The 55,207-nt window shown below is 71.6% G+C and carries 54 protein-coding genes and 1 pseudogene (1 of these 55 running past the window's edge); 28 read left to right on the top strand and 27 right to left on the bottom strand.

Features of this window, described 5'->3' with window-relative positions:
* Nucleotides 1-185: 185 nt before the first annotated feature.
* The gene (locus ACGFML_RS33100; RefSeq protein ID WP_393549339.1) at nucleotides 186-1,406 is read right to left on the bottom strand and encodes an acetyl-CoA C-acetyltransferase; all 1,221 of its coding nucleotides are present in this window, start codon (nucleotides 1,404-1,406) and stop codon (nucleotides 186-188) included.
* A gap of 221 nt (nucleotides 1,407-1,627) precedes the next feature.
* Nucleotides 1,628-2,644 (bottom strand): SGNH/GDSL hydrolase family protein, encoded by a 1,017-nt coding sequence (locus tag ACGFML_RS33105; RefSeq protein WP_393549340.1) that lies wholly within the window; start codon nucleotides 2,642-2,644, stop codon nucleotides 1,628-1,630.
* A gap of 230 nt (nucleotides 2,645-2,874) precedes the next feature.
* Between ACGFML_RS33105 and ACGFML_RS33110 the strand changes: the two genes are divergently transcribed.
* Both ACGFML_RS33110 and ACGFML_RS33115 read left to right on the top strand, forming a co-directional pair.
* Nucleotides 2,875-4,263, top strand: a complete 1,389-nt coding sequence (locus ACGFML_RS33110; protein WP_393549341.1) for a cystathionine beta-synthase — start codon at nucleotides 2,875-2,877, stop codon at nucleotides 4,261-4,263.
* Between the two features lie 431 nt (nucleotides 4,264-4,694).
* On the top strand, nucleotides 4,695-5,450 hold the full coding sequence (locus ACGFML_RS33115) for a MerR family transcriptional regulator (RefSeq protein ID WP_393549419.1): 756 nt from the start codon (nucleotides 4,695-4,697) through the stop codon (nucleotides 5,448-5,450).
* Between the two features lie 69 nt (nucleotides 5,451-5,519).
* On the opposite strand, the gene ACGFML_RS33120 is transcribed toward ACGFML_RS33115, so the two are convergent.
* From ACGFML_RS33120 to ACGFML_RS33130, 3 genes are all read right to left on the bottom strand, one after another.
* Complete coding sequence (locus ACGFML_RS33120) at nucleotides 5,520-6,923, bottom strand: purine-cytosine permease family protein (protein WP_393549342.1); 1,404 nt, start codon at nucleotides 6,921-6,923, stop codon at nucleotides 5,520-5,522.
* 111 nt (nucleotides 6,924-7,034) lie between these two features.
* Nucleotides 7,035-7,592 (bottom strand): cysteine dioxygenase, encoded by a 558-nt coding sequence (locus ACGFML_RS33125; protein ID WP_393549343.1) that lies wholly within the window; start codon nucleotides 7,590-7,592, stop codon nucleotides 7,035-7,037.
* Nucleotides 7,589-8,506 carry an amidohydrolase gene (locus ACGFML_RS33130; protein WP_393549344.1) on the bottom strand — a complete coding sequence of 306 codons (918 nt, stop codon included), beginning with the start codon at nucleotides 8,504-8,506 and terminating at the stop codon, nucleotides 7,589-7,591. Before ACGFML_RS33130 ends, ACGFML_RS33125 begins: the two co-directional genes overlap by 4 nt.
* A 142-nt stretch (nucleotides 8,507-8,648) precedes the next feature.
* Here ACGFML_RS33130 and ACGFML_RS33135 point away from each other — a divergent pair, with 142 nt between their 5' ends.
* The gene (locus ACGFML_RS33135; protein ID WP_393549345.1) at nucleotides 8,649-9,695 is read left to right on the top strand and encodes a LacI family DNA-binding transcriptional regulator; all 1,047 of its coding nucleotides are present in this window, start codon (nucleotides 8,649-8,651) and stop codon (nucleotides 9,693-9,695) included.
* Between the two features lie 272 nt (nucleotides 9,696-9,967).
* Nucleotides 9,968-10,957 carry a sigma-70 family RNA polymerase sigma factor gene (locus tag ACGFML_RS33140; protein ID WP_393549346.1) on the top strand — a complete coding sequence of 330 codons (990 nt, stop codon included), beginning with the start codon at nucleotides 9,968-9,970 and terminating at the stop codon, nucleotides 10,955-10,957.
* 39 nt (nucleotides 10,958-10,996) lie between these two features.
* Here ACGFML_RS33140 and ACGFML_RS33145 read toward each other — a convergent pair whose 3' ends face one another.
* Genes ACGFML_RS33145 through ACGFML_RS33160 form a run of 4 tightly spaced genes read right to left on the bottom strand, consistent with a single transcriptional unit; the run spans nucleotide 10,997 to nucleotide 14,533 of the window.
* Nucleotides 10,997-11,935 carry an ABC transporter substrate-binding protein gene (locus ACGFML_RS33145; RefSeq protein WP_393549347.1) on the bottom strand — a complete coding sequence of 313 codons (939 nt, stop codon included), beginning with the start codon at nucleotides 11,933-11,935 and terminating at the stop codon, nucleotides 10,997-10,999.
* A gap of 60 nt (nucleotides 11,936-11,995) precedes the next feature.
* Nucleotides 11,996-12,667 (bottom strand): ABC transporter permease, encoded by a 672-nt coding sequence (locus ACGFML_RS33150; protein ID WP_393549348.1) that lies wholly within the window; start codon nucleotides 12,665-12,667, stop codon nucleotides 11,996-11,998.
* 7 nt (nucleotides 12,668-12,674) lie between these two features.
* Complete coding sequence (locus ACGFML_RS33155; protein WP_393549349.1) at nucleotides 12,675-13,349, bottom strand: ABC transporter permease; 675 nt, start codon at nucleotides 13,347-13,349, stop codon at nucleotides 12,675-12,677.
* Nucleotides 13,346-14,533, bottom strand: coding sequence for an ABC transporter ATP-binding protein (locus ACGFML_RS33160; protein WP_393549350.1), 1,188 nt, complete (start codon nucleotides 14,531-14,533; stop codon nucleotides 13,346-13,348). Before ACGFML_RS33160 ends, ACGFML_RS33155 begins: the two co-directional genes overlap by 4 nt.
* Nucleotides 14,534-14,767: 234 nt before the next feature.
* Between ACGFML_RS33160 and ACGFML_RS33165 the strand changes: the two genes are divergently transcribed.
* From ACGFML_RS33165 to ACGFML_RS33175, 3 genes are all read left to right on the top strand, one after another.
* Nucleotides 14,768-16,249 (top strand): aromatic amino acid ammonia-lyase, encoded by a 1,482-nt coding sequence (locus tag ACGFML_RS33165; protein WP_393549420.1) that lies wholly within the window; start codon nucleotides 14,768-14,770, stop codon nucleotides 16,247-16,249.
* 82 nt (nucleotides 16,250-16,331) lie between these two features.
* Complete coding sequence (locus tag ACGFML_RS33170) at nucleotides 16,332-17,243, top strand: MurR/RpiR family transcriptional regulator (RefSeq protein ID WP_393549351.1); 912 nt, start codon at nucleotides 16,332-16,334, stop codon at nucleotides 17,241-17,243.
* A gap of 212 nt (nucleotides 17,244-17,455) precedes the next feature.
* A complete protein-coding gene (locus tag ACGFML_RS33175) occupies nucleotides 17,456-18,064 on the top strand; it encodes a hypothetical protein (protein WP_393549352.1) in 609 nt (202 codons plus the stop codon).
* A 143-nt stretch (nucleotides 18,065-18,207) separates the two neighbouring features.
* On the opposite strand, the gene ACGFML_RS33180 is transcribed toward ACGFML_RS33175, so the two are convergent.
* The 5 genes from ACGFML_RS33180 to ACGFML_RS33200 form a co-directional block, all read right to left on the bottom strand.
* Nucleotides 18,208-19,686, bottom strand: a complete 1,479-nt coding sequence (locus tag ACGFML_RS33180; protein WP_393549353.1) for a diaminopimelate decarboxylase — start codon at nucleotides 19,684-19,686, stop codon at nucleotides 18,208-18,210.
* Nucleotides 19,687-19,792: 106 nt separating this feature from the next.
* Nucleotides 19,793-20,656 carry an ABC transporter permease gene (locus ACGFML_RS33185; protein WP_393549354.1) on the bottom strand — a complete coding sequence of 288 codons (864 nt, stop codon included), beginning with the start codon at nucleotides 20,654-20,656 and terminating at the stop codon, nucleotides 19,793-19,795.
* Nucleotides 20,653-21,606, bottom strand: coding sequence for an ATP-binding cassette domain-containing protein (locus ACGFML_RS33190; RefSeq protein WP_393549355.1), 954 nt, complete (start codon nucleotides 21,604-21,606; stop codon nucleotides 20,653-20,655). The genes ACGFML_RS33185 and ACGFML_RS33190 overlap by 4 nt, the downstream gene beginning before the upstream one ends.
* A complete protein-coding gene (locus ACGFML_RS33195) occupies nucleotides 21,603-21,950 on the bottom strand; it encodes a transcriptional regulator (RefSeq protein ID WP_393549356.1) in 348 nt (115 codons plus the stop codon). The genes ACGFML_RS33190 and ACGFML_RS33195 overlap by 4 nt, the downstream gene beginning before the upstream one ends.
* Entirely contained in the window at nucleotides 21,947-22,435 is a 489-nt protein-coding gene (locus ACGFML_RS33200) for a hypothetical protein (protein WP_393549357.1), read from the bottom strand. The genes ACGFML_RS33195 and ACGFML_RS33200 overlap by 4 nt, the downstream gene beginning before the upstream one ends.
* A gap of 277 nt (nucleotides 22,436-22,712) precedes the next feature.
* On the opposite strand from ACGFML_RS33200, the gene hutU reads away from it, so the two are divergent.
* From hutU to hutI, 4 genes are read left to right on the top strand one after another with little or no spacing between them, the layout of a single operon-like run.
* On the top strand, nucleotides 22,713-24,383 hold the full coding sequence (gene hutU, locus ACGFML_RS33205; protein ID WP_393549358.1) for a urocanate hydratase: 1,671 nt from the start codon (nucleotides 22,713-22,715) through the stop codon (nucleotides 24,381-24,383).
* A gap of 17 nt (nucleotides 24,384-24,400) precedes the next feature.
* Nucleotides 24,401-25,618: an allantoate amidohydrolase gene (locus ACGFML_RS33210; protein WP_393549421.1), complete on the top strand. Its 1,218-nt coding sequence runs from the start codon at nucleotides 24,401-24,403 to the stop codon at nucleotides 25,616-25,618.
* On the top strand, nucleotides 25,609-27,027 hold the full coding sequence (locus ACGFML_RS33215; protein WP_393549359.1) for a formimidoylglutamate deiminase: 1,419 nt from the start codon (nucleotides 25,609-25,611) through the stop codon (nucleotides 27,025-27,027). Before ACGFML_RS33210 ends, ACGFML_RS33215 begins: the two co-directional genes overlap by 10 nt.
* 17 nt (nucleotides 27,028-27,044) lie before the next feature.
* Entirely contained in the window at nucleotides 27,045-28,229 is a 1,185-nt protein-coding gene (gene hutI / locus ACGFML_RS33220) for an imidazolonepropionase (RefSeq protein ID WP_393549360.1), read from the top strand.
* Between the two features lie 136 nt (nucleotides 28,230-28,365).
* Here the strand turns inward: hutI and ACGFML_RS33225 are convergent, their stop codons facing one another.
* Complete coding sequence (locus ACGFML_RS33225) at nucleotides 28,366-29,319, bottom strand: RNA polymerase sigma factor SigF (protein WP_393549361.1); 954 nt, start codon at nucleotides 29,317-29,319, stop codon at nucleotides 28,366-28,368.
* A gap of 261 nt (nucleotides 29,320-29,580) precedes the next feature.
* Here ACGFML_RS33225 and ACGFML_RS33230 point away from each other — a divergent pair, with 261 nt between their 5' ends.
* The 6 genes from ACGFML_RS33230 (at nucleotide 29,581) to ACGFML_RS33255 (ending at nucleotide 35,126) form a co-directional block, all read left to right on the top strand.
* Nucleotides 29,581-29,949 carry an STAS domain-containing protein gene (locus ACGFML_RS33230; protein ID WP_393549362.1) on the top strand — a complete coding sequence of 123 codons (369 nt, stop codon included), beginning with the start codon at nucleotides 29,581-29,583 and terminating at the stop codon, nucleotides 29,947-29,949.
* A gap of 171 nt (nucleotides 29,950-30,120) precedes the next feature.
* Entirely contained in the window at nucleotides 30,121-30,618 is a 498-nt protein-coding gene (locus ACGFML_RS33235; RefSeq protein WP_393549363.1) for an ATP-binding protein, read from the top strand.
* A 191-nt stretch (nucleotides 30,619-30,809) separates the two neighbouring features.
* Nucleotides 30,810-31,544: an LPXTG cell wall anchor domain-containing protein gene (locus ACGFML_RS33240; RefSeq protein WP_393549422.1), complete on the top strand. Its 735-nt coding sequence runs from the start codon at nucleotides 30,810-30,812 to the stop codon at nucleotides 31,542-31,544.
* Nucleotides 31,545-31,594: 50 nt separating this feature from the next.
* Nucleotides 31,595-32,587 (top strand): hypothetical protein, encoded by a 993-nt coding sequence (locus ACGFML_RS33245; RefSeq protein WP_393549364.1) that lies wholly within the window; start codon nucleotides 31,595-31,597, stop codon nucleotides 32,585-32,587.
* An 80-nt stretch (nucleotides 32,588-32,667) separates the two neighbouring features.
* Nucleotides 32,668-33,720, top strand: a complete 1,053-nt coding sequence (locus ACGFML_RS33250) for a hypothetical protein (RefSeq protein WP_393549423.1) — start codon at nucleotides 32,668-32,670, stop codon at nucleotides 33,718-33,720.
* Nucleotides 33,721-33,737: 17 nt separating this feature from the next.
* Nucleotides 33,738-35,126, top strand: a complete 1,389-nt coding sequence (locus tag ACGFML_RS33255) for a hypothetical protein (RefSeq protein ID WP_393549424.1) — start codon at nucleotides 33,738-33,740, stop codon at nucleotides 35,124-35,126.
* A 109-nt stretch (nucleotides 35,127-35,235) separates the two neighbouring features.
* Here ACGFML_RS33255 and ACGFML_RS33260 read toward each other — a convergent pair whose 3' ends face one another.
* Entirely contained in the window at nucleotides 35,236-36,765 is a 1,530-nt protein-coding gene (locus ACGFML_RS33260) for a peptide MFS transporter (protein WP_393549365.1), read from the bottom strand.
* A 487-nt stretch (nucleotides 36,766-37,252) separates the two neighbouring features.
* Here ACGFML_RS33260 and ACGFML_RS33265 point away from each other — a divergent pair, with 487 nt between their 5' ends.
* Both ACGFML_RS33265 and ACGFML_RS33270 read left to right on the top strand, forming a co-directional pair.
* On the top strand, nucleotides 37,253-37,933 hold the full coding sequence (locus ACGFML_RS33265) for a response regulator transcription factor (protein ID WP_046927718.1): 681 nt from the start codon (nucleotides 37,253-37,255) through the stop codon (nucleotides 37,931-37,933).
* Between the two features lie 6 nt (nucleotides 37,934-37,939).
* Nucleotides 37,940-39,187: an ATP-binding protein gene (locus ACGFML_RS33270; RefSeq protein ID WP_393549366.1), complete on the top strand. Its 1,248-nt coding sequence runs from the start codon at nucleotides 37,940-37,942 to the stop codon at nucleotides 39,185-39,187.
* 57 nt (nucleotides 39,188-39,244) lie between these two features.
* Here the strand turns inward: ACGFML_RS33270 and ACGFML_RS33275 are convergent, their stop codons facing one another.
* Entirely contained in the window at nucleotides 39,245-39,763 is a 519-nt protein-coding gene (locus ACGFML_RS33275) for a GtrA family protein (protein ID WP_393549367.1), read from the bottom strand.
* Between the two features lie 166 nt (nucleotides 39,764-39,929).
* The gene (locus ACGFML_RS33280) at nucleotides 39,930-40,361 is read right to left on the bottom strand and encodes a protease inhibitor I42 family protein (RefSeq protein WP_393549368.1); all 432 of its coding nucleotides are present in this window, start codon (nucleotides 40,359-40,361) and stop codon (nucleotides 39,930-39,932) included.
* 164 nt (nucleotides 40,362-40,525) lie between these two features.
* On the opposite strand from ACGFML_RS33280, the gene ACGFML_RS33285 reads away from it, so the two are divergent.
* The 4 genes from ACGFML_RS33285 to ACGFML_RS33300 all read left to right on the top strand — a co-directional run bounded on the left by ACGFML_RS33285 (nucleotide 40,526) and on the right by ACGFML_RS33300 (nucleotide 44,709).
* Complete coding sequence (locus ACGFML_RS33285) at nucleotides 40,526-41,656, top strand: 5-(carboxyamino)imidazole ribonucleotide synthase (protein WP_393549425.1); 1,131 nt, start codon at nucleotides 40,526-40,528, stop codon at nucleotides 41,654-41,656.
* On the top strand, nucleotides 41,653-42,192 hold the full coding sequence (gene purE, locus ACGFML_RS33290) for a 5-(carboxyamino)imidazole ribonucleotide mutase (protein WP_393549369.1): 540 nt from the start codon (nucleotides 41,653-41,655) through the stop codon (nucleotides 42,190-42,192). Before ACGFML_RS33285 ends, purE begins: the two co-directional genes overlap by 4 nt.
* Nucleotides 42,189-43,370, top strand: coding sequence for a dipeptidase (locus ACGFML_RS33295; RefSeq protein WP_393549370.1), 1,182 nt, complete (start codon nucleotides 42,189-42,191; stop codon nucleotides 43,368-43,370). Before purE ends, ACGFML_RS33295 begins: the two co-directional genes overlap by 4 nt.
* Before the next feature lie 100 nt (nucleotides 43,371-43,470).
* Complete coding sequence (locus ACGFML_RS33300) at nucleotides 43,471-44,709, top strand: dipeptidase (RefSeq protein WP_393549371.1); 1,239 nt, start codon at nucleotides 43,471-43,473, stop codon at nucleotides 44,707-44,709.
* Nucleotides 44,710-44,756: 47 nt separating this feature from the next.
* On the opposite strand, the gene ACGFML_RS33305 is transcribed toward ACGFML_RS33300, so the two are convergent.
* Nucleotides 44,757-45,131 (bottom strand): VOC family protein, encoded by a 375-nt coding sequence (locus ACGFML_RS33305; RefSeq protein WP_393549372.1) that lies wholly within the window; start codon nucleotides 45,129-45,131, stop codon nucleotides 44,757-44,759.
* A gap of 74 nt (nucleotides 45,132-45,205) precedes the next feature.
* Between ACGFML_RS33305 and ACGFML_RS33310 the strand changes: the two genes are divergently transcribed.
* Nucleotides 45,206-45,760: a CGNR zinc finger domain-containing protein gene (locus ACGFML_RS33310; RefSeq protein ID WP_393549373.1), complete on the top strand. Its 555-nt coding sequence runs from the start codon at nucleotides 45,206-45,208 to the stop codon at nucleotides 45,758-45,760.
* Nucleotides 45,761-45,767: 7 nt separating this feature from the next.
* On the opposite strand, the gene ACGFML_RS33315 is transcribed toward ACGFML_RS33310, so the two are convergent.
* On the bottom strand, nucleotides 45,768-47,108 hold the full coding sequence (locus ACGFML_RS33315) for a UDP-glucose dehydrogenase family protein (protein WP_393549374.1): 1,341 nt from the start codon (nucleotides 47,106-47,108) through the stop codon (nucleotides 45,768-45,770).
* Nucleotides 47,109-47,305: 197 nt separating this feature from the next.
* Between ACGFML_RS33315 and ACGFML_RS33320 the strand changes: the two genes are divergently transcribed.
* On the top strand, nucleotides 47,306-48,481 hold the full coding sequence (locus ACGFML_RS33320; RefSeq protein WP_393549375.1) for an acyl-CoA dehydrogenase family protein: 1,176 nt from the start codon (nucleotides 47,306-47,308) through the stop codon (nucleotides 48,479-48,481).
* Nucleotides 48,482-48,678: 197 nt separating this feature from the next.
* Here the strand turns inward: ACGFML_RS33320 and ACGFML_RS33325 are convergent, their stop codons facing one another.
* Complete coding sequence (locus ACGFML_RS33325) at nucleotides 48,679-49,857, bottom strand: tyrosine-type recombinase/integrase (RefSeq protein ID WP_393549376.1); 1,179 nt, start codon at nucleotides 49,855-49,857, stop codon at nucleotides 48,679-48,681.
* A gap of 134 nt (nucleotides 49,858-49,991) precedes the next feature.
* On the opposite strand from ACGFML_RS33325, the gene ACGFML_RS33330 reads away from it, so the two are divergent.
* The 3 genes from ACGFML_RS33330 (at nucleotide 49,992) to ACGFML_RS33340 (ending at nucleotide 51,312) form a co-directional block, all read left to right on the top strand.
* The gene (locus ACGFML_RS33330) at nucleotides 49,992-50,534 is read left to right on the top strand and encodes a hypothetical protein (RefSeq protein ID WP_393549377.1); all 543 of its coding nucleotides are present in this window, start codon (nucleotides 49,992-49,994) and stop codon (nucleotides 50,532-50,534) included.
* Nucleotides 50,535-50,617: 83 nt separating this feature from the next.
* Entirely contained in the window at nucleotides 50,618-50,788 is a 171-nt protein-coding gene (locus tag ACGFML_RS33335) for a helix-turn-helix domain-containing protein (RefSeq protein WP_393549378.1), read from the top strand.
* Nucleotides 50,785-51,312, top strand: coding sequence for a hypothetical protein (locus ACGFML_RS33340; RefSeq protein ID WP_393549379.1), 528 nt, complete (start codon nucleotides 50,785-50,787; stop codon nucleotides 51,310-51,312). The genes ACGFML_RS33335 and ACGFML_RS33340 overlap by 4 nt, the downstream gene beginning before the upstream one ends.
* Before the next feature lie 441 nt (nucleotides 51,313-51,753).
* Here ACGFML_RS33340 and ACGFML_RS33345 read toward each other — a convergent pair whose 3' ends face one another.
* The 6 genes and pseudogenes from ACGFML_RS33345 to ACGFML_RS33370 form a co-directional block, all read right to left on the bottom strand.
* Nucleotides 51,754-51,948 carry a hypothetical protein gene (locus ACGFML_RS33345; RefSeq protein WP_393549380.1) on the bottom strand — a complete coding sequence of 65 codons (195 nt, stop codon included), beginning with the start codon at nucleotides 51,946-51,948 and terminating at the stop codon, nucleotides 51,754-51,756.
* On the bottom strand, nucleotides 51,948-52,082 hold the full coding sequence (locus tag ACGFML_RS33350) for a hypothetical protein (protein WP_393549381.1): 135 nt from the start codon (nucleotides 52,080-52,082) through the stop codon (nucleotides 51,948-51,950). Before ACGFML_RS33350 ends, ACGFML_RS33345 begins: the two co-directional genes overlap by 1 nt.
* 877 nt (nucleotides 52,083-52,959) lie before the next feature.
* Entirely contained in the window at nucleotides 52,960-53,808 is an 849-nt protein-coding gene (locus ACGFML_RS33355) for a helix-turn-helix domain-containing protein (RefSeq protein ID WP_393549382.1), read from the bottom strand.
* Between the two features lie 9 nt (nucleotides 53,809-53,817).
* Nucleotides 53,818-54,336 carry a DUF6879 family protein gene (locus tag ACGFML_RS33360; RefSeq protein WP_393549383.1) on the bottom strand — a complete coding sequence of 173 codons (519 nt, stop codon included), beginning with the start codon at nucleotides 54,334-54,336 and terminating at the stop codon, nucleotides 53,818-53,820.
* Nucleotides 54,317-54,582: pseudogene (locus ACGFML_RS33365) on the bottom strand (hypothetical protein). The gene ACGFML_RS33360 and the pseudogene ACGFML_RS33365 overlap by 20 nt, the downstream one beginning before the upstream one ends.
* Nucleotides 54,583-54,911: 329 nt before the next feature.
* Nucleotides 54,912-55,207, bottom strand: partial view of an LCP family protein gene (locus ACGFML_RS33370; protein WP_393549384.1) — the end only. 1,000 nt of this gene lie beyond the right edge of the window; only the last 296 of its 1,296 coding nucleotides appear in the window; its start codon lies beyond the right edge, outside the window; it ends in the stop codon at nucleotides 54,912-54,914.

The following is a 55,207-nucleotide window of genomic DNA, read 5'->3' on the forward strand; positions in this document are numbered from 1 at the left end:
GGTCGCGCTGTGCTTCGCTTGCGCTGCGGGCAGGTGCCGGGCACTCGTTCCTCGCACCCGACCCCTACCCTCCGCTGCAGCTCAGCTCAGCCGCTCGTGCTCTCGGTCGCGCTGTGCTTCGCTTGCGCTGCGGGCAGGTGCCGGGCACTCGTTCCTCGCACCCGACCCCTACCCTCCGCTGCAGCTCAGCTCAGCCGCTCGATGACCATCGCCATGCCCTGGCCGCCGCCCACGCACATCGTCTCCAGGCCGAACTGCTTGTCGTGGAACTGCAGGCTGTTGATCAGCGTGCCGGTGATGCGGGCGCCGGTCATGCCGAAGGGGTGGCCGACCGCGATGGCGCCGCCGTTGACGTTGACCTTGTCCAGGTCCAGGCCGAGCTCCTGGTAGGAGGGGATGACCTGGGCGGCGAAGGCCTCGTTGATCTCGGCGAGGTCGATGTCGCCGATCGTGAGGCCCGCGCGCCGGAGCGCCTGCTTCGATGCCTCGACCGGGCCGAGGCCCATGATCTCGGGGGACAGGCCCGAAACGCCGGTGGAGACGATCCGGGCGAGCGGGGTCAGGCCCAGCTCCCGCGCCTTGGTGTCCGACATGATCACGAGGGCGGCGGCACCGTCGTTGAGCGGGCAGCAGTTGCCGGCGGTGACCAGGCCGTCGGGGCGGAAGACGGGCTTGAGGCCCTGGACGCCCTCCAGGGTGACGCCGGCACGCGGGCCGTCGTCGCCGGCGACGACCGTGCCGTCGGGGGTGGTGACGGGGGTGATCTCCCGCTCCCAGAAGCCGTTCTTGATGGCCCGCTCGGCGAGGTTCTGCGACCGGACGCCGAACTCGTCCATCTCCTGACGCGTGATGCCCTTCAGGCGGGCCAGGTTCTCCGCGGTCTGGCCCATCGCGATGTAGGCGTCCGGGACCAGGCCGTCCTCGCGCGGGTCGTGCCAGCTGGTGCCCTCCTGCGCGGCAACGGCCTCGGTGCGGGCCTCGGCCTCGGCGAAGAGCGGGTTGTGCGTGTCCGGCAGCGAGTCGGAGTTGCCCTTGGCGAACCGGGACACCATCTCGACGCCCGCCGAGATGAAGACGTCGCCCTCGCCGGCCTTGATCGCGTGCAGCGCCATCCGGGAGGTCTGGAGCGAGGAGGAACAGTAACGGGTGACGGTGCAGCCGGGGAGGTGGTCCATCCCCATCTGGACGGCCACGATGCGGCCGAGGTTGTGACCCTGCTCGCCGCCGGGCAGGCCGCAGCCGAGCATCAGGTCGTCGATGTCGGTGGGGTCCAGCTCGGGAACCTTGGCGAGGGCGGCCTCGATGATCTTCGCGGTCAGGTCGTCGGGGCGCAGGTCCTTGAGCGAGCCCTTGAAGGCGCGGCCGATCGGGGAGCGGGCGGCTGAGACGATCACGGCTTCGGGCATCACGGCTCCAGGGAATCTAGGGGCTCCGCTCAGCGCGTCGGTGAGGGTGGTGTCGGGCGCCGGGCGGGCAATGCGGCAGGACTCTCAGGGAAGTTACCTGCACGTAGTGCCGAGGTCACGGGGTGCGTGCTGTGATGCGGAACTCTTTTCTAAGCGGGCGCTTATGGGAACGGGATGGGGCCGTGCGGTATTCCCGTACGGCCCCGGTGCGCGCCCCGCCGTCACCGGCCCTTGTGCGGGGCGCCCGACGACTCCGGGTCGGGCAGCTGCCGCCGCCTGCGGTGTTTGAGCAGGGCCCAGGGGGCGCGTCGGCCGCTGACCTCCGTACCGCCCTCGGACGCCGCCTCGGCGGCCGCCTGCGCGACCGGCAGGATCCCCTCGCCGCGGGCCGCCTCCGGCTGCTCCTCCTCCGGCCACAGGCCCAGCGAGGCGCACAGCGTCGGCAGCACGGCCATGGCGGCGGTGGCGTACCCCTCTGCCGACGGGTGGTAGTTGTCCGGCCCGAACAGCTCCCGCGGATGCGCCTCGAACTCCGGGCCCAGGAGATCGCCGAGCGAGACCGTCCGCCCGCCGTTCTCGACCACCCCGATGGTCTGGGCCGCGGCGAGCTGACGGGAGAGCCGCCGGGCCACCCAGCGCAGCGGCTGGTAGACCGGCTCGATGGTGCCCAGGTCGGGGCAGGTGCCGACGACCACCTCGCAGCCCGCGGCGCGCAGCCGCCGGACCGCCTCGGACAGGTGCCGGACGGACTCCGCGGGCGGCATCCGGTGGGTGACATCGTTGGCACCGATCATGATGACGCAGACGTCCGGGGTCCGGTCGCGGTCCGCCAGGATCAGCTCCACCTGGCGCTCCAGGTCGTCGGACTGGGCGCCGGGCAGCGCCACATTGTGGAACTCGACCGGCAGCTCCGAGAGTGCGGCAAGTCCCGAGGCCAGCAGCGCGCCGGGGGTCTGGCGGGCGCGGTGCACGCCCTGTCCGGCCGCGGTGGAGTCGCCCAGGAAGCCGAGTCGCAGCGGCGGCCGGCCGTCGTCGCGGTGGTGAAAGGGGGCGCCGTAGCGGCCGTCGGCGCAGGGCGGGGTGTCGCTGGAGCCGCCGACCGTACGGCGGGCCAGCCGGACCTCGGTCAGCAGCACCCCGACGGTGGCGACCCCGAGCAGGCCGATTCCGCCGCCGCCGACCGCCGCGGCGGTCGCGATCCGGCGCGCCACCCGCGCCCTGGACATCGTCACCGGCATAGGCCGGGCACCTCCCCGTGCAAGTAGTGCGGGGCGCGCCGCGGCCCCGGGGGCCGGACGCGCTTCTTGGCCGACAGCGAACTCGTACACCAGGTTGTTGCCCGTTCCTGCCCGCAACGCAACGCATCCGCCCGCCAACGGAACGCAGCGCGGAGGTCCACCGGCCGGCCGTGGCGAATAGGCTGGCGGCACGGGCGCAGGAGAGCGTGCCCCCGACCGCGGAGACCACCGTGCAGTTTTACGATTCGATGATTGAGCTCGTCGGCAACACCCCGCTCGTGCGGCTCAACAACGTGACCAAGGGAATCCAGGCCACCGTCCTGGTGAAGGTCGAGTACTTCAACCCCGGCGGCTCGGTCAAGGACCGGATCGCGGTGCGGATGATCGAGGCCGCAGAGGAGTCCGGGGAGTTGCAGCCCGGCGGCACCATCGTCGAGCCGACCTCCGGGAACACCGGCGTCGGCCTGGCGATCGTGGCCCAGCAGAAGGGCTACAAGTGCATCTTCGTCTGCCCGGACAAGGTGTCGACGGACAAGATCAATGTGCTGCGGGCGTACGGCGCCGAGGTGGTGGTGTGCCCCACCGCGGTGGACCCCGACCACCCGGATTCCTACTACAACGTCTCCGACCGGCTGGTGCGGGAGACGCCGGGGGCCTGGAAGCCCGACCAGTACAGCAACCCCAACAACCCGCGCTCGCACTACGAGAGCACCGGCCCGGAGCTGTGGGCGCAGACCGACGGGCGGATCACCCACTTCGTGGCGGGTGTCGGCACCGGCGGCACGATCAGCGGTACCGGCCGTTATCTGAAGGACGCCAGCGAGGGCCGGGTCGAGGTCATCGGTGCGGACCCCGAGGGCTCGGTCTACAGCGGCGGCTCGGGTCGCCCGTACCTGATCGAGGGCGTCGGTGAGGACTTCTGGCCGAGCGCCTACGACCGCACCGTCGCGGACGAGATCGTCGCGGTCTCCGACAAGGACGCCTTCCAGATGACCCGTCGGCTCGCCAAGGAGGAGGGCCTGCTGGTCGGCGGCTCCTGCGGCATGGCCGTGGTGGCCGGACTCGAGGTCGCCTCGCGGCTCGGCCCGGACGACGTCGTCGTCGTGCTGCTGCCGGACAGCGGCCGCGGCTATCTCTCCAAGATCTTCAACGACGAGTGGATGGCCGACTACGGCTTCCTGGAGGAGAGCGGCACCGCGGCGCGGGTCGGCGAGGTGCTGGCGCACAAGGAGGGCGCGCTGCCCTCGCTCGTCCACATGCACCCGGAGGAGACCGTCGGCGAGGCCATCGAGGTGCTGCGCGAGTACGGCGTCTCCCAGATGCCGATCGTCAAGCCGGGCGCCGGGCACCCGGACGTGATGGCCGCCGAGGTGATCGGCTCGGTCGTGGAGCGTGAGCTGCTGGACGCCCTGTTCACGCAGCGGGCGTCGCTCTCGGACCCGCTGGAGAAGCACATGTGCCGGCCGCTGCCGCAGGTCGGCTCGGGCGAGGCGGTCGCCGACCTGATGGCGGTCCTGGAGAACGCGGACGCCGCGATCGTTCTCGTCGAGGGCAAGCCGAAGGGCGTGGTCAGCCGCCAGGACCTGTTGGCCTATCTGGCGCGCGGGGTGGCGAAGTAGGCGCGGACGCGCCCTGATACCGAGCGGCCGACGCGCCCTGTTGCCGAAGGGGCGTCAAGCAACCGTCAGGGAACGGGCCGTAGGCGCAAGGTGTACGTATGCGTCACGTGCTCGCAGCACGGACTTAACACGAGTCCGGCACATTGATGACTGAGGCGATACGGACCTCCGGAGCGGCTCCCGGACATCCATGATCGCCAGGACGCGGCACCCGGTTCTGACCCGGGGCGCGTCCCTTGCGGGGACCGCCGTCGTCCCGCCCCCGGCTCGGCCGGGGTGCGGCGGTCCCCGCAACATCTCTCTCCCTCCCCCTCCCTCTCCCTCTTCCCCTTCGCCCGGCCCCCCGGTTGCGGCTTGCGCTTGCCGCTGCGTCAACTCCTACGGTCATGCGTGTGGCCGGAGAGACCGGCCCGGCGATGGGGGGCACGGCAATGGCCTGGTCGATCGCGGAGGTGGCCCGGATGTCCGGGGTGACGTCCCGGACGCTGCGGCACTACGACGAGGTCGGTCTGCTGGCGCCTGCGTGGATCGGCAGCAACGGGCACCGCTACTACGAGGAGGCCGGTCTGCTGCGGCTGCAGCAGATCCTGCTGATGCGGGAGTTGGACCTGGGGCTGCGCGAGATCCGGGCGGTGCTGGACAGCCAGGTCGATCAGGTGGCGGTGCTGCGCGAGCACCACCGGCGGCTGCTCAGGGAGCGGAACCGGCTGGAGACACTGGCCCGCACGGTCGGGCGAACCATCGCCGAACTGGAGGAAGGCAAGGACGGCAACGACATGACGAAGATCAACAGGCCGGAGAACCTGTTCGAGGGGTTCGAGCCCGCCGAGGCCGAGGTGCGCGAGCGGTGGCCGCAGGAGTGGGAGCAGTCCCGGCGGGCCCGCGAGGCGATGACCGCCGAGGACCAGGAGCGGTGGCAGCGTGAGGTGACGGCGCAGATGATCCGCTTCGCGGAGTTCATGGTGGCCGGCACGCCGGTCGCCGATCCCGCGGTGCAGGCCGAGGTGGATGTCCACTACCAGGGCGTCTGCCGGTTCTGGACGCCGAACGCGGTCGGGTACCAGGGGCTGGCACAGACCTACGTCGACGACCCGCAGTTCCGCGCGAACTACGACAAGATCGCCGACGGGCTGGCCGGCTACCTGCGTGATGCGATGGCCGTCTACGCCGAGGCCCGGCTGAGCTGACCGACGGCACACACTGCCGGGGGGCTGCAGACCCCCGGCGGCAGGCAACCGCCCCGTCGGGCACGCCCTCTAGGACCCGGCGGGGATGTGCTCCTCGGGGAGTGTCTGCGGGTGCGGGGCGGCGGAGATGCGGCGGCCGACGACCCGGTAGGCGACGGCGGGTACGGCGAGGCCGACGAGCCAGGAGATGTCCGCGCCGCCGAGGGGTGCGACCAGCGGGCCGGTGTAGAAGTGCGTGGCGAGAAACGGCAGTTGGGCGAGTACGCCGAGGCCGTAGACGGTCAGTGCCCCTACGTTCCAGGAGCCGTAGCGGCCGCCGGGGTCGCTGAGCGCCGGAATGTCGTAGCGCTCCTTGGAGACCAGGTAGTAGTCGACCAGGTTGATCGCCGACCACGGGGTGAAGAAGGTCAGCAGGAAGAGCAGGAAGTCCTTGAAGGAGGTGAGGAAGGAGTCCTTGCCCAGGAGGGCCACGGCGGTGCCGGCCACCATGATTCCGGCGATATAGGCCACGCGTCCGCGCGGCGAGAGGGTCCGCCGGCCGCTGAAGCCGCTGACGCTCGTCACCAGCGACATGAAGCCGCCATAGGTGTTGAGGATGTTGATGGTGAGCTTGCCGAGGGCGATGACGAAGTAGAGGAACGAGGCGATCAGCCCCGCCCCGCCCAGGCCGACGATGTAGGTGACCTCGTGCCCCACGAAGGCGGCGGGCGCCGCGGCCGCCGCCAGCGCGCCGAACGTCATCGACCACTGCGACCCGAGCACCGAGCCCGACAGGGTCCACCAGAACGTGGCGCGGGCCGAGGTGTGGCGGGGCAGATAGCGCGAGTAGTCCGCGACGTACGGGCCGAACGCCAGCTGCCAGGAGGCGGAGAGCGAGACCGCGAGGAGGAAGACCGGCAGCCCGAAGCGGTGGTCGTGCAGCAGCGTGCCGAGGTCGGCACGCTGGAGCAGCCGGATGCCCAGATAGACGAAGGTCAGCGCGCACACCAGCCCGGCGATCCGGCCCAGGGTGTGGATCAGCCGGTAGCCGACCGCGGCGGCGACGGCGGTGATGCCCGCGAACAGCACGATGCCCGGCGTCTCGCCGAGGTGCGTCAGCTCGCCGACGGCCTGCCCCGCCAGCACGCTGCCGCTCGCGAAGAACCCGATGTACATCACGATGACCAGCGCGAGCGGCACCACCGCGCCGCGCACGCCGAACTGCGCCCGCGACGTGATCATCTGCGGCAGTCCGAGCCGTGGGCCCTGCGCCGAGTGCAGCGCCATCACCGCTCCGCCCAGGAGGTTGCCGAGCAGCAGCCCGATCAGCGACCAGAAGGCGTTCGCCCCGAAGACGACGGCCAGCGCGCCGGTGATGACGGCGGTGATCTGGAGGTTGGCGCCCAGCCAGAGGGTGAACTGGCCGACCGCGCTGCCGTGCCGCTCGTCGTCGGGGACGACGTCGATCGAGCGCTGTTCCACCACGCCTGCCATGCATCCGCCTCGCATCGTTGCCTGTATGGATTCATGCAGCATCGATGTCGATGAATGGAAGGTCAATAGGTAGGACGGGAACAGGGGGTGATTCGCGCTGGCGGCGAGGGCTCAGGCGGCGGACGCCTCGCCGACGGGCCGCAGCTCATCGGCGTAGGAGACCGACATCCGGCGCATCAGCCCGTCCTCCGTGATGTCGTACTGCCCCAGCCGCCACAGCGGCGGCGAGTACGCGTGCACCGACACCGCATCGTCCGTGGCTCCGGTGAGCCGGTGGATGTGGTCCGGCCCGAAGCAGAACGAGTCACCCGCCCCGACCGCCGTCGCCGGATGCTCGCCGCCGATCCGCGGATTGGACTCGGTCAGCACCCCCTGGACGACGCGGACCGCTCCGGACGAGAGGTCGTGGTCGTGCCAGCCGGTGTCGTTCTGCCGGGTCCAGCACAGCAGCCAGACGTCGACGAACTCGTCACGGTACAAGGACGCGTAGTGCCGCTCACTGTCGGAGAACGCGACCTGCCCGCGCCACAGCTCCGGGCGGCCGGCGAGGTCGTCGACGAGGGCCTGCAGCTCGCGCTTGTCGAGACTGCGCTCGGGCAGGGCGGTGAACGGCCGCTCGGCCTCGGGGACCTCGCGGGCGCGGTCGGCCTGGGAGGCGGGGGAGGTCATGGACGGGCTCCTTTCGTCGGGCCCAGCAGGCGGGCCGGGTTGGCGGTACGCAGGGCGTGGACGGCGGCCTCCGCGCCCAGATCGGGGATCACCGGCCGCGCGTACGGACGGTCGCTGCCGCTGACGACGACATCGATCCCGACGGCCCGTACGAGCGCGTCCACCGCACGCGTCCCGTACGAGGACGTCTCGTAGAACACCCCGCGGTCGACCCGTCCGCGGTCCTGCCCGCCACCGCGCGCCACCAGCCGCTCGCCGTGCAGCGGCGCCAGGCCCGCGAGCGCCGCGAAACACACCCGCAGGTCCGGGTGGCGGGCCCGGCCGAAGGCGCGGAAGGCGCACCACGCGGCGTGCAGCTGATGGACGTACGGCACCAGGGCGGGCCACCAGGCGGGCGCGCCGTCGGGGGCGGGGGGTGCGGCACCGGGGTGGATGAACACCGGCCTGTCGCTCTCCGCGGCAACGTCCAGCAGGGGTGCGCAGTGGGACCAGCCCGCGGCGTCGAGCAGCGCGGTGGCGGGGAGCTGCAGCCCCACGCAGCCCCGTGCCAGCTCCCGCCGCAGCGCCCCGGTGTCCGGCTCGGGTGCGGTCAGGCACACCGAGGCCCAGACGCCGAACGGAGCGGGCAGCCGCAGTGCGCCGTCGTGGAAGGCGGCGAGCAGCGGTGCCGCCTCCTCGGGCGGCAGGTACTCGATGCCGAGCGGGCTGGAGAGCGAGACCAGCGCCAGATCCACCCCGTCCGCGTGGGCGAGCCGGGTGCGGGCTGCGATGTCGTGGTCGGCGGGGTCGACCGTGTACGGCGGCTCGCCGGGCAGCAGCAGCGTCCAGCCGTCCAGCCGCGGCGGTGCCGTACGGGCGCGCAGGTGCGCGATGAACTCCCGCGGCCAGAGGTGCTGGTGCAGGTCGCTGGGCACGGCGGCGCCTCCTCAGGTCTTCGGTCACGCGACTTAACCGCTTAACTGATGCGCTTAAGTGAACCGGTTAACCTCCTGTGCTGTCAAGGGCCGACCGGATCGGCGGCGGGGGAGTGGGGCCTCCTTGGGTAGGCTTCCCGGCATGGCCAGGCCCAATAAGCGCACCACCCTCCGCGAGGTGGCCGAGGCCACCGGCCTCTCCACCGCAGCCGTCTCGTACGCCCTGCGTGGCAAGCACGTCTCCAAGGAGACCGAGGAGCGGGTGCGCAAGGCGGCTGCCGAACTCGGCTACGAGGCCGACCCGATCGCCCGCGCCCTCGCCAGCGGCCGTACGAGCACGGTCGGTGTGCTGGCCGGCGACCTCCAGGACCTCTGGCAGCAGCAGCTGATGGCGGCCATAGGGCGCGAGCTCCTGGCCGGCGACCGCTACGCCCTCATCCTCGACGCCGGCGGCGACCCGGCGCGCGAGCTGGCCCTCGCCAAACAACTCCGTGACCAGCGCGTCGACGGTCTTCTCGTCTCGCCCGTCGACCCCTCGGCGGAGGGCTGGGCGAAGATCGCCGACGCCGTCCCCGTCGTGTCCATCGGCGACGCGCTGAGCCGGGCCCGTACGGCCGGCGAGGTCCTCTTCGACAACCGCGCCGGCATCGACGCCGTCCTCGGCTACCTCCGGGGCCTGGGGCACCGCCGCGTCACGGTCCTGACCCCCACCGGCCCCTCCACCCCCGACCGCCCCGCCGACGTCTATGTCCGCGAGGCCGCCGACCGTCTCGGCATCGGGGTCGAGGTCCTGCCCTGCGCGCAGGAGTTGGGCGAGGCCACGTCCGTCGCCCGGCGGGTGCTGACCAACACCCCGGACGGTCGCCCGCGTGCCGGCTCCACCGGCCTCGCCCCGCCCACCGCGGTCTTCTGCTTCTCGGACTCCATCGCCTACGGCGTCTACGCGGCCGCCGCCGAGGCATCCCTCACCGTGGGCCGCGACCTCTCCGTCGTCGGCTTCGACGACCACCCCGTCTCCCGCGTCCTCACCCCGCCGCTGACCACCGTCGACTGGGGCCTCACCGACATCGCCAAGGAGGCCGCCCGCCTCGCGGTCGCCGCCATCGAGGGGCGGCGGGTACGCCGCAAGCGCATCCTGTGCGCGCCCCGTCTGTCGGAACGGCGCTCGGCGGCGGAGGTCCGGCCCTGACGACGCCCCTCGTGGGCCGATGGGGCTGCGGAACGGGTGCCGGAACGGCGCCGGGGAAGCCCGTGCTGCGGTCCCGGCGCCGCAGGAGCAGACTGGTGCACGGCGCTCCGGTACCTTCGTCGCACGTGTGCCGGTGGTCGGCCGACGGGTGAAGGGCGGTCCTCGATGAACCCCTCGACGAGCTCCTTGGTGAACTCCTCGACGAGCTCCTTGGCGCACTCTCCACCGACGTCCTCGACCCTCTCCCCGGCCACTCGACCGGTGGAGCCCCGATGAGTGACGTCGCGGTGGCGGGCGGGTCCCGACCGGGCGGTTCCCAGGGGGAGTTGGCGGACCGGCTGGAGGTGCACCGTACCGAGCTGACCGGGTACTGCTACCGGATGCTGGGGTCCGCGTTCGAGGCCGAGGACGCCGTGCAGGAGACCATGGTGCGCGCCTGGCGGAACCACGACCGCTTCGAGGGACGGTCCTCGCTGCGGTCCTGGCTGTACCGGATCGCGACGAATGTGTGTCTGGACCTGCTCAAGGGCAGCCGGCGGCGGGCCCGGCCGATGGACCTCGGGTCGCCGTCGAGTGCGGACACCCCGGTGGGCGACGGGCTGCCCGAGGCCACCTGGATCGGCCCGGTGCCGGACGGCCGGGTGCTGGCGCAGACCGGGGATCCGGCGGAGGCGGCCCTCGCGCGCGAGTCGGTCCGGCTCGCCTTCATCGCCGCGCTGCAGCGGCTGGCACCCCGGCAGCGGGCGGTGCTCATCCTGCGGGAGGTGCTCGCCTGGTCGGCGGCAGAGGTTGCGGAGCTGCTCGGCAGCTCGGTCGCCGCGGTCAACAGCGCGCTGCAGCGGGCGCGGGCGACGCTCGCCGCGGACGAGGAGCCGCCGGCCCGCCCGCTCGACGACGACCAGCGGGCGCTGCTGGCCCGGTACGTCGACGCCTTCGAACGCTTCGACATGGAGGCGCTCACCGCCCTGCTGCACGAGGACTCGACGTTGTCGATGCCGCCCTACGAGCTGTGGCTGCGCGGCCCCGAGGAGATCGTGCGCTGGATGCGCGGGGCGGGCTGCGGCTGCGCGGGGTCGCATCTGGTGCCGCTGACGGCCAACGGGCGCCCGGCGTTCGGGCAGTACCGGGCGGACGGCACGCCGTGGGCGGTCCAGGTGATCGAGACGGCGGACGGGCGGATCACCGGGCTGCACTCGTTCCTGGACACCGAGCGGTTGTTTCCGCTGTTCGGGCTGCCGATGCGGTTCGCGGGCCCGGCCTAGGGCCTGTCCGCGGGCGTCCGGCGTCCCGCCCGCCCCGCGTCAGCCACCCAGCCTGTGCTTGGCCAGCCAGGCGTCGGCCACCCGGTCCGGGTCCTGCTTCTCCTTGTCGACGAGGCGGTTGAGCTCGGTGAGGTGGGCGGTGGTGAGGGCGTTGCCGAGGCGGGCGAGGGCCTTGCGGACCTTGGAGTCGGCCTTGCGGGCGGCGATCAGCGGAACGATGTGCTGGGCGGGGATGAGGTGCTTCGGGTCCGCGAGGAGGATCCAGCCGTTCGCCGCGGTGTCGACATCGGTGGTGAAGATGTTGGCGATGTCGATGTCGCCCTTCTTGAGGGCGCCCTTGACGAGCGGGCCGGAGGAGTCCAGCGCCTTGAACTCCTTGAATTCGGCGCCGTACTGCTCCTTGAGGCCGACGACGCCGACGACCCGCTTCTTCATCTCCGCGGCCGCGCCGAACACCAGCTTGCCGTTCACCCTGTGCAGGTCGGCGAGCGACTTCAGGTCGTAGCGCTCGGCGGTCGCGCGGGTGACGGCGAAGCTGTCGCGGTCCTCGGCGGCCGCGTACGGAAGCACTTCGAGGCCGTCGGGCAGGACCGTGGCCAGGGCGTTCTGCATGGCGCCGGCCTCGGTCGCGGTGGCCTTCTTGTCGAGGTACAGCAGGAGGCTGCCCTGGTACTCGGGCAGCAGATCGATGTCGCCGGAACGCAGTGCGGGCACGACGATCTCGCGGGAGCCGAGGTTGGGCTTGACGGTGGCCTTGACGCCGGCGGCGTTCAGGACGCCCGCGTAGAGGTAGCCGAGGATCTGGTTCTCGGTGAAGTTGGCGGTGCCGATGACCAGACCGCCGCTGCTGCTGCCGCTGTCGCCACCGGCACCGTCACCCTTGAGCGAGGTGATCCCGGAGGAACAGGCGGCCAGCAGCGGGGCCGAGGCGCCGGCGAGGAGTGCGGTCAGGGCGGTACGGCGGGTGGGACGGTTCATGGCGTCGGGCTCCTCGGAACGTGCGGACGGGGACGGCGGCGGGCTCTCGGCGGACGGGCCTCAGCGGGCCGCCGCCGGGCGGCCGCGGAACAGCAGCCGCTGCAGCCCGCCCAGGGCCAGGTCGGCGGCGACGGCCAGCACGGCGACCAGCGCCGCGCCGCCCAGTACCTGCACCAGATCGCGCTGCGCCAGCCCGTCGAAGACATAGCGGCCCAGACCGCCGAAGCTGACGTAGGCGGCGATGGTGGCGGTGGCGACGACCTGCACGGTCGCCAGCCGTATGCCGGTCATGATCAGCGGGAGCGCGAGGGGGAGTTCGACCTGCCACAGGACCTGGTGGCCGCGCAGGCCCACGCCCTTGGCCGCGTCCTTGACCTCGGGGTCGACCGCCGCCATCCCCGCGTAGGTGTTCGTGATGATCACCGGGACGGCGAGCGCCACCAGGGACACGTACACCGGCCAGACGCTCAGGCCGCCCGCGAGGAAGACCAGGGTGACCAGGCCGACGGTGGGCAGCGCCCGGCCGAACGAGGAGAGGTTGACGGCCACGAAGGCGCCGCGCCCGGTGTGCCCGATGAGCAGGCCGATCGGCAGCGCGATCAGGGCCGCGGCCAGGGTGGCGAGCACCGAGTACTCCAGGTGCTCCAGGATGCGGGTCGCGATGCCCTCGGGGCCCGACCACTGGGCCGGAGCGGTCAGCCAGGACGCGAGGTTCTTCAGAAGTTCGAGCATCGGCCTGTCACGCCGCCTTCCGCCACTTGAAGGTGCGCTGCCGGGGAGCGCCCCGCCGCCAGGGGGTGCACAGCCACTGGAGGGTCACCAGCAGCGCGTCGGCAACCAGGGCGAGCAGCAGGGTCAGGGCCACCCCGGCGATGACCGGGGTGGGGTAGTTGCGCTGGAAGCCGTCGGTGAAGAGCTGGCCGAGACCGCCGTAACCGATGTAACTCGCCACGCTGACAAGGGAGATGGACATCACGGTGGCGACCCGTACACCCGCCATGATCACCGGGAGGGCGAGCGGCAGCTCGACGGTGAGCAGCGTGCGCAGCGGCCTGGTCCCCATCGCCGTGGACGCCTCGCGTGCCTTGGCGGGCACCGCGTCCAGCCCCTCGACCGTGTTCCGTACGAGCACCACCAGGGTGTACGCCGTCAGGCCGACGATCGCCGTGGTGCGGGTGAGGCCGGTGACCGGCAGGAGGAGGACGAAGAAGGCGAGGGAGGGGATGGTGTAGAGGATGTTGGACGCGCCGAGGACGAAACCGCGCAGCGGGCGTACGCGGTGGGCGAGGACCGCCAGTGGCAGCGCGATCAGCAGGCCGAGCAGGACGGCGGGGACGGCGGTGGCGAGGTGGTCCGCGGTCAGGCGGGCCATCTCGTCGGCGTGATCGGGGAACCAGCCCCATTCGATGGTCATGCGGGGCGCTCCGCGGCGGCGGTCTCGACGGGCGCGGCGTCCTCGGAGTCGGGCGTTGCCGGGGCGGTGCCGCCGGCGGTCGCCGCCCGTCCCGCCTCGGCGTGGCTGCGGCCCGCCCGGTCGTGGATCGCGTCGCGCGTGGTGATGCCGGTGAGGACGCCGTCGGCGTCGATCCGGGCGACCGCGGCGGCCGGGGCGGACACCGCCTCGTTGAGCGCGGAGAGCAACGAGTCGTCGTCGCGCAGCGGCCGGACGGGCGCCAGTGCGGCCTCGCCCGCGCTGCCGCCGGCGGGCAGGGCGTCGGTGTCCAGCCAGCCCAGCGGCTCGCCGCGTGGAGAGGTCACCAGGCGCCAGCGGTCGCCGTCGCGGGCTATCTTGCCGACCGGCTCGTCGGCGCGTATCGCCCGGCCCGGCGCGTACGGCACGTCCGCCAGGGTGGTCAGGGACAGCAGCTTCAGGCCGCGCTCGGCGCCCAGGAAGCCGGCGACGAAGTCGTCGGCGGGCCGGGCCAGGAGTTCGGCGGGCTCGGCGCACTGCACGAGCCGGCCGCCGGTGCGGAAGACCGCGATCCGGTCGCCCAGGCGGACCGCCTCGTCGATGTCGTGGGTGACGAAGACGACGGTCTTGCGCAGTTCCTCCTGGAGGCGCAGCAGCTCGTTCTGGAGCTGGGTGCGCACAACCGGGTCGACCGCGCCGAACGGCTCGTCCATCAGCAGCACCGGTGGGTCGGCGGCGAGCGCGCGGGCCACCCCGACGCGCTGCTGCTGGCCGCCGGAGAGCTGGTGCGGATAGCGTCGGCCCGCCTCGGCGGGCAGGCCGACCAGCTCCAGCAGCTCGGCCGCGCGGGCGCGGGCCTTGCGCCGGCCCCAGCCGAGCAGCAGCGGCACGGTCGCGATGTTGTCCAGGACCGTACGGTGGGGGAAGAGGCCGGACTGCTGGATGACGTAGCCGATGCCGCGGCGCAGCTCGGCGGCGTCCGCCTCGAGGATGTCGCGGCCGCCGACGCTGATGGTGCCGGAGGTCGGCTCGACCATCCGGTTGATCATCCGCAGTGTGGTGGTCTTGCCGCATCCGGACGATCCGACGAGGACGGTGACGTCCCCCTCGGGGAGTTCCAGCGACAGGTCGTCCACCGCTGTCGTGCCGTTCGGGTATCGCTTGCTGACTGCGTCGAACCTGATCATCCGCTGCCCCTTGCCCGGCCTGCATATTGTCATGCAGAGTCTTAGGCACGTGAATAGAAGTCAATAGGCGGGCGTAAATCCCCTGTTACGCCTCCGGTCGCGTCGCCGGCGCCCTCGCCGCTGCCGCAGTCCCGGGTGCCGCCCGCCCGCTTCGATTCACCGTACGGAACGAGGTGTCGGACTTACGTTCACAAAAAGCGTTATAAGAGGGAGTTGAGCCCCTTGGTTTCCCACATGCTGGACAGCGGCCGACGGGCCGGCCGGCGCATCACACTCGACGGCACCGGACTGCACCCCGACGGCATCGCCGCCCTCGCGGAGCGCAGCGCGCACACCGCGGGGCCCGACCCCAAGGCCCTCGCACTCGCCGAGGAGTCCTGGGACACCGCCCGCCGCCTCGCCGCCACCGGCCGTGTCTACGGGCGCAGCACCGGCGTCGGCGCCAACCGCACGGAGGAGGTCGGGGCCGACGCCGAACACGGGCTGCGGCTGCTGCGCAGCCACGCGGGCGCGATCGGCGACCCGCTGCCCGCCCGCGAGGTCCGCGCCATGCTCGCGGTCCGCGCCAATCAGCTGCTGGCGGGCGGCGCCGGGCTGAACCCCGCCGTGATCACGTCCCTGATCACCGCCCTGGAGTCCGGCGCCCACCCCGTCGTCAACGAACACGGCGCCGTCGGCACCGGCGATCTCGCCGCCCTCGCCCAGACCGGCCTCGCGCTGGCCGGCGAACACCCCTGGCACTGCGCCCCCGGCGGCCGGGCCCCCGCCCCCATCGCCCTCGACAACAACGACGCCCTCGCCCTGATCAGCTCCAACGCGCTCACCCTCGGCCAGTCCGCGCTCGCCCTCGACACCGTGCGCCGGCTGCTCGCCGCCTCCCTCCCGGTCGCCGCGCTCTCACTCCTCGCGGTCGGCGGCTCCTACGAACCCTTCGCCGAACCCGTCATGCGGGCCCGCCCGCACGCCGGCTCGGCCGCCGCCGCGGCCCGCCTGCGCACCCTCTCCGGCGTCCCGGACCGCCCCGCGCCGCCGCTCGGCCGCATCCAGGACCCCTACGGATTCCGCTGCCTCCCCCAGATCCACGGCCCGGCAGTCGACGCCGCCGACACCCTGGACGAGGTGCTCACCATCGAGGTGAACGCCGCCGCCGAGAACCCCCTGATCAGCATCGAGGACCAGGCCGCCTACCACCACGGCAACTTCTACGCCGCGCACGCCGTGCTGGCCCTGGACGCCTTCCGGCTCGCCGTCCTGCAGACCGCCCGGCTCTCCACCGCCCGGCTCGCCGCCCTCTCCGAGCCGGACTTCACCCGGCTGCGGCCCTTCCTGGGTGACGCGGCACCCGCCAGCTCCGGCGTCATGATCCTCGAATACGCGGCCGGCGCGGCGCTCGGCGAGATGCGCGCCGTCTCCCACCCGGCCTCCCTCGGCCACGCCGTCCTCTCCCGCGGGGTGGAGGAACAGGCCAGCTTCGCCTCCCTCGGTGCCCGTCAGACCCTCCGCGCGGCCACGTACTACCGCCAGGTCCTGGCCTGCGAACTCGTCGCCGCCGTAAGGGCCTTGCGGATGCGCTCCCTGGAGCCGGAGCCCGGCCTCCCGCTGGCCGCCGCCTACGCGCTGGCCGCCGACGCGCTGGATCCGCGGATGGAGGACCGGCCGCTGACCGATGATGTGGCCGTGGCGGCGGGGCTGCTGGACGCACTGGCGGGGGTGTGACACTGATGCCGACATCGACAGCGCAGGCCACACATCACGGACACCAGTCACAAGGCCCCTCCCGGGCCGGGAAGAAGAGGCGATGAGCGGGGACGGGGCGATCGGCGGCGCGGACGAGGGTACGCGGACGGGCACGGGCACCACCGGCACGGTGGCGGCCGACACGGGCACCACCGCCCGCCTGCAGAAGCTCTTCGAGGGACACCGGCTGACGCCCACCCAGCGCCGGATCGCCCACTGCATGGTGCGGCGGGCCGCCGACGCGCCGTTCCTCTCCAGCGTCGAACTGGCCGAACTGGCCGGCGTCAGCCAGCCGTCCGTCACCCGCTTCGCGGTCGCGCTCGGCTTCGACGGCTACCCCGCGCTCCGCCGCCATCTGCGCGAGGTCGCCCCGGGCGCCGCGCCGGACGACACCGGCTCGTACAACGAGTACCAGCAGGCCGTCCAGGCGGAGATCGACAACCTCCGCCACCTCGCCGCCGCCCTCGCCGACCCCTCCCCGGTGATCGAGGCCGGTCGCCTCTTCGCCGCCTCCCGGCCGTTGCCCGTCCTCGGCCTGCGCGCCGCCACCGCCCAGGCCGCCGGCTTCACCTACTTCGCCCGCAAGGTCCACCCCGACGTCCGCCTCCTGGACGAGGGCGGCACCATGCTCACCGACCGCATCGACGCCGCAGTCCGCGCCGGCGCCGGCGCCCTGCTCTGCTTCGCCCTGCCCCGCCACCCCCGCGAGGTCGTCGACGCCCTCGCCTACGCACGCGAGGCCGGCCTGAGCGTCGTCACCGTCGCCGACAGCGCCTTCGCCCCCGTCGCCCACCACACCGACCTCCTCCTGCCCGCCCCGGTCGGCACCGGCCTGGCCTTCGACACGGCCTGCGCCCCCATGCTGCTGGGCCGCGTCCTGCTGGAGTCGATGTGCGACGCCCTGCCGGACGCACAGGCGCGGCTGGAGGAGTTCGACGCGAAGGCGGCGGCGCGGGGGCTGTTCGTGGAGTGAGCCGGGGCCGCCGCCCCGCCCCGCCCCGGCGCGCCCTCGTTCCGGGTGCGCCACCGCGCCCGCCCGCCTGCCCCGACGGCCGCGTTCCGCCGCACCGGTCTCAGGGAATCCTCATCCGTGCCGGCTACGATCCGCCGCCGGTGCCCGCATCGGGACGGGTGCGAGACGGCCGGGGCGGCGTCGTGCGGCCGGTCCGGAGGAGGAGGTCTGTCGTGGGGCGCGGGGCGTATGCGCTGGGGCGGGTGGCGGTCATCGTGCGGGCACCGGCCGGATGGTTGTGGTGGTCCGGCCTGCTGGCAGCGGGGATCGGCGTACTGGTACCGGGGGCGGCCGGGCGGGCGATCGGGGTACCGGCGGGGGTGGCGCTCGGCGTCATCGCGGCGTTCGTGGTGTTCGGGGCGCGGCGCGGGCGGTACGCGGCGCTGGCCGGCGGCGCATCGCGGGCCGGGAAGGCCGTCATCCTCCAGGACCGGGCGGTCACCCTCCGGGTCTGGCGCCGGGCGCACCGCTGGTGGCTGCTGCTCGCCTTCCTGGCGGCGGTCGGGTCGTCGTTCGCGCTGCCCGCGGCCGGCGGACTGCTGATGGCCGGGTCGGCCCTGGGCCTGTGGGGCAGGGCGCTGTGGCTGGGCCGCTGGGAGCGGGAGCACGACGCGCTGCTGTGGGTGCGTGCCGAGGCGGCCGCCCGGGGCGGGGCCGCGGGCAAGGATGTGCGGGGCCATGTGACGACGGGTTCGGCCGCGGGGGACGCGGCGCCGGGCGGGGCGCGGGCGCGGAGCGCCGCCCGGCCGGCGGGTGCCGGGGCGGGTGCCGGGCGGCGGTAGCGGCGCGGGCCCGAACATCGACGCCTCCGCCGGCAACACCCGCCCCGCAACGCCCGACCGGCCCGCGACGTCCGACCGCCCCGCAACGCCCGGCCGGCCCGCGACGTCCGACCGCCCCGCAACGCCCGGCCGGCCGGCAGCGTCTATCCGGCCGCCCGGCCGAGCTCGCCGAGCGCGTCCGTGTGGGCGCCGCCGCTCTCCGCGGTGAGGTCGGCCAGGGTCTGCGGCGTGCGGACGGTCGCGAAGCGCACGGTGCCGTCAGGAGCGGTCGCGTAGCCGTAGATCCCCGGCCGAGGCAGGGAGTTGTAGGCGAAGTGGGTGGAGAAGTAGTACGCGCCGGTGTCCAGGAGGGCGACGTGGTCGTCCGACCGGAGCAGGGGGAGCGGGCGGTTCTCGGCGACCAGGTCGCCGGCGAAGCAGCACGGTCCGGCGACATCCTGGGCGACCGGTTCGCCGGTCCTGGGGAGGCCCCGCGCGTCGTAGGCGGCGACCCGGATCGGCCAGGCCTCGGGCACGAAGACCGTACGGGTGGCGACCTGGGCGCCGGCATGGGTGACCGCGATGGGACGGCCGCCCGCCGACTTCGCGTACTCGACGCGGGCGACGACCATGCCGTGTTTGGCCAGCAGTGAGCGGCCGAACTCGGTGACGAGGCCGTAGCGTCCGGACAGCAGGCCGGGGACGGTCGAGCGCAGCAGCGCGACGTATGCGCGGAAGGTCGGGGTCGTGGCGTCCGAGCCGAAGTTGACCGGCAGGCCGCCGCCGATGTCGAGGGTGTCGATCTGCCGTCGGCCGGCCCGTTCGTTGATCTCCTCGGCGAGGTGGAAGAGGGCCGACACCCCCTTGGCCATCAGCTCCAGCGGCATGCCCTGGGACCCGACGTGGCCGTGCAGCCGGGTCAGCCACGGCCGGTCCAGGTAGGCCCGTACGACCCAGTCGCGGGCGCCCTCGTCCTGGAGGGCGACGCCGAACTTGGAGGTGTCGGTGGCGGTGCTCATGGCGCCGATGCTGCCGCCGCCGATCTGCGGATTGACGCGCAGCCCGACCGGTGCGGAGGACGGCGCGGAGGCCATCAGGCCGTCGATGCGGAGGAGTTCCTCGGGGTTGTCGGCGTTGACCGCGATGCCGAGGGCCAGGGCCTCGCGGAGTTCGGCCAGGGTCTTGGCCGGGGAGTCCAGCACGGTATGCGCGGCCGGTACCTGAGCGGCGCGCGCCAGCGCCAGCTCCCCGGGGCTGGCCACCTCGCAGCCGAGCCCCTCCTGGGCGAGCAGCCGCAGGACGGGCACGAGGGAGGCGGCCTTCACGGCGAAGGCGTGCAGGACCGGGGTGCCCGGCGCGGTGAACTCCTCGAAGGCGGCGCGGAGTTCGGCGGCGGACCGGCGGATCCCGGCGATGTCGAGCAGCCCGGCGACGGGCTCGCCGGGGCCCACCAGCCCCTGCGCGACGGCCGCCTGCACGGCACGGTCCCGGTCGGGGGCGTGCGCGCCGTCCGGGTGGCCCGAGCCGTCCCGGCCGACGGCCGTGGGGCCGTGCGCCGGTCCGGGAACGGGGCCACCGGTCCGGGAGTCGGGCAGGGGGCCGGTGAGGGGGCTGGTCGTGGGCTCGTCCTTGGGGCCAATCATGAGGCAACTTCATCATTGGGCCGGGCCGCGCGCCATCGGATACCGGCACCGGCACCCTCGCCGCTACCCGCTCAGCCCCGCTGCCCCGCTCAGTCCCGCTGCCCCGCTACCCTGCCGCCCCGCTCAGCCCCGCCTTGCGGTGCCGCTCGCTCAGCCGGGAACCGGACTCCCGGCGCGCGGCCCGGCGCAGCAGGGGTACGGCGAGCAGGAAGCCGAGGACGGCCCAGGCGGTCAGCACCAGGGCGACCGTCGGCAGCTCCCAGGAGCCGGCCGGTTCCGCGATCCGCGCGGCATCCGGCAAGAGCGCCGAGCGCACCCCCTGCGCCATCCACTTCAGCGGGAAGACGGCGGCGATGTGCTGCACCGCCGCCGGCAGCGAGGCGAGCGGGAACATCGCGCCCGAGGTGAACAGCAGGGCCATCACGGGCAGCATGATCAGCGCCAGGGCCTCACGGGGGTTGGGCAGCACGGCTCCGATGGCCGCACCCAGCGGCACCACGGCCAGCAGGCCCAGCGCGGTGACCCACAGCAGGGTCAGCCAGCCACCCGGACCGTGCGGCAGCGGCCCGTCCACCAGCAGCGCCCCGGCCCCCAGCAGGACGACGAGGGTGGCGAGCGCGGTCGCGACGATGAGCAGCGACTTGGCGACGAGATAGGCCGGTATGCCGCCGGGAGTGGCGCGCAGGCGCAGCAGGGCGCCCTCCTCCCGTTCGGTGACCAGGATCTGCGGGAGGTTGAACAGCCCGATCTGGAAGAGCAGATACGCGGCGAAGCCCGCCAGCGTCAGATGGGCCATCGGGATGTGGGTGCCGGGCACCCGCTTGTCGAGGTTGGCCGCCAGTGCCAGGGCGACGACGACGTTCGCCAGGTGGCCGGCCATCTCCTTGCGGTTGCCGATCAGGTGGCGCAGCTCGATACGGCCGCGCCGGAGGCCGGCGCGCCAGTAGCGGCGACGGTGGGTCTCGGTCATGCGGTGTGCTTCTCCCCGTTGTCGTTCCGTGTGCCGGTGCGCTCGCCGCCGCTGTGCACCATGTGCAGGTAGGTGTCCTCCAGCGTCGGGCGGCGGACCTCCAGGTCGGCGATGGGCGCCCGGGCGTGCCGGTGAAGGTCCCAGACCAGCCGGGAGGGGTCCGCGGTGCGCTCGCGGTGGGCCGTACCGTCGGTGGCGGTCCAGCGCACCTCGGCCTGCGCGGCGGCCCGGCGGGCCAGTTCCGCAGGTGTGCCGTGGGCCCGGATCCGGCCGCCGACCAGCACGGCTATCCGGTCGGCCAGCCGCTCGGCCTCCACCATGTCGTGGGTGGTGAGCAGGACCGTGACGCCCTCCTCGCGGGCCAGGCGTTCGACCAGCAGGTGGAAGTCCTGCCGGGCCTCGGGGTCGAAGCCGGTGGTCGGCTCGTCCAGGAAGAGGAGCTCGGGGCGGCCGACGATGCCGAGCGCGACGTCCAGGCGCCGGCGCTGGCCGCCGGAGAGCTGGTCCACCCGTTTCCCGGCCTGCCCGGTGAGGCCGACGAGGGCCAGCAGACCGGCCGTGTCGCGCGGGTCGGGGTAGTAGGTGGCGAAGTGCGCCAGCAGCTCGGCGACCTGCCAGCGGCGGTGGTCGCGCCACGACTGCAGGACGAGCCCGATCCGGCCGCGCCAGGCGTCGCCGCCGCGCTCGGGGTCCGTGTCCAGCACGCGGACCTCGCCCGCGGAGCGGTGCCGGAAGCCCTCCAGGATCTCGACCGTGGTGGTCTTCCCGGCGCCGTTGGGCCCCAGCAGGGCGAAGATCTCGCCGCGGTGGATGTCCAGGTCGATGCCGTGCAGCACGTCGGCGCTGCCGTAGGCCATGCGCAGGTCGCGCACCCGGATGACGGGCGGGACGGGCGCAGGGGGTGCGGCCGGGCCCGTGGGGCGTGCGGCCGGTTGCCCGGTCGTGGTCATCGGCCCGCCTCCGCGTGCTCCTGCTGCCGTTCGCGTGCCACCGTGGCGGGCCCCGCGCCCTCGACGATCGCCCGGAGTGCGGCCACATGCCCTTCGAAGGCGGTCCGGCCGCGCTCCGTCAGCCGCACCTTGGTACGGCGTTTGCGGCCGCCGCCCTCCTTGTGGATCTCCAGATACCCGGCCTCCTCCAGCGTGTGCAGCTGCTTGGAGAGCGCGGAGTCGCTGAGCGAGAGGCTTTCGCGGATGAAGGCGAAGTCCGCCCATTCCGTGGCGGCGAGCAGCGCGACCACGGACAGCCGGGTGGAGGGGTGGATCAGTTCGTCGAAGCCGGAGGGGGTGCTCATCGGCGCGCCTCCAGCCGGCCGCGGACCGAACCGGCCGCCCACCGGTTGGCCGGTCCGACGAACAGGACGAAGGCGCCCGCCGAAAGGGTGGCCTGGACGACGCTGCCCAGGGGCAGCCGGAGCCAGTCGACGAGCCAACCGGAGAGCAGGACCGTCCCGCCGGTCACCGCCGCGCCCGCGAAGAACGACGCGAACGTCCGCCAGTCGTAGACCGTGCGGTGCGCCCGCATCCGGGTCTTGCGGTTGCTGACGACGGCCAGCGCCACCAGCAGACCGACATACGCGGTGAGGATCAGGACGAAGCCCCACAGGGGCGGGTCGAACCCGAGACTGGCCAGGAACATCCACATGATCGCCGCCGTGGTGTACGTCGCGCCGGTGCCGCCGAACGCGCACCGCTCGATCTCGTCGTACACCCGCTCCTGCGGCACCCGGATGCGTTGCAGATCCGCCCATGCCCGCTCGGCGTCCACCGGTGTGCTCATGGTCATCGTCTCCCCGTGACGGTTCTGCGGACAGACGGCCGGTGCGGCCGCATGCCCGTTCTACTTGCCTACCAGGAAAGCTAGCGCCGACTTTCCCCATGGGCAAGTCGGATCCCGTGCCTGTGGACAACTCCGTTCGGGCGTGGCCGCGAAGCGGGCGCCGTGGCCGGTTGGTGCGGTTCCCGGCACTGGGTTGCCGCGCCCTGTTGACTAGTCCTATTCAGCGACGCCAAGATGTGAATAGCTCGATCCATTCGACGTCAGGGAGGCACGGCCCATGTCGGGACCGCGACCCGTGCGGGCACCGCGCGGTACGGAGCTGAATGCTCGGGGATGGCAGCAGGAAGCCGCGCTGCGCATGCTGCAGAACAATCTCGACCCGGAGGTGGCCGAACACCCGGACCAGCTCGTCGTCTACGGCGGCACGGGCAAGGCCGCGCGCGACTGGCGCTCCTTCGACGCGATGGTGCGCACACTCACCACGCTCAAGCAGGACGAGACGATGCTCGTCCAGTCCGGTCGGCCGGTCGGCGTGATGCAGACGCACGAATGGGCCCCCCGGGTGCTCATCGCCAACTCCAACCTCGTCGGCGACTGGGCCAACTGGGAGGAGTTCCGCCGCCTGGAGGCCCTCGGCCTGACCATGTACGGGCAGATGACCGCCGGCTCGTGGATCTACATCGGCACCCAGGGCATCCTCCAGGGCACCTACGAGACCTTCGCCGCCGTCGCCGCCAAGAAGTTCAACGGCACACTGGCCGGGACGATCACCCTCACCGCCGGCCTCGGCGGCATGGGCGGCGCCCAGCCGCTCGCCGTCACCATGAACGACGGCGTCGCCCTCTGCATCGACTGCGACCCGCGCGCCATCGAGCGCCGGATCGAGCACCGCTACCTGGACGTGAAGGCGGACAGCCTCCAGCACGCCCTCCAGCTCGCCGTCGAGGCCCGGGACCAGCGCAAGCCGCTCTCCATCGGCCTGCTCGGCAACGCCGCCGAGCTGCTGCCGCAGATGCTGGCCGAGGGCGCGCCGATCGACATCGTCACCGACCAGACCAGCGCCCACGACCCGCTGGCCTACCTGCCCGTCGGCATCGACTTCGCCGACATGGCCGCCTACGCCAGGGAGAAGCCCGCCGACTTCACCCAGCGGGCCCGCGAATCGATGGCCCGGCACGTCGAAGCCATGGTGGGCTTCATGGACGCCGGCGCCGAGGTCTTCGACTACGGCAACTCCATCCGCGGTGAGGCCCAACTCGCCGGATACCAGCGGTCCTTCGCCTTCCCCGGCTTCGTACCCGCCTACATCCGGCCACTGTTCGCCGAGGGCAAGGGGCCGTTCCGCTGGGCCGCCCTCTCCGGTGACGCCCGGGACATCGCGGCCACCGACAAGGCCATCCTCGACCTCTTCCCGGAGAACGAGTCGCTGGCCCGCTGGATGAAGATGGCCGGTGAGCGGGTGCACTTCCAGGGCCTGCCCGCCCGGATCTGCTGGCTCGGCTACGGCGAGCGCGACAAGGCCGGCGAGCGCTTCAACGAGATGGTCGCCGACGGCACCCTGCGCGCCCCGCTGGCCATCGGCCGCGACCACCTCGACTGCGGCTCCGTCGCCTCGCCGTACCGCGAGACCGAGGCCATGAAGGACGGCTCGGACGCCATCGCCGACTGGCCACTGCTCAACGCCATGGTCAACGTCGCCTCCGGCGCCTCCTGGGTCTCGCTGCACCACGGCGGCGGCGTCGGCATGGGCCGCTCCATCCACGCCGGCCAGGTCACCGTCGCCGACGGCACGCCGCTGGCCGGCGAGAAGATCCGCCGGGTACTGACCAACGACCCGGGGATGGGCGTCATCCGGCACGTCGACGCGGGCTACGAGCGCGCCGACGAGGTGGCCGCCGAGCGCGGCGTCCGCATCCCGATGCGCGAGGGCGAAGGCGAGGGCGCGTGACCGCCTCGTTCCACGAGATGTGGCAGGAGCTGCGGCCCATCGGCCGCGACTCCTCCACCGGGGGCTACCGCCGCTACGCCTGGACCGGCGCGGACACCGAATGCCGCGCGTGGTTCCGGGCCCAGGCCGAGGCCCGCGGGCTCGCCTACGAGCTCGACCGCAACGGCAACCAGTGGGCCTGGCTCGGCGCCACCGGCCATCGGGACGTGGCCCCCGGCGACGCCGTCGTCACCGGCTCCCACCTGGACTCCGTACCGGACGGCGGCGCCTTCGACGGGCCGCTGGGTGTCGTCTCCTCCTTCGCCGCGCTGGACGAACTCCGCCGGAGAGGGGCGGCTTTCACCAAGCCCCTGGCGATCGTCAACTTCGGCGACGAGGAAGGCGCCCGCTTCGGCCTGGCCTGCGTCGGCTCCCGGCTCGCCGCCGGGGCACTGACCACCGAGGCCGCGCACCGACTGCGCGACGGCGACGGCACCACCCTGCCGCAGGCCATGGAGCGCGCCGGACACGACCCGGAAGCCATCGGTCCGGACCCCGAGCGGCTCGCCGCGATCGGCGCGTTCGTCGAACTCCACGTCGAGCAGGGGCGCGCCCTGGACCTGTCCGGCGACCCGGTGGGCATCGCCTCCGCCATCTGGCCGCACGGCCGCTGGCGGTTCGACTTCCACGGCGAGGCGAACCACGCCGGGACGACCCGCCTGGAGGACCGCCGCGACCCGATGCTCAGCTACGCCGCGACCGTGCTCGCCGCGCGCGAGCGGGCCCGGCTGGCCGGCGCCCTGGCCACGTTCGGGAAGATCAGCGTGCAGCCGAACGGCGTCAACGCCATCCCCTCGCTGGTCAAGGGCTGGCTGGACGCCCGCGCCGCCGACCAGGACACCCTGGACACGGTGATCACCGAGATCGAGCGGGCGGCCACCGAACGCGCCGCCCGCGACGGCGTGGACCTGACCGTCGTCCGTGAATCCTTCACCCCCGTCGTGGAGTTCCAGCACGCCCTGCGGGACGAACTGAGCGCGATCCTCGGCAAGTCGGGGGAGCGGCCCGTGCCCGTCCTGGGCACCGGCGCCGGGCACGACGCCGGTATTTTGTCCGGAACCGTCCCCACCGCGATGCTGTTCGTCCGCAACCCCACCGGGGTGTCGCACTCGCCCGCCGAAGCGGCGGGCGAGGACGACTGCGCCGCCGGGGTCACCGCACTCGCCGACGTACTGGAAGGGCTGGCGTGCCACTGACCACGCAGGCAACACCGACGACGTACTGGCTCGAACTCGCCTGGCTCGGCACCCACGTCGAGTCGGGCGTCGCCGTGGACATCGCGGACGGTCGGATCACGGCCGTCCGCACCGGGGCGGACACCCCGCCGCCCGGCGCCACCGCGCTGCGCGGCCTGACCCTCCCCGGTCTCGCCAACGCCCACTCGCATGCCTTCCACCGCGCCTTGCGCGGCACGGTCCAGGTCGGCTCCGGCACCGGATCACCCCCGCAGCGGCGGGGACTTGCGACGGTGGAAGGCGTGGAGCGGGCGCCGGATTCGTTCTGGACCTGGCGCGAGGTGATGTACGAGGTCGCCGACAAGCTCACTCCCGACAGCTATTACGCGCTCGCGCGCGCGACGTACGCCGAGATGGCGCTGGCCGGCATCACCTGCGTCGGCGAATTCCACTACCTCCACCACGCGCCCGGCGGCACCCGCTACGACGACCCCAACGCCATGGGCGAGGCGCTGCTCTCCGCCGCCGAGGACGCCGGTATCCGCATCACCCTGCTCGACACCGCCTATCTCTCGGCCGGTTTCGGTGCCCCGCCCAACCACCACCAGCTGCGCTTCTCCGACGGCACCGCCGAGCGCTGGGCCCAGCGCGCCGACGCCCTCAAGGAGCGCGCACACGCCCGCATCGGCGCCGCCGTCCACTCCGTGCGCGCCGTCCCCGCCGGGCAGCTCGGCACCGTCGCCGACTGGGCCCGCGAGCGGCAGGCCCCGCTGCACGTCCACCTCTCCGAGCAGACCGCCGAGAACGACGCCTGCCACGAGGCCCACGGACGCACTCCCACTCGACTGCTGTCCGACCACGGGGTGCTGGGCCCGCGCACCACCGCCGTGCACGCCACTCACCTCACCCCCGAGGACATCGGCCTGCTCGGCGGCACCCGCACCGGTGTGTGCATGTGCCCGACCACCGAGCGCGACCTCGCCGACGGCATCGGTCCGGCCGCCGACCTCCAGGGCCACGGCAGCCCCCTCTCCCTCGGCAGCGACAGCCACGCCGTCATCGACCTGCTCGAAGAGGCCCGCGCCATGGAGCTCGACGAACGGCTGCGCACCCGCACCCGCGGGCACTGGACGGCCGCCGCCCTGCTGCGCGCCGCGACCGCCGACGGTCATGCCGCCCTGGGCTGGGACGACGCCGGCACCCTGGAGACCGGCGCGCTCGCCGACCTCACCACGATCGCACTGGACTCCGTACGCACCGCCGGACCACTGCCCCGGCTGGCCGCCGAAACGGCCGTATTCGCCGCCTCCGCGGCGGACGTACGGCACACCATCGTCGGCGGCCGGCAGATCGTCCGGGACGGTGTGCACACCCTTGTCCCCGACGTACCCACCGCCCTCGCAGAGTCCATCGCCGCGGTACGCGGCTGAAGGAGAACACCCCCGCGATGACGACGACTTCCACGCCGACCACCACCGCCATCACCCACATCTCCCAGCTCGTCACCAACGACCCCTCCCTCGGTGAAGGCCCCCTCGGCCTGATCCAGGACGCCGCGGTCGTCATCGACGGCGACCGCATCGCCTGGGTCGGTGCCTCGAGCAAAGCACCCGCCACCGACAACGCCGTCGACGCGGGCGGCCGGGCCGGCATCCCCGGCTTCGTCGACTCCCACTCCCACCTCGTCTTCGCCGGCGACCGCACCGCGGAGTTCAACGCCCGGATGTCCGGCCGCCCGTACTCCGCCGGCGGCATCCGCACCACCGTCGCCGCCACCCGCGCCGCCACCGACGAGGCGCTGGGTGCCAACGTCGCCCGCTACCTCGCCGAGGGGCTCCGCCAGGGCACCACCACCCAGGAGACCAAGTCCGGCTACGGCCTCACCGTCGAGGACGAGGCCCGCGCGCTGCGCATCGCCGCGCAGCACACCGACGAGGTCACCTTTCTCGGCGCGCACATCGTCTCGCCCGACTACGCCGACGACCCGGCCGGCTACGTCGACCTCGTCACCGGCCCGATGCTGGACGCCTGCGCCCCGTACGCCCGCTGGGTCGACGTGTTCTGCGAGAAGGGCGCCTTCGACGGCGACCAGGCCCGCGCCATCCTCACCGCGGGCAAGGCCAGGGGCCTGGTGCCCCGGGTGCACGCCAACCAGCTCGGGCACGGCCCCGGCGTCCAGCTCGCCGTCGAGGTCGGCGCCGCCTCCGCGGACCACTGCACCCACCTCAGCTACGCCGACATCGACGCCCTGGCCCAGTCCGACACCGTCGCCACCCTCCTGCCGGGCGCCGAGTTCTCCACCCGCGCCCGGTGGCCCGACGCCCGCCCGCTGCTCGACGCCGGCGCCACCGTCGCCCTGTCCACGGACTGCAACCCCGGCTCCTCCTTCACCAGTTCCATGCCGTTCTGCATCGCCCTGGCCGTCCGGGACATGGGGATGACACCCGACGAGGCGCTGTGGTCGGCCACCGAGGGCGGCGCCCGCGCGCTGCGCCGCACCGACGTCGGCCGGATCACCCCCGGAGCCCGCGCCGACCTCGCCCTGCTCGACGCCCCCTCGCACGTCCACCTCGCCTACCGGCCGGGCGTACCGCTCGTATCGGCCGTGTGGCACAAGGGACTTCCGGTCTGAGCATCCGGAATGTCCCGCGCCCAGGGTCCCGTCGGACAGCCGTGGGCACAGCAAAGGAGGGCCCGTCCCGAAACCCTCGGGGCAGGCCCTCCTCTGCACGGGCGGCTGCCGGTCATGGCGGCGCGACCGCGGACGGTCACTCGTCGACCATCAGGCCCTTGCGGAGCTTTACCAGCGTGCGCGAGAGCAGCCGGGAGACGTGCATCTGAGAGATGTTCAGCTCCTCGCCGATCTCGGACTGCGTCATGTTGGCCACGAAGCGCAGCGACAGGATCTTGCGGTCCCGCGACGGGAGTTCGGCGATCAGCGGCTTGAGCGACTCCACGTACTCGATGCCTTCGAGGCCGTTGTCCTCGTAGCCGATGCGGTCCGCCAGCGCGCCTTCGCTGTCGTCCTCCTCGGGCTGGGCGTCCAGCGAGCTCGCGGTGTAGGCGTTGCTCGCGGCCATCCCTTCCACGACCTCGTCCCGGGTGATGCCGAGGCGTTCGGCGAGCTCGCTCACCGTGGGGGCGCGATCCAGCTTCTGGGCGAGTTCGTCGCCCGCCTTGGCGAGGTCCAGCCGCAGTTCCTGCAGACGCCGCGGTACGCGCACCGACCAGCTGGTGTCGCGGAAGAAGCGCTTGATCTCGCCGACGATGGTCGGCATCGCGAACGTCGGGAACTCGACGCCACGGCTCAGCTCGAAGCGGTCTATCGCCTTGATCAGGCCGATGGTGCCGACCTGGACGATGTCCTCCATGGGCTCGCTGCGGGAGCGGAACCGGGAGGCCGCGAACTTCACCAGGGCGAGATTGAGCTCGACCAAGGTGTTGCGGACGTACGCGTGCTCGTGCGTGCCCTCCTCGAGCTTCTCCAGCCGTTCGAAGAGGGTCTTGGACAGGGCCCGCGCGTCCACCGGGCCCACCTCGTCGAAGGGCGGGATCTCGGGCAGGCCGTCGATCTCGAAGAGTCCCGCCACATCGGATTCGGCAGGCTCCGACTGGGCAGGCGCCGACTGGGAAGGAAGCAGCCCGGTCGGGTCGGACGGGGGTGTCGACGATGTGTGCTGCCGGATGTCGTCGGTGCGCAGTTCGTCGAGCCGGGGTGACATGTGTCCTCCATCGTTCTCGGCATATGGCTGCCGATGCCTCTACGTGAAGCTGCGGTGTGCGGCGCCTCCAAAGCCGGCCGTTTCGAATGTGTCTCCGTCTACGCCTACCTGGCTTTGCATGAAGATGGCAAGTACGTGTTGTCCATATCTCGTGCTATATGGGGATTGTTCGGCTACCCCTGCGCGGACCGAGGGCGTAGTGTTCGACCTGCGCAGTCATCAGCTTTTCAGTCGCCGAGACAGCAAGAGGGGAGCGAGCACATGGACCGCGGGACGGTCGGCAGTGCGAGCCGAGGCCGGCTGCACGTCGCGATCCGGCATCACGGCACCAGTGCGGTGGTGACCGCCGCGGGTGAGCTCGATCACCACACCGCGGATCTGTTGCGTGAGTCGTTGGAGGGGTGCGTGGACGACGGATACGCACGCCTCGTGGTCGACTGCTCACCCCTCGAATTCATGGACTCCACCGGGCTCAATGTGCTGCTCGGTGCCCGCCTGAAGGCCGAGGCCGCGGGCGGCGGGGTCCACCTGGCCGGGATGCAGCCGGTGGTGGCCCGGGTCTTCGAGATCACCGGCGCCGAGGCGGTATTCACCGTGCACGACACGCTCGACGCGGCCCTGGCCGACTGACGTGACGAGGCGCCCGGGCGACGGTGCTCCGGGCGCGTAGTGCGCGTCACAACTTCCGTACCCAAGAAGTGGGTGTTCTCACGGTCCGGTCGGGCAGGAGACATCTGAATCCGTTGAATCAGTCAGGTATCTGTTTTCCGTGAAAAGGCGAATCGGTGAGGTGAAGCGCTGATGAGCACCACCCGGCCGTACCCGCCGGGCGATCTTGGCCCGGAGTCGGGTGGCCCGGGTGCTTCCGCCGCCCAGGGCGCCGTACCGGCAGGCCAGGTGCGACGACTCCGTCTGGCGGGCGCCCGAGGCGCCGTGGCACGTGGTCGCGACTTCGCCCGGGAGGCCCTGCACGACTGGGGCTGGCTGCCGGCCGCCGGCGCCGATCAGCGGGCCGCCGCCGAAGATGTGCTGCTCGTCGTGTCCGAGCTGGTCACCAACGCCTGTCTGCACGCCGAGGGTCCCGAGGAACTGCGGCTGCGGTGCGCCTCCAAGGTGTTGCGCCTGGAGGTCAGCGACCTCGGTGCCGGTTCGCCGGCGCCGCGCAGCCCGCACCGCCCGGGCCGCCCGGGAGGGCACGGCATGTTCATCGTGCAGCGCCTGTGTCTGGACTGGGGCGTGGTCCGTAACGCCGACGGTGCGGGCAAGACCGTCTGGGCGGAGCTCGCCGCTCCGTCCTGAAGTTCGGGCGGCAAGCGAAGAGTTGAGCGCGGGTCCATGGACCCGCGCTTTGTCGTATACCCGTCCACCCGCTCCGATCGGGGCTGTGCTGTGCCTTCCCTCGGCAAGGCCCCGGGCGTACCTTGACGGCCAATCTGATGTGCCGTCAGTAACATCCGGCGGTGCGCTACCCGGGAGAAGGGGAGTTCGAGGTGGCCCGCTTCTGTGAACCACACGGCAGGCGCCCGCGCCGCACGGCCCGGCTGGCCGTGGCCGTGGCGATGACGGCGGGGTCCGCGGTGCTGCTCGCCGCACCGGCCGCACACGCCGAGGTCGTCGACGTCAACTACCAGTGCAAGACGCCGATCGGCAACAAGGGCGCGGTGTCGCCGATCGACATCAAGTCCACCCCGAGCGGCGGGGCGTACAAGCTCGTCATGTCCTTCCAGAAGGGCGTCTCCTCCAGCCCCGTCGAACTGGGCAAAGGCGCCATGAAACCGAGCGCCCTGATCAAGCTGGGCGGCGCGGACAGCGGAACGGTGCCGGTTGCCGGGCCGCCCAACGACAAGGCGATTCCGGCCAACACCCCCATCAAGATCAGTGACTTGAGCGGGACCTACACCCCCAAGGCCGACGGCAAGGTGACCTTCACGGCCGCCACCCTCACCATCAAGGCCCTCGGCACGACCACGACCTGCACTCCGAGCAACAGTCCCAAGCCCTCGCTCTCCCTGGACGTCAAGGGATCGGGCGGCGCCTCGGGCGGATCTTCGGGCGGCTCCTCGGCGGGCACCGGCGGTTCGGACGCGGGCGGTTCCTCCGGTGGCCGGCTGCCGCAGACCGGACCCGCGGACTCCGCCGTCGCCCTGGGCACCCTCGGCGGCACCGTGCTGCTGGCCGGTGCGGCCGGTGCGCTCTGGCTGACCCGCCGCAACCAGCGGGCGTGACACGGGGCGTGCCCCGCCCTCCGTACGAGCCCCAGCACCAGGAGCCGCCGATGCCGTTCCGTACCCGTGCAGCGGTCGGTGCCGCCGTTCTCGCGACCGCCACCGCAGTGCTGTGCCCCGCCCCGGCCGTGGCCCGGCCGGCCGCACCGGGGTGGTCCGCCGCACCCGCGCCCGGCGGGGGCGCCCGGCCCGGCGCGCAGGACCGTCCGTACTTCTACCTGGAGGGCGCACCCGGCACCGTCCTGTCCGACCGGCTGTCCCTGGCCAACCCCTCCGGCCGGACCGTCACCGTGCGGCTGCGCGGCTCCGGCACCGGATCGTGGCTCAGGCTCGCGGCCCCGGAGGTGAGGGTGCCGGCGCGCACCCGGGCGGCCGTGCCGTTCACCGTGACCGTGCCACGGGGCGCGGCGCCCGGCAGCCGCTCCGGCGCGATCGTGGCGAGCAGCGGCGGCACGACGGGCCCGCGGGATCGGGTGCCGGTGCATCTGCGGGTGACCGGGCCGACGCTCTCGGCGCTGACCGTCGAGAGCGTGTCGGTGCGGGCGAGCGGTGACGGGGCGGTCATCCGGTACGCGCTGGTCAATCGGGGAAACACCGTGCTCCGGCCGCGGGTCGCGGTGCGCGCCGACGGCGTCCTCGGTGAGGTGCTGCGCCGGCCCGCCCGCTCGCTGCCGGGCGGACTGCGCCCCGGACGGCGGGTCGAGCGCACCGAGAAATGGCCGGACGCGCCCGGTCTGGACGCCGTGAAGGTGGCGGTGACGGCGACGGCGGAGGGCGGGGCGTACGGATCGGCGACGGCCGGCTACACCGCGATCCCGTGGGGCGCCGCCGCCGCGGCCGCGGTCGCGGCCGCCCTGGCGGTGGGCGGACGGGTGTTCCTGCTGCGGAAGCGGCGTGCGCGTCGGGCGGGCGGAGCGGAGAGGGGCGCGGGGGACCGGCCCGGTGCCGCCCGGACGGGCGCCCCGGAGCGGGAGTTGGCGGGTACGGGAGCGGGAACCGGCACGGGATCGGAATCGGCACCGGGATCAGGAGCGCGAGCGTGAACGGCCAGACGGAGACGGACCCCACCACGGACCCCACCACCACGAGCCCGACCAGCACCGACCCCACCACCACGAGCCCGATCGCGCTCGCCCGCGCCGCGCGCCGGGCCGCCCCCGGACGCCGGGCCGCCGCCGCGCTCGCCCTCTGCGCCGTGCTGTTCCTGTCCCTGTTCCCGGGTGCCGCCGCGCATGCCGTCGGCTCCGAGCCCGCCGGGCGGCCCTCCGTCCAGCTCTCCGGGAAGGAGGCGGGCAAGGGCGGCAGCATCACCGTGACCGGGCGCGGCTGGCGGGCCAAGGCGCTGCTCACGCTGCTGATCTGCGGCCAGAACATGATCGGCGGCACCAACTCCTGCGCCAACGGTGACGGGCGGGCCGTCACCACCGACGCGCACGGGGCCTTCCGCAAACGCCTCCCGGTCGCCGAACCGCCCAAGCCCTGCCCCTGTGTGGTGCATGTGGCGACGGTGACCGGTGCGGCGGACGCCGCGGATGCCGCGTTCATGGTGGCGGGGCATCCGGTGGCACCGCTGCCCAAGGAGAGCGCGGGCGGACGGCTGACCGTGCTGGCGGCGCCCCGGCTGGCGGGCAGCAGCGGGCTGCTGACGTGGTTCGGCGCACCGCCGCAGCGTGAGCTGACGTTCACCGTCGGCAATCTCGGGTCGACGCCCGCCAGGAATCCCGTCTTCCAGGTCGGGACCTCGCACGGCGTCTACGCGCCGAAGTGGGAGGACCAGCAGTGGCGGGGCACCGTACCCGCCGGGAAGAAGGCCGAGGTCAAGCTGCCGGTGGAGCTGGCCGCCGGGGCCCACGGTGACTATCTGGTCTCTCTCCGGTACGGCGGCAAGGTCCTGGTCGAGCAGCCGTGGGGGGTCGGCAGGCCGTGGGGCGTGACGCTCTTCTGGGTGCTGCTGTGCCTGGTGATCCCCACGGCCGTCTTCCGCGTCGGGATGGCGATCGTGGACCGGGTACGCCCGCGCGGCCCGGCAGCCCCCGCCCGCCGCCGACGCACCACCAGGAAACGAAGTGTGACCCGGCAGCCCGGCGACCGTGCCGCGCTGCCGTGGTTCACCCCGGACACCGCACCGTCCACCACCACATCAACCGAACGACCGACCTCGAAAGGTTCTGCGTAATGACGCTGATGAGGCTGATGAGGCACCGGAGGAGAGCGGGTGTGGCCTCGGCGGCCGCGCTGGCGCTCGCGGGTGCGGGTGTGCTGTCGCTGGCCGGACCCGCCCAGGCGGCGGAGGTGTCGTACAAGACGGAGTGTCTGCCGCCGCCGATATCGGGGCTGCCGCCGATCGAGGGGACCACGAAGGTGGCGGTCAGCGCGCCCGCGACGGCCAAGGTCGGCGAGGAGATCGAGGTGGTCTGGAAGACCGTCGAGGGGGCGTCCAAGAACCCGGACATCCTCGACCTGGCGGCGGACACCGTCCAGCCGACCGGCACCATCAAGGTGGCCGGGGCGCAGACCGGTGAGCTGCCGATGTCCGGGCCGCGGCAGAATCCGCCGATCCCCAAGGGCAGTCCGATGAAGCTGTCGGACATGAAGGGCAAGCTGAAGCTGGAGAAGCCGGGCGAGGTGACCCTGTCGCCCGGCTTCTACAACATCAACGTCAACAAGCCGATCTCCACGGACACCAAGTGCTCGCCGAAGGAGACGGTGCAGCCCGCGGTCACCATCAAGGTGACGGACGGCGGGGGCGGCTCCGGTGGCACGACCGGCGGTGGTACGACGAGCGGCGGCGCCGCCGGCGGCACCAGCAACGGGGGAACGTCCGCCGGCACGGACTCGGGCGGCGCCACCACCGGCGGCACGAGCGCCGGATCCACCGGCGGCTCCACCGGCGGCTCCACCGGCGGCTCGGGCGGCGACCCCGACGGCACCGCGTACAAGGGCAAGGAGGTCGAGGTCCCGTACGCCTGCAAGACGCCCATCGGGGACAAGAAGGCCACCTCGCCCGTGCAGATCGACGCCGTGAAGAAGAGCGGCGGCTACGACCTGACGGTGCAGTTCCGCAAGTCCGTCATGGACAGCCCGGCGGACATTCCGGCCGGCTCGGTCAAGCCGTCGATGGACGTCGCGGTGGGCGGCGCGGACAAGGGAGCCGTCAAGGTGACGGGGCCGGCCAACGACAAGCCCATCAAGTCCGGTGACCCGATAGAGATCCCCGACCTGAAGGGCGCCTACAAGCCGGGGGCCACCGGCAGGGCCACGCTGACGCCGGGCGTGCTGACCGTCAACGCCCTGGGGACGACCACGACCTGCACGCCCGAGAAGGACCCGGGCGCCTCGCTCACGCTGGACACCGCGGCGCAGCCGGGCGGTGCGTCCGGAGGCACGACGGGTGGCTCGTCGGGCGGCACGACGGGAGGCACCGCGGGGTCCCCCACCGCGTCCGGCGGGAGCGGCGGCCTCGCCGAGACCGGCGCCGCCGACCACGGCGCGCTGACCGCCCTCGGCCTCGTCGCCGGCACCGTCATCCTGCTCGGCGGTGCGGTCTTCACCTTCACCCCGTGGCGGCGGTTGCGCCGCTAGCACGCCCGCACGAGCCGCCCGGCGCGTCTTCGTAGGCCGCGCCGGAGGGCGGCCGGCACGGGAAGGGCCCGGCACGCAGTGCGTACCGGGCCCTTTCGTGCGGGAGGCGTCAGTGGACGTCGCCCATCAGCGAGGCGATCTTCTTGCGGTTCAGCCACACCGCGGCTCCCGCGAGGACGGCCAGGGCCGCCTCGCCCGCGAGCACACCGGTGCCGCTGAGGTCCACGCCCGCGCTGGAGAGCAGGCTGATCGAGCAGTCACCGGCGGTGACGGCGAGGAACCAGACGCCCAGCATCTGGCTGGCGTACTTCTCCGGGGCCAGCTTGGTGGTCACCGAGAGGCCGACCGGGGACAGGCACAGCTCGCCCATGGTCTGGATCATGTAGACCACGACCAGCCACATCGGGCTGACCTTCGTGCCGTCCGTCGACATCTGCATCGGGGCGATGAAGACGAAGTACGAGGCGCCGATGAGCACCATCGCCGCGGCGAACTTCACCGGGGTGCCCGGCTCCTTGAGGCGCTTGGCCAGGGCCAGCCACAGCCAGGCGAAGACCGGCGCCAGCGCCATGACCCACAGCGGGTTGACGGACTGGAACCAGGTGGACGGGAAGCCCAGGCCCGCGATGTGGTCCGCGGTGTTCTTCTCGGCGAAGCCGCTGAGCGTCGAACCGGCCTGGTCGAAGATCATCCAGAACACGGCGGCGGCCACGAAGAACCAGACGTAGCCGCTGACCTTGATCTGCTCGGTCTCGGTCAGCTCCTTGTCGCGCTTGATGCGGATCAGCACGGAGATCGGGATGATCAGGCCGAGCAGGGCGATCGGGACGAGCGCCCAGTTCAGGGTGAAGGTGCCGGTGGCCACGACCACGGCGTAGAAGATCGCGGCGACGGCCAGCCAGATCAGGCCCTTGCGCAGCCAGGCGGTGCGCTCCTCGGCGGCCAGCGGGGTCGGCACGACGGCGCTGTGCGGGCTCAGGTTGCGGGTGCCGATGAGGAACTGCACCAGGCCCAGGCCCATGCCGACCGCGGCGGCGGCGAAGCCGAGGTGCCAGTTGACGCTCTGTCCGATGGTGCCGATGACCAGCGGGGCGGCGAAGGCACCGACGTTGATGCCGATGTAGAAGATTGTGAAGCCACCGTCACGGCGCGGGTCCTGCGGCCCGTCGTAGAGGTGGCCGACCATCGTCGAGATGTTGGCCTTCAGCAGACCGGAGCCGAGGGCGACCAGACCCAGGCCGGCGAAGAACATCGCCTGACCGGGGATCGCCAGCGCCAGGTGGCCCGCCATCACGGTGCCGGCACCGACGACGACCGTCTTGCGCGGGCCCCAGACCCGGTCGCCGAACCAGCCGCCGGGCATCGCCAGCAGGTAGACCATCGCGAGATAGACGGCGTAGATGGCCGATGCCGTGGCCATGTTCATGGCCAGGCCGCCGCCCTGTGCTCCGGGCTTGGCGTCGGGGCCGCCGGAGATCAGATACAGCACCAGCAGCGCACGCATGCCGTAGAAGCTGAAGCGCTCCCACATCTCGGTCATGAAGAGTGTGGCCAGTCCGCGGGGGTGGCCGAAGAAGGTCTTGCCGCCGTCTGCAGGGTTCCCCTGCCGGGCCGCGTCCTTCGTCAGGCTGGACGCCATGGTGGTTCCTTGGTCTGCTCGCGGGACGCGCTCGGAAACCCGCTGCGCGCCCGGGTGGGGGATGACCGGCACCGGCGTCGACATGCCCGCCCCCACGTCCGGGGGTTCGGTGCCGCACGGCACCGGCAGGACGGTCGTACACCAGGATCCACGCCCCCGTGCTGCTCGCGCGGTGGACCCGGTCGACAGGTCAGTCACTGTGTACCGGGGCTGGTGGTTCCAGCCCCGCACACAACAGGGACCGTTGACGCCAGTTGAGAGTCAGCGGCCCGTAGGTTGTGCGATGGACGTCCCGACACCATACGTCTCGTACCGCCGCCGTTGGGTGTCATGAGACAACGCTCACACTGTCGCCGGGAACCGTCGGATGCCCCGGCCTTCGCCCCGGTGTGCGGCTCGCGGGGGCGGCCCGCAGCGGAACGGCCGGTCGTCGCCCGTACGTGCTGGTCCGCCCCTGGGTCAGGCCACCTCGGACTACCATCGGCGCATGACCCGTGTACTGCTCGCCGAGGATGACGCGTCCATCTCGGAGCCGCTCGCCCGCGCACTGCGCCGCGAGGGTTACGAAGTCGAGGTGCGCGAGGACGGCCCTACGGCGCTCGACGCCGGTCTCCAGGGAAACATCGACCTGCTCGTGCTCGACCTGGGGCTGCCCGGCATGGACGGCCTCGAGGTCGCCCGCCGGCTGCGCAACGAAGGCCACTCCTTCCCGATCCTGGTGCTGACCGCACGCGCCGACGAGGTGGACACCGTCGTCGGCCTGGACGCCGGCGCCGACGATTACGTCACCAAGCCCTTCCGGCTCGCCGAACTCCTGGCCCGCGTGCGGGCCCTGCTGCGCCGCGGTTCCACCGCCGAGCCCCAACAGCCCCCCGCCACGCACGGCGTCCGGATCGACGTGGAGTCCCACCGGGCATGGATGGGCGACGACGAACTCCAGCTGACGGCAAAGGAGTTCGACCTGCTGCGGGTCCTGGTGCGGGACGCCGGCCGGGTCGTCACCCGCGACCAGCTGATGCGCGAGGTCTGGGACACCACCTGGTGGTCGTCCACCAAGACGCTCGACATGCACATCTCCTGGCTCCGCAAGAAGCTCGGTGACGACGCCGCCAACCCCCGCTACATCGCCACCGTCCGCGGTGTCGGCTTCCGCTTCGAAAAGAGCTAGGGGCCCGTGCGCCGCCGCCTGATCAACTCCACGCTCGCCGTGGTGCTCGTCGTCATCGCCGTCTTCGGCATCTCGCTGGTCATCGTCGAGACCCGCACGATCCAGGCGGGCGCGCAGGAGAGCGTGGCGTCGGAAGCGGTCCGGCTGGTGGGGATAGTCGAGAGCCGGCTGGGCAGCGGCGAGAAGATCACCCCGGAGATCCTCTCCGAGCAGATCACCGCCCACCGGTACGCGGAGATCCGGGTGCCGGGCAAGGCGTCCATCGAGATCGGGCACCGCCCGTCGGGCGATGTGATCGAGTCGGAGGTCAAGGGCGACCGCGGCGAGGCCGTCATGGTCCAGGAGTCCCGCTCCACGGTCAGTGCGGAGATCGGCCGGACGCTGCTGGTCATCCTGGCCGTCGCGCTGCTGGCGATCATCGCCGCCGTCATCCTGGCGGTACGCCAGGCCCGCCGCCTGACCGCTCCGCTCACCGACCTCGCCGAGACCGCCGAACGGCTGGGCTCCGGCGACCCCCGCCCCCGCCACCGCCGCTACGGCGTCCAGGAGCTCGACCGCGTCGCCGATGTGCTGGACGCCAGCGCCGAGCGGATCGCCCGGATGCTGACCGCGGAACGCCGCCTCGCCGCCGATGCCTCCCACCAGCTGCGCACGCCGCTGACCGCGCTGTCCATGCGGCTGGAGGAGATCACGGTCACCGACGACCCGGACACCGTGAAGGAGGAGGCCACCATCGCGCTGACCCAGGTGGAGCGGCTGACCGACGTCGTCCAGCGGCTGCTGACCAATTCGCGCGATCCGCGCAGCGGCTCGGCGGTGGCCTTCGACCTGGACGAGGTGGTCAAGCAGCAGGTCGAGGAGTGGCGGCCGGCCTACCGCAGCGCCGGGCGCGCCATCGTCCGCTCCGGGAAGAAGGCGCTGCGCGCCGTGGGCACCCCGGGCGCGGTCGCCCAGGTGCTGGCCACCCTGATCGAGAACTCCCTGATGCACGGCGCCGGAACGGTCGCGCTGCGTACCCGGGTCACCGGCAACCAGGCGGTCGTCGAGGTCACCGACGCAGGCCCGGGAGTGCCGCCGGACCTCGGCTCGCGGGTCTTCGAACGGACCGTCTCCGGCCGTAACTCCACGGGGCTGGGCCTGGCTGTCGCCCGCGATCTGGCGGAGGCGGACGGCGGGCGCCTGGAGCTGCTCCAGCAGTATCCGCCGGTCTTCGCGCTGTTCCTCGCGCGGGAGGCGGAGTCCGTCGAGGACTGATCCGTCGGGGGCCGATCCGGCGAGGAGCGGGGCGCCGAGGAGTGCGGCGCCGTTCCGTCACCTGCGGGAGGCGCTCCTGGCCCTGGCCGGGCGGTCGGCGCCCTCGGCCAGGAACGACTCGGCGGTCTCCACGGCCGCCCGCGCGGGCAGTGCCTGGAACACCCAGGTGCGGTAGGACCAGAAGCGGAAGAGCGTGGCGATGCCGATGCCGACGAACTTGAAGACGTTGCTCTGCAGCGGGGTGTCCCAGCCGCAACCGTACGTCGCGGCGTAGAGCACGCCGTTCTCGATGACCAGGCCGACGACGCTGAACAGCAGGAAGAGCGTGAGCTCCTTGGTGCGGCCCTGTTTGTCGCGGTCGCGGTAGGTGAAGTAGCGGTAACCGAGGTAGTTGGTGCCCGTCGCCACGACCGTCGCCACGATGCTGGCCCGGACGACCGGGATCTCGGTCAGGTGTCGTACGAGGTTGAACACCACGAAGTTCACGACGACACCCGCACCGCCGACCGCGCCGAACTTCACCACTTCCCGGGTGAGCGCCTCCAGCCTCGACCGCAGCGCGCTCCGTTCACTCATGGTGATCGTTCAGCTCCTGTCGTGGCCGGAAGTCCGCGGCCGTCAACCCTGGCCCGCTCCCTCATGCTAACCACGGGTATCACGCGGTGTCCGCCGACGGCCGACTCCGGTCACGGCCCGGCCCGCCGGGGGCCTCGGGCGGACGGTTCCGGGCCCGGGCGGCCCCTCAGTGGACGGTGACGCGGAAATTGAGGCTCCGGGCGCCCTCCTCGTCGGCCGCCCCGGGGGCGCACCGCCGGCAGCGCAGCAGCCGCAGGTCCGTGCGGCCGGTGCCGGTCGCCCCGAAGTCGAAGTAGCGGGAGCCGCCCGCGCCCGAGGGCGGCTTCTCGTCCGCCGCCAGGTGGCTTCCCGCGGGCTCGACCACGGACGGATCGGGACGGGGGCCCGCGATGATCCAGTGGCGGCCGTCGGCCGGGTCGTCCGGCACCCGGACCGCGAAGTGCTCGCCGGCCCCGACGGATATCTCGGTGCTGCCGGCGTCGTAGATCTTCGGCCCGGACAGCTGGCTGAGCACGGAATGCACCGCGATCAGCAGCGCGGCGATCGCCACGGCGATCACCAGCAGCCGGGAGTTCCTCGATATGCCACCGCTCCCCATCCGGTCTCTCCTTCGTCGTGCGGTCCGCGGCCCCGTCGCTCGTCGCGGGCCGGTCCTCGGCGGTCATGGTCGAACGACCGTATTCAGAGGATCGTCCAAGCGGGGGTTCGGGGCGGAGCCGAGGTGCGGATACCCTGGGGAGCGTGACGTTCCCGGTAGTCGGCATGGTCGGCGGCGGTCAGCTCGCCCGTATGACCCACGAGGCGGGTATCCCCCTCGGCATCAAGTTCAAGCTCCTCAGTGACACTCCGCAGGATTCGGCGGCCCAGGTGGTCAGCGATGTCGTCATCGGCGACTACCGCGACCTGGAGACGCTGCGCGCCTTCGCTCGTGGCTGCGATGTGATCACTTTCGATCACGAGCACGTCCCCACCGAGCACTTGCGGGCCCTGGAGGCCGACGGTATCCCCGTACGGCCCGGCCCGGACGCTCTGGTGCACGCCCAGGACAAGGGGGTGATGCGCGCGAAGCTGGACGCGATCGGCGTGCCCTGTCCGCGGCACCGCATCGTCTCCGGTCCCGAGGACGTGGCGCGGTTCGCCGAGGAGGGCCAGGGGTTCCCGGTGATCCTCAAGACGGTCCGAGGGGGGTATGACGGCAAGGGCGTCTGGTTCGTGCGATCCTCCAAGGAGGCCGCCGAGCCGTTCCGGGCCGGAGTGCCCGTGCTGGCCGAGGAGAAGGTCGACTTCGTGCGGGAACTGGCCGCCAACGTCGTCCGCTCGCCGCACGGCCAGGCCGTCGCGTACCCGGTCGTGGAGTCGGTCCAGGTCGACGGCGTCTGCGACACCGTGATCGCCCCGGCGCCCGGCCTGTCCGCCGATCTCGCGGCGCGGGCCCAGCAGCTCGCCCTGCGCATCGCCGACGAGCTGGACGTCACCGGCCATCTCGCCGTCGAGCTGTTCGAGGTCCGGGGCGCCGACGGCGGGTCCGAGGTCCTCGTCAACGAACTCGCGATGCGCCCGCACAACTCCGGCCACTGGACCCAGGACGGCGCGATCACCTCGCAGTTCGCCAACCACGTCCGCGCCGTACTGGACCTCCCGCTGGGTGACCCGCGCCCGCGCGCCACCTGGACGGTGATGGCCAACGTCCTCGGCGGCGACTACCCCGACATGTATACGGCGTACCTGCATTGCATGGCACGGGATCCGCAGTTGAAGATCCATATGTACGGAAAGGACGTGAAGCCCGGCCGCAAGGTCGGTCACGTCAACACCTACGGCGACGACCTGGCCGACGTGCGTGAGCGCGCCGCGCACGCCGCCGGCTATCTGCGAGGAACGATCACCGAATGACCTCTTCCGCGAACCCCGTGATCGGCATCGTCATGGGCTCCGACTCCGACTGGCCCGTCATGGAGGCCGCCGCCCAGGCCCTCACGGAGTTCGAGATCCCCTACGAGGTCGACGTGGTCTCGGCGCACCGGATGCCGCGCGAGATGATCGCGTACGGCGAGGAGGCCGCCGGGCGCGGCCTGAAGGCGGTCATCGCGGGCGCCGGGGGAGCCGCCCACCTGCCGGGGATGCTGGCCTCGGTCACCCCGCTTCCGGTCATCGGCGTACCCGTCCCGCTGAAGTACCTGGACGGCATGGACTCCCTGCTGTCCATCGTGCAGATGCCGGCCGGGGTGCCGGTCGCCACGGTCTCGGTCGGCGGCGCCCGGAACGCCGGACTGCTCGCCGCCCGGATGCTCGCCGTGTCCGACCCCGAACTCCAGGACCGGATGCGGGAGTTCCAGCAGGAGCTGAACGACCAGGCCACCGAGAAGGGCAAGCGGCTGCGCAACAAGGTCGCCGCCCCGGCCGGTTTCGGCTTCGGCGGCGGTAAGTGAGCGCCTCGGCGGCACGGGACCTGCTCGCCCGCTGGCCGGTCGTCGACGGCCACAACGACCTGCCCTGGGCGCTGCGCGAGCAGGTCCGCTACGACCTCGACCGGCGCGACATCGCCGAGGACCAGTCCGCGTTCCTGCACACCGACATCCCCCGACTGCGCGCCGGCGGCGTCGGCGCCCAGTTCTGGTCCGTCTACGTACGGTCCGACTACGTGGGCGACACGGCGGTCAGCGCCACCCTGGAACAGGTCGACGCGGTACGGCAGCTGGTCGACCGCTACCCCGGTGACCTGCGCCTGGCGCTCACCGCCGACGACATGGAGGCGGCCCGCGCGCAGGGCCGGATCGCGTCCCTGATGGGTGCCGAGGGCGGCCACTCCATCAACAACTCGCTGGCCACGCTGCGCGCACTGCACCAGCTGGGGGTGCGCTACCTGACGCTCACCCACAACGACTCGCTGGCGTGGGCCGACTCGGCGACCGACGCGCCGCGGGCCGGCGGCCTGAGCGCCTTCGGCGAGGAGGTGGTCCGCGAGATGAACCGCCTCGGCATGCTCGTGGACCTCTCGCACGTCGCCGCCGAGACGATGCGGGACGCCCTCCGGGTCGGCCGGGCGCCGGTGATCTTCTCGCACTCCTCCGCGCGCGCGGTCTGCGACCATCCGCGCAACATCCCCGACGACGTCCTGGCCCAGCTACCCGCGAACGGCGGCATCGCGATGGCCACGTTCGTCCCGAAGTTCGTGCTGCCCGCGGCCGTGGAGTGGACGCAGCGCGCCGACGCGAACATGCGCGCGCACGGTCTGCACCACCTCGACACCACCGAGGCGGGTATGACGGTCCAGCGGGCCTTCGAAGCCGCCCACCCGCGCCCGATGGCCACCGCCGCGACCATCGCCGACCACCTCGACCACATGCGCGAGATCGCCGGCGTCGACCATCTCGGCATCGGCGGCGATTTCGACGGCACCGCCTTCACCCCGGCAGATCTGGCCGACGTCGCGGGCTACCCGAACCTGATCGCCGAGCTCCTGGACCGCAAGTGGTCCGAGGCCGACCTCGCCAAGGTCACCTGGCAGAACGCCGTCCGCACGCTGCGCGCCGCCGAGGACGTGGCGCGCGAGGAACAGGGCCGGCGCGGCCCCTCCCACGCGACGATCGAGCAGCTGGACGGCTGACGGCCGGGCGCCGCGCGCTAACCCGTACGCATCGCTCACCGCGAACCGTACGGGTCCGCGTGCGACGGTGGCGTCACCATCGTCCACCAGGAAGAACGCCATGGCCGATCTCGCCCCTGCCGAGCTGACCGACCCGACCGGCGCCCCCGAGATATCCGACGCCGCGGACCCCGACCGGCTGCCCCCGGGCCCCCGGCCCGGCGCCGCCCCGGAAGCCGAGCCCGACGGCCCGTTGCCGCTCGGTCTGCGCGGCCCGGTCGCACGGGCCCGCGCCCTGCTCGCCGCGCACCCCGTCGTCGACGGCTGCAACGGCCTGCCCTGGGCGCTGCGCCAGCGCACCGGCCACGACGTGGCCCCCGGCCAACGCTTCGACCTCGACCACGGCGAGACCGGTGTACGCACCGACATCCCCCGGCTGCGGGCCGGCGGCGTCGGCGGCCAGTTCTGGTCCCTCCACGTGCCGTCCGAACCGAGCGGCGACGCCGCCCTGAGCGCGACGCTCGAACAGATCGACCTCGTCCACGCGCTGGTGCGCGCGCACCCCGCGGCACTGCAACTGGCGCTCTGCGCGGACGACATGGTCGAGGCCCGCAACCAGGGCCGGATCGCCTCGCTGCTCGGATCCGCCGACGGCCACGCCATCGACAGCTCGCTGGGTGTACTGCGGTCCTTCCACCGGCTCGGCGTGCGGTCCCTGGCGCTCACCGCCGACCGCAACACCCCCTGGGCTGACTCCGCGACCGACGAGCCGAAGGCCGGCGGGCTGACGCCGTTCGGCGAGGAGGTGGTCCGCGAGATGAACCGCCTCGGCATGCTCATCGATCTGTCCTGGACCTCCGTCGACACCATGCGGCACACCCTGGACGTCACCAGGTCCCCGGTGTTCCTGTGCCGCACCGCGGCCCGTACGCTCGCCGGTCACGTCCGCAACGTCCCCGACGAGGTCCTCTCGCTGCTGCCCGGCAACGGCGGCGTCTGCATGGTCACCTTCACCCCGGAACACCTCACCGACGGCAGCGACCCCGCCTCGGTGGGCGACATCGCCGACCACCTCGACCATGTGCGCACGGTGGCCGGACCGGACCACATCGGCCTCGGCGCCGGGTTCGACACCCATCCGGCCACCGCCCACCGCAGCCCCGTGCCGGACGTCGCGGGCTATCCGCTGCTGATCGCCGAACTCATCGACCGGGGCTGGTCGTTCCGCGATCTGGCCGGTCTGACCTGGGGCAATACGCTCCGGGCGCTGCGCGCCGCGGAGTCCGTCGCACGCTCGGTACAGGGCCGCCGGGCCCCGTCCACGGCCACCATCGAGCGGCTGGACGGGGAGCGGAGCTGACCAGCTGACCGCACGGGGCGGCCGCCGGCCCCGCTGCGGCCGGCGGCCTACTTCATGCAGAGGCAGAAGGGGTGGCCGGCCGGATCGAGGTAGACCCGGAAGTCTCGCTCGCCGTCGTCGGGCCGGACGAGCTTCGCGCCCAGCCGGATGACCTTGGCCTCGGCCTCGTCGATGTCGGCGGTGCGCACGTCGAAGTCGAGATGGAGCTGCTGCGGCTGGTCCTGGCCGGGCCACTGCGGCGGCCGGTACCTCTCGTCCACCCGCTGGAAGGCGAGGCGGCGGCCGACGGGCCCGACGACCTCGACCCACTCCGCGTCGTCCGCGCCGTCGACCTGCCAGCCGAGCACCTCGGCGTAGAAGGCGGCGAGCGCCTGCGGATCGGGACAGTCCAGCGCCGTGACGCCAAGTTCGATCAGAGCCATGGCGTTACCTCCTCAGCGATTCAACGGGTAACTGCGTTACTGCATGATGGCGCCCTGCCGGTAACGTGGCAAGGGTGGCCGACCGAACAGCTCCGGATGCACTGCTTCTGGTGCAGGACCTGGTGAACACCCTCGATGTCGAGACGGGGGAGGACGCCCTGACCGCCGAGGGCGGGCCGGCGGCCTTCCTCCGCGCACGCGGCGTACCGGAGGCGGCTCCGGAGGAGGGGGAGTCGGCCGCGCTGCTGGAGCTCCGGGAGGCGCTGCGCGCGGTCTGCCTGGCCCATACGGCCCGGCGAGAGGTGGGCGAGGACACCGCCCGGACACTCGACCGGCTGCTCGGCCGCGCGCCCCTGGTGCTGGCCGTCGGGCCCGACGGCGGCGCGGCGCTCCGCCCGGCCGCCGCGCTCCGCGGCACCGCGCGCCTCACGGCCCTGATAGCCGCCGGCATCGCGACCGCGGCCGCCGACGGCACCTGGACGCGGCTCAAGGCGTGCGAGGCCCATGACTGCCGCTGGGTCTTCTACGACAGGAGCCCGGCCGGCCGCAGCCGCTGGTGCACCATGGCGGTCTGCGGCAGCCGGGCGAAGATGCGCAGCTACCGTGCCCGGCGCGCCGAGCCGTCGTGAGCGGGTGTCACGCCCGCGGGCGGCCCAGCGCCCGGTAGGTCCATCCGGCCTTGCGCCACAGCTCCGGATCGAGGGCGTTGCGGCCGTCCAGGATGCGGCGCTCGGAGACCACCTCGGCCAGCGCGGCCGGGTCCAGCTCCCGGAACTCGCGCCACTCCGTCAGATGCAGCACCACATCGGCCCCGCGCACCGCATCCAGCGCGCTCTCGGCGTAGCCCAGGGTCGGGAACAGCCGGCGTGCGTTCTCCATCCCCTTCGGGTCGTACACCGTCACCTGCCCGCCCTGGAGATGGATCTGCCCGGCGACATTGAGCGCGGGCGAGTCCCGTACGTCGTCCGAGTCCGGCTTGAACGCCGCGCCCAGTACGGCGACCCGCTTGCCCAGGAAGCCGCCGCCCACCGCATCCCGGGCCAGCTCGACCATGTGGCCGCGGCGCCGCATGTTGATGGAGTCGACCTCGCGCAGGAACGTCAGCGCCTGGTCCGCGCCCAGCTCACCGGCGCGGGCCATGAACGCCCGGATGTCCTTGGGCAGGCAGCCGCCGCCGAAGCCGATGCCGGCCCGCAGGAACTTCTTGCCGATCCGCTCGTCGTGCCCGATGGCCTCGGCCAGCTTGACCACGTCGCCGTCCGCGGCCTCGCACACCTCCGCCATGGCGTTGATGAACGAGATCTTCGTGGCCAGGAAGGAGTTGGCGGAGGTCTTCACCAGCTCGGCGGTCGGGTAGTCCATCACCACGAACGGCGAGCCCTCGGCGATCGGCGTCGCGTAGATCTCCCGCAGCAGCTCCTCGGCCCGCTCGCCGGCCACGCCGGCCACGATCCGGTCGGGGTGCAGGGTGTCCTGGACGGCGAAGCCCTCGCGCAGGAACTCCGGGTTCCACGCCAGCTCGGCGGCCTCCCCGGCCGGGGCCGCGGCGGCCAGGCGCTCGGCGAGCCGGGCCGCGCTGCCCACCGGCACCGTCGACTTGCCCACGACCAGCGCAGGCCGGGTCAGGTGCGGGGCCAGCGCATCGAAGGCGCTGTCCACGTACGACATGTCGCAGGCGTACTCGCCGTGCTTCTGCGGGGTGTTCACGCACACGAAGTGCACATCGCCGAAGGCCGCGGCCTCCTCGTAGGAGGTGGTGAAGCGCAGCCGCCCGCTGGCGCCCTCGATGCCGGCGACATGGCGGCGCAGCAGCTCCTCCAGCCCCGGTTCGTACATCGGGACCTCGCCCCGCTGCAGCATCTCGATCTTCTCGGGCACCACATCCAGGCCCAGCACCTCGAAACCCAGCTCCGCCATGGCGGCGGCGTGGGTGGCACCGAGGTAGCCGGTGCCGATCACGGTGATCTTGAGGGCCATGAACGCTCCAGACGCTGACGAAGAAAATGGCGCTGACCGAGCATAGTCGCGCCCTCGGCGGCCCGCCCCGGTCGTGCCGGGCCGCGCTGGGCGGCTGTCGGGAACCTCACGTATCCGAGAGCCGTCAGGCACCCTAGAATCCGAGGACGTAACAGGTTACTTAACAGTAGTTAGCACTCATAGGGGAGTGAGAAACCTTGGCGGGAACCGCTGATTTCGATCTGTACCGGCCGTCGGAGGAGCACGACATGCTCCGTGAGTCGGTGCGTGCGCTCGCCGAGGCGAAGATCGCTCCGTTCGCCGCGGCGGTGGACGAGGAGGCCCGCTTCCCGCAGGAGGCGCTGGACGCGCTGGCCGCCAACGACCTGCACGCCGTCCACGTACCGGAGGCGTACGGCGGCGCGGGTGCCGACGCGCTGGCCACCGTCATCGTCATCGAGGAGGTCGCCCGCGTCTGCGCCTCGTCCTCCCTCATCCCCGCCGTCAACAAGCTCGGCTCGCTCCCGGTCATCCTCTCCGGCTCCGAGGAGCTGAAGAAGAAGTACCTGGGCCCGCTCGCCAAGGGCGACGCGATGTTCTCGTACTGCCTGAGCGAGCCGGACGCCGGCTCCGACGCGGCCGGCATGAAGACCAAGGCCGTCCGCGACGGCGACTTCTGGGTGCTCAACGGCGTCAAGCGCTGGATCACCAACGCCGGCGTCTCCGAGTACTACACGGTGATGGCGGTCACCGACCCCGAGAAGCGCTCCAAGGGCATCTCGGCCTTCGTCGTCGAGAAGGGCGACGAGGGCGTCTCCTTCGGCGCCCCGGAGAAGAAGCTCGGCATCAAGGGCTCCCCGACCCGCGAGGTCTACCTCGACAACGTCCGCATCCCCGCCGACCGCATGATCGGCGCGGAGGGCACCGGCTTCGCCACCGCCATGAAGACCCTGGACCACACCCGCATCACCATCGCGGCCCAGGCGCTCGGCATCGCCCAGGGCGCCCTGGACTACGCCAAGGGCTACGTCCAGGAGCGCAAGCAGTTCGGCAAGCCGATCGGTGACTTCCAGGGCGTGCAGTTCATGCTCGCCGACATGGCCATGAAGGTGGAGGCGGCCCGCCAGTTGACCTACGCCGCGGCGGCGAAGTCCGAGCGGGTCTCGGGCGGCGGCAAGCACGAGGACCTCACCTTCTTCGGTGCGGCCGCCAAGTGCTACGCCTCGGACGCGGCCATGGAGATCACCACGGACGCCGTCCAGCTCCTCGGCGGTTACGGCTACACCCGCGACTACCCGGTCGAGCGGATGATGCGCGACGCCAAGATCACGCAGATTTATGAAGGTACGAATCAGGTGCAGCGGATCGTGATGGCCAGGAACCTGCCGCAGTAGGGTTTTCGCAGGTCAGGGGCCATCTTGGGTGGTCCGGGAGCCGTGATCGGCTTCCGGACCGTTCGAGTCCGTTTCGGGCCGATCATGGGCGTTATGCTGGGGGAATCCTGGGCTGACGCTGGGCGGGAAACCGCCTCTCACCTGCATAAACACGACGGCCCCCGGCGCTCTGCCGGGGGCCGCTCGCATGGGCTCTGTCAGGCGACTTCCGCCTGTCCTTCCGTGGGGTCGTCCGCGCCGGGCGTCAGCATCGTTGCGATGGCCGCGCGCCCGCGCTGCTCGGCACCTTCAAAGATGTAGTGGTAGTGCTCGCGCAGCACGTCCGTACTGCTGTGGCCCATCCAGTCGGCCACGTCGTTCTCGGGGACGCCCGCGTACAGGAGCCGTGATCCGTAGTAGTGCCGCATGGAGTGCGGCTTGCAGTACGACACCCCTCCCTTGGACAGGGCCACCATCCAGATCTGCCGGTAGAAGTACGAGGCGTACAGGTACCCGGTGCGTGTGACGTTAGGGAACAGCAGACGTTCCGGCCCCCATACGCCGTGGTTCTTGATGTGCCTACGCAGCTCGAACGCCACATTGGGCGGCAGCGGCACCACCCGGCCGGGCTCTTCCTCGTCACGGGCCTTGATGTGCCGCCGCTGTAGCGCGCTGTTCTTGCCGGACTCGGTTTCGCCGTCCTCCGCGATCTGGAAATCAACGCGTAGGAATTCGGCCTTGAAGTCGATCTGATCCCGCGAGACGGCCATGGCTTCCCCGAGCCGGAGCCCACACCCGGCCATCAGCCACAGCATCGCTCGATACCGCGCCGGAGCGCCGTCGAGCATGGCCAGGACTTCCTTTGTGGTGAGGCGCCGGGCCTTGCTCTTGTGCTCGCGGATCTCCTTGGCGCGGCTCCCCGCGTGCTTGATCTTCTTGCACGGGTTGCGCCCGATGATCTCGTTGACGACGGCCCAGTCCATCATTCCGGAGAAGAACGAGAACCGCTGACGGCGAGTCCGCGCGGACAGCTTGCGGTCCGTCTCCATCCACAAGAGCCACTGCTCAATGTCCGCCACCTTCAGGGACGCGATGGAGCGGGCCTTGAAGAATGGTTCGAGCGTCGTGTTCTGGATCGAGCGGTACTGCTTCTTCGTGCTGTTCTCCAGCTTCCTTTGATTCGTCCACTGCTCCCACACCGCCGTTACCGGCTGCTTGCCCAACTTGTCGTCCAAGTAGGTCCCGGCGTCTAGCTCCTGCTCCTTCCGCTTCCGGTGGTCGTCGGCGCGCTTCTTGGTCTCGAATGACTTCTGCCGCTGCTTGCCGTCCGGGTCGTACCAGAAAGTCGTCCACTTCTTCGGGTCGTCCTTGGAGCGCGTTACCCATGCCCTTGCCACGTGCGTGCCGGCCTTTCTCCTCGCGAATGGGCCGCCCCCGTGTCGTCCGTGGCTGCCCTGGCGCCAGTCTGTATGTTGACCACCCTAGGTTGTCAACACAGGGTGGATCACCCCGGGTGGTGTATGGTAGGGGTATGCGAGCAGATGAGAGCGGATTCGAGATCGCCCAGCAGCACGGGGGCTGGGTGGTCCGGATGTGGTGGCCTGTCGGGCCGATTACGGGGGGTCCGCAACGCGTGACGGTGGAGCCGGCCGATGACGCCGAGCCCCGCGACGTCGTGCGTGGCATCTCAACGACCGTTCTCCGCAGGCTGGATATCGCGGCTGCGATCAACCTGGCCAAGATGGCTCCAGAAGCTCAGCAGACCCTGCAGGATTACGCACAGAGGCTCAGCGCCTCGGCGGAGGCCGCTGGGCAACTGCTGGCTGCTGAGGGCGTCTCAAAGAGGTACTTGGCGACGTTGGCCGCGACGTACGCGGCCATGGCCGACAGTGGGGCCCCGGCCCCGGTCCCGTGGCTGGCTCGGCTGATTGAGCGTCGTCCGGAGACGATTAAGGATCACTTGAAGAAGGCGCGGCGGGATGGCTACCTAGGCACCGTGGCTGGGAAGGCCGGGGGAGAATTGACCGACAAAGCCAAGGCGGTGCTGGACTCTCTGGTGACTGAGGACCGTTAGCTGGTTTCAGTGCAGGTCTCAAATTCCATAATTCTCAACTGCCCCCGAGGTGACTCGGGGGTTTTGTTTTCCTGGAGGTCCTAATGGTCAAGCTGTTGACGGTTGGCGAGGCGGCCGAGTTCCTGGGCAAGCCTCGGAGTTGGGTTTACGACAACTGGAAGCGCGAGGAGATCCCGTTCCGGAAGGTCGGCCAGTCGCTCCGGGTTCGCCCCAATGAACTTGACCGCTGGTTCGATGCGCGCGAGGGCCTGTGAGCTACCGGTTCGCGAAGGTCTACCGGCCAGAGCACTCGAACCCCGCGATCGGGAACGCGGTGCTGCACCTGGAAACGCGCATGTGGCTGCTCGCCCTCGACCGGATGCAGAGGGGCGGGCATGCACCTTTGGGTTCAGGCGAGTTGCAGTTCATATTGACCAACGAGAAGGGGGAGCCGTACAACCCGAGCCGCTACCGTCAGGCCCGCTGCAACTTGATCAAAGCTGGACAGCTTGCCCCTTCGGCGTCGACTCGGTGTCTGCTGATTCCGTCCACCGTGGCAGCGATGGATGCGCCGTCGAAGAAGCAGCGGGAGGAGTGCGCCACACATGGGCACAACATTCCGTGGGACGGCGACCGTGGCGATTGGATGTTCAGCACGCCGAGCGACTCCCAGCGCTGGGAGGCGGAGTGCGACAACATCGCCAAGGGCGGGAGTCCATTTCCCTCCGGGGCCTGGGCATGTGCCGTGCGGATGCGCGCGGAGCGGGGCGTTAACGAAACTGCGGCCTCGGCCGCTTGATGCCAAGGGTGAGTTCTACGGCTCTTCTTAAATAAGGGTTGATGCCGGGGCGAGCAGATGTGAGCACCGGGATCAGTTTCATAGATGAGATCAGATCAGGTCGTCCCCTTTTGGGGAGGGGGCGGCCTATTCTTGTTGAAAAGTTCATACCCGTACACGGTCAGAGGAAGGCACCCCCGGTGGGTCCTCATTGCTTTCCGATACTCATTACCCCCGTCATCTCATTCAAGAGAGTAATGTTCATCCTCGACGCCTACCGCCCCACGCCCGAGCGGACCCCGGTCTCGGCACTGATACCGAGCGATCGGCCGCTCCCGGCCCTGCTCTGGCCGGCAATCCGTTTCGTGCCCTGCTCTGACCCCCGAAGCAACCAAGGAACGCCTCTGCAAAGGAACGCCCCTGCCAAGTGACAGGGGCGTTCCTTTGCTTGGGCAGTCCCACTCAGACAAGGGTGATTCCGGCCTGAGCCTTGATGGTGTCCACGGCCTCTTGAGTGAGCCAGCGAAGGGGGACCACAGTCCACCTGTCGCCCTTGCGCATGACCACGGCGTTACCGTCCCTGGTGCGTCCGACGTGAATGAATCCGTGGTCACGCCGCAGGTCTTTCGCCAGGTTCTCGCCGTGGATCACGGGCATTACTTCCCTTCGCGGTCCTCGTCGTCGGCCATGCTGCTGTGCACGTCCCCGTTCTGAGAGACGCGGGTGTCAGGATCAGTCGCCTGGTCCTGGTTGGCGTACGGGTCCCAGTTGTCTTCGTTCTTCTGCCCCATTTTCGCGCACTCCTTCCTGTCGAACACTGAGGCGGCACGGGGAGTCGGTTCCCGAGCCGTGGTGCAGCCCACCTCGACTGCTAGCCCTTCCTGTTGCTGAGCGATCGGGGCTGGGGTTTTGGGTGCTTCGGCTTCCCTGGGTCCGAAGCGGTTGCCCTCACTGCCCAGGGCAGCACCCCAGTTAAGGGGCGGACCGGGGCGAGAGCCTGAGCACGTCAACTCAGACGGGACACGACCTGTCCCTACTCATGGCTTGTCCGGTCGGGGGCTATCCGGCTGTCCGCCACGGGGCAGCGGGCACGCCGGAGCTTTGGAAGGTCAGAAACTCTCAGCGTGGTGCCTGGGGCCCTCATCGGCGTTCTCCGGGGCGACCCGCGCCAGCGGCAGAGCTTCGAGGAGCTTGGCAGCCGCGCCGACTCGCAAGGCGCCCCCATCCACGTACGCGCGCCCGTTGCCAGTTACCCGGCCGCGCACTTGCGATACGTCATCCTCAGAGAGCCCGGCACGGATGAGGGCGGCCCGGACAAGCGCCGCAATGTGGTCCACCTCGGCGCGTGCACTCTTGTACTGCGCCATGGGGATCACAAGCACCGCCGCCTCTTGTGAGGGTGACTCCGGATCTCTACGTTCACGTCCGAGACCTTGGACATGTTGCCCTTGGCCCGTGCCTCACTACGTTCTTCGCTCAACGCCTCGCACACATCGCAGCCCGGTACCGGGGGCGGGTCACTGTCAAGCCTCAGCGGCAGTTCAACGGGCGGAGCGGGATACGTCGTTGGGTTGGTCATGGGTGGACCCCTAGCGTCGTCCTGATGCCGACCACGCTAGGGAGAGCGGAACCTCAACTCATAGGCGATTGCACGAGGTTGCACGTCAATCACCCGAGGGCATCCAGGGCCGATGTGATCAGCACACGAGCGGGAGTCCCGTAGACCGCCAGCGCTGCGAGTTCCGCGAACGTCTGGGCGTACAGGGCTATCTCGCTGGGCTGCGTGATCGTGAGGTATCCAGAGATCAACTCGACGTTGACCTGCGCCGTGTCATAGATCCAGAACCCCTCGGCCGGCCAGCGCTCCCGATCCGGCTTCATGGGCAGAACTCCCAAGCTGACATTGGGAAGTGAGGCAATCGAGACCAGGTGGCCAAGCTGTCCGGCCATGACCTCAGCGCCGCCGATCCCGGCTCGCAACACCGACTCCTCAACGAGAAACGCAAACTGCCGGTCGCCCTCGTACAGGACCCGCTGACGTTCCATCCGGGCGGCGACCGCTTCGACTACGTCGTCCACCAGGCCGCGCCGCCGCTGGATCGCTTGCAAGGCTGCTGTCGTGTACGGCTGCGTCTGGATCATGCCGGGCACAAGCCAGGAGGAGTAGGAGCGGAAACGGCGGGTGCGCTGGTACAGCGGTAGGCGGGCCTCCTGGGTCTGCTTGAGCCCTGCCCGCTCCATGCGTCGCCAGCCGACCCACATTCCTTCGGCCGTCCGCAGCATGGCAATCAGGTCTTCGGTCTGGCCCTCGGCCCCGCACGCCCGGCACCACGCCCGGATGTCGTCGGCGGACGGAGGCGTACGGCCGTTCATGATCCGGGACGACTTGGACCGGCTCCACTCGCAACGATCAGCAAGTTCGGCCCCGGTCAGCCCGGCATCCCGGCAAAGCTCCCCGAGTCGATCCGCGAGAGCCTGCCGGGCCTCCTGGGCACTGGACGAAGCAGAGACAGCCATGGTGCGCGATCAGCTCGGCCGGTACTCCGCGTGAGGAATCGCGCGCTCCCACGCCGCCTCGTACGCCGTGACGTACTGCGCGGCCAACGCCGGTTCGTGCAGAACCTCCATGCGCGGGCCGGTCCACTGACCCTCGCCGCTGAAGTGGTGAAGGATCACGGTTTCCTCGTCCATGACCCACCCGTCCAGCGCGGGGAGCAGCAGATCACGCGCCCGCGAGCGAGGCAGCCAACGCACGTCCTCACCCGCTGCGACGTTCGTGAACGTGCCGTCGTACTCGTACCGCACGTAGTCACTCAGCGGCTCGGAGACCACGCGCAGCCGCCGCATGACCACACCCCGGCCGGTCGTCTCGGCCACCACGTCCAGCCACGGGCGCCACCACGATTCACGGTCGGCCGGGTCGTACCGGTGCCCCTCCTGCCAGCGGATGAACTCGGGGTCGTCCCGCATGTAGCTGTCGCGCATCTCAAGGTGCATCGCTGAGCGCTGCGCCTTCGCGAGAGCTTCACGAACCGCTGTTGCCACCGTTGTCCTCACTGTCCGGGCGGGGGATGAACTGGAGCATGTTTGCGGGCAGCCGGATCACGGTCTCGTGGTCCGGACGTCCGTGGAGTGACCGGGCACCGAGCCGACTTCCTGTGCCTGCCGGACGGTCTCCTCGTCCGCCTTCCATGACTGGATGATCAGGTCGCCGGTTGTGTCGTCCAGCCAGATCGTGGGCGAGCCGTCATCGGGGGTGTTGGGCCAAATCCCCAAGAACTTTAGGGCCATTGGGCACTCCTCTACCGAGTCGGTTGCACGGATGTGCACGAGCCTGATCAGGGGGAACGCGCTAGCGACGCGGTGGCGATCCTGGGGGAATCCTGGGGAGGACCCCTTCAGGAGGGGTATCCGTGCAGGTCAGAGCCGTATGGCCGGTAAAGCACCCAGATCTACGAGGGCACCAACCAGGTCCAGCGGATAGTGATGGCGCGGAACCTGCCGCAGTAAGCAGGCCGGAGCGTCCGAAGGGGCCCGTACCGCGTCCGCGGTACGGGCCCCTTCTCCGTCCGGCGGGCCGGCACCGGCCGTGGGCCGTGGGCCGTGGGCCGGGCGGCCGGTCAGTTGCTGCTGACGGTGACCTTCTCGTCGTTGTTCAGCTGCTGCACCAGCTGGCGCAGCTTGGCCTTGTCCCACACCAGGTTGCCGCCGGTGGAGCCGGAGATCGGCATGTTCATCGACTTGCCCTCACCACCGGTGACGCCCTTCATCGCGAAGAACATGTTGCCCAGGTCCCACAGGCCCATGTCCTTGTCGACGATGAGCGTGTCCAGGCCGGCGCTCATGGTCGGGTAGAGCTTGAAGGGGTTCAGGACGGTCCCGGGGGTGGCGGTCTGACTCGCCAGGGTGGCCAGGA

The organism is Streptomyces sp. NPDC048650 (genome assembly GCF_043199095.1).
Taxonomy (GTDB): Bacteria; Actinomycetota; Actinomycetes; order Streptomycetales; family Streptomycetaceae; genus Streptomyces.

Coding starts and splice junctions, on each gene's coding strand:
- ACGFML_RS33100 (WP_393549339.1), bottom strand. CDS start 1,406: ATGCCCGAAGCCGTGATCGTCTCAGCCGCCCGCTCCCCGATCGGCCGC.
- ACGFML_RS33105 (WP_393549340.1), bottom strand. CDS start 2,644: ATGCCGGTGACGATGTCCAGGGCGCGGGTGGCGCGCCGGATCGCGACC.
- ACGFML_RS33115 (WP_393549419.1), top strand. CDS start 4,695: ATGGCCTGGTCGATCGCGGAGGTGGCCCGGATGTCCGGGGTGACGTCC.
- ACGFML_RS33120 (WP_393549342.1), bottom strand. CDS start 6,923: ATGGCAGGCGTGGTGGAACAGCGCTCGATCGACGTCGTCCCCGACGAC.
- ACGFML_RS33125 (WP_393549343.1), bottom strand. CDS start 7,592: ATGACCTCCCCCGCCTCCCAGGCCGACCGCGCCCGCGAGGTCCCCGAG.
- ACGFML_RS33135 (WP_393549345.1), top strand. CDS start 8,649: ATGGCCAGGCCCAATAAGCGCACCACCCTCCGCGAGGTGGCCGAGGCC.
- ACGFML_RS33140 (WP_393549346.1), top strand. CDS start 9,968: ATGAGTGACGTCGCGGTGGCGGGCGGGTCCCGACCGGGCGGTTCCCAG.
- ACGFML_RS33145 (WP_393549347.1), bottom strand. CDS start 11,935: ATGAACCGTCCCACCCGCCGTACCGCCCTGACCGCACTCCTCGCCGGC.
- ACGFML_RS33150 (WP_393549348.1), bottom strand. CDS start 12,667: ATGCTCGAACTTCTGAAGAACCTCGCGTCCTGGCTGACCGCTCCGGCC.
- ACGFML_RS33155 (WP_393549349.1), bottom strand. CDS start 13,349: ATGACCATCGAATGGGGCTGGTTCCCCGATCACGCCGACGAGATGGCC.
- ACGFML_RS33160 (WP_393549350.1), bottom strand. CDS start 14,533: ATGATCAGGTTCGACGCAGTCAGCAAGCGATACCCGAACGGCACGACA.
- ACGFML_RS33165 (WP_393549420.1), top strand. CDS start 14,768: ATGCTGGACAGCGGCCGACGGGCCGGCCGGCGCATCACACTCGACGGC.
- ACGFML_RS33170 (WP_393549351.1), top strand. CDS start 16,332: ATGAGCGGGGACGGGGCGATCGGCGGCGCGGACGAGGGTACGCGGACG.
- ACGFML_RS33180 (WP_393549353.1), bottom strand. CDS start 19,686: ATGATTGGCCCCAAGGACGAGCCCACGACCAGCCCCCTCACCGGCCCC.
- ACGFML_RS33185 (WP_393549354.1), bottom strand. CDS start 20,656: ATGACCGAGACCCACCGTCGCCGCTACTGGCGCGCCGGCCTCCGGCGC.
- ACGFML_RS33190 (WP_393549355.1), bottom strand. CDS start 21,606: ATGACCACGACCGGGCAACCGGCCGCACGCCCCACGGGCCCGGCCGCA.
- ACGFML_RS33195 (WP_393549356.1), bottom strand. CDS start 21,950: ATGAGCACCCCCTCCGGCTTCGACGAACTGATCCACCCCTCCACCCGG.
- ACGFML_RS33200 (WP_393549357.1), bottom strand. CDS start 22,435: ATGAGCACACCGGTGGACGCCGAGCGGGCATGGGCGGATCTGCAACGC.
- hutU (WP_393549358.1), top strand. CDS start 22,713: ATGTCGGGACCGCGACCCGTGCGGGCACCGCGCGGTACGGAGCTGAAT.
- ACGFML_RS33210 (WP_393549421.1), top strand. CDS start 24,401: ATGTGGCAGGAGCTGCGGCCCATCGGCCGCGACTCCTCCACCGGGGGC.
- hutI (WP_393549360.1), top strand. CDS start 27,045: ATGACGACGACTTCCACGCCGACCACCACCGCCATCACCCACATCTCC.
- ACGFML_RS33225 (WP_393549361.1), bottom strand. CDS start 29,319: ATGTCACCCCGGCTCGACGAACTGCGCACCGACGACATCCGGCAGCAC.
- ACGFML_RS33230 (WP_393549362.1), top strand. CDS start 29,581: ATGGACCGCGGGACGGTCGGCAGTGCGAGCCGAGGCCGGCTGCACGTC.
- ACGFML_RS33235 (WP_393549363.1), top strand. CDS start 30,121: ATGAGCACCACCCGGCCGTACCCGCCGGGCGATCTTGGCCCGGAGTCG.
- ACGFML_RS33245 (WP_393549364.1), top strand. CDS start 31,595: ATGCCGTTCCGTACCCGTGCAGCGGTCGGTGCCGCCGTTCTCGCGACC.
- ACGFML_RS33255 (WP_393549424.1), top strand. CDS start 33,738: ATGAGGCACCGGAGGAGAGCGGGTGTGGCCTCGGCGGCCGCGCTGGCG.
- ACGFML_RS33260 (WP_393549365.1), bottom strand. CDS start 36,765: ATGGCGTCCAGCCTGACGAAGGACGCGGCCCGGCAGGGGAACCCTGCA.
- ACGFML_RS33265 (WP_046927718.1), top strand. CDS start 37,253: ATGACCCGTGTACTGCTCGCCGAGGATGACGCGTCCATCTCGGAGCCG.
- ACGFML_RS33275 (WP_393549367.1), bottom strand. CDS start 39,763: ATGAGTGAACGGAGCGCGCTGCGGTCGAGGCTGGAGGCGCTCACCCGG.
- ACGFML_RS33280 (WP_393549368.1), bottom strand. CDS start 40,361: ATGGGGAGCGGTGGCATATCGAGGAACTCCCGGCTGCTGGTGATCGCC.
- ACGFML_RS33285 (WP_393549425.1), top strand. CDS start 40,526: ATGGTCGGCGGCGGTCAGCTCGCCCGTATGACCCACGAGGCGGGTATC.
- purE (WP_393549369.1), top strand. CDS start 41,653: ATGACCTCTTCCGCGAACCCCGTGATCGGCATCGTCATGGGCTCCGAC.
- ACGFML_RS33300 (WP_393549371.1), top strand. CDS start 43,471: ATGGCCGATCTCGCCCCTGCCGAGCTGACCGACCCGACCGGCGCCCCC.
- ACGFML_RS33305 (WP_393549372.1), bottom strand. CDS start 45,131: ATGGCTCTGATCGAACTTGGCGTCACGGCGCTGGACTGTCCCGATCCG.
- ACGFML_RS33315 (WP_393549374.1), bottom strand. CDS start 47,108: ATGGCCCTCAAGATCACCGTGATCGGCACCGGCTACCTCGGTGCCACC.
- ACGFML_RS33330 (WP_393549377.1), top strand. CDS start 49,992: ATGCGAGCAGATGAGAGCGGATTCGAGATCGCCCAGCAGCACGGGGGC.
- ACGFML_RS33335 (WP_393549378.1), top strand. CDS start 50,618: ATGGTCAAGCTGTTGACGGTTGGCGAGGCGGCCGAGTTCCTGGGCAAG.
- ACGFML_RS33345 (WP_393549380.1), bottom strand. CDS start 51,948: ATGCCCGTGATCCACGGCGAGAACCTGGCGAAAGACCTGCGGCGTGAC.
- ACGFML_RS33350 (WP_393549381.1), bottom strand. CDS start 52,082: ATGGGGCAGAAGAACGAAGACAACTGGGACCCGTACGCCAACCAGGAC.
- ACGFML_RS33355 (WP_393549382.1), bottom strand. CDS start 53,808: ATGGCTGTCTCTGCTTCGTCCAGTGCCCAGGAGGCCCGGCAGGCTCTC.